Below are 57,671 nucleotides of genomic sequence, written 5' to 3'. Positions count from 1 at the left end.
AACGGCTGCGGCAAGACCACGCTGCTGCGCACGCTCGCGGGGCTGCGCCCGCCGCTGGCGGGGCGGGTGGAGCGCGGCGGGCGGGCGTGCTCGTTTCTGGGTCATCAGGACGGGCTGGCCGAGAACCTGCCGGCGCGCACCAACCTGGAGATGTTCGCGCAGCTGCATGGCGGCGGGGCCGAGGCGGTGCGCCGGGTGCCGGCGCTGATGGCGGAGCTGGGGGTGCCCGAGCGGGCGGTGCGGCATCTGTCGGCGGGCCAGCGGCGCAAGCTCGCGCTGGCGCGGCTGCGACTCACGGCACACCCGCTGCTGCTGCTCGACGAGCCGTTCGACGCGCTCGACGCGCAGGGCTGCGCGTGGCTCACGGCGCTGGCGCACGCGCATCTGCGCGGGGGCGGCGCGATCGTGCTGACCTCGCACCAGGCGCTGCCGGCGGAGTTCCCGGCGTGCCGGGTGCTGGATCTGAAGGGTGGTGCGAAGGGTGGTATGCAGGGCGGCGCCGTGCTGAGGGAGGTGGTGTGAGTGCACGACCGGAAACCGTGGCGGCCAGCCGGCCTGCCGCAGTGAGAGACGAAGTGGGCAGCAAGCACGACAGCGCCGCGCTGGGCGCAGAAAACGTACCGTGGAGCCGCGCGATCTATGCGGTGCTGCGGCGCGAATGGGCGCTGGTGATGGCGCGTCCGGTGGACCTGCTGGTGCAGGCGCTGTTCTTCATCACGGTGGCGAGCCTGCCTGCGCTGGGGGTGTCGCCCACGCCCGAGACGCTGGCGCTGCTGGCGCCGGGGGTGCTGTGGGTGGCGGTGCTGCTGTGCGTGCTGGTGGCGAGCTGGCGCTGCTTCCATGACGATCTGCGCAGCGGCTGGCTGGACCAGTGGGCGCTGTGCGGGGTGCCGCTGGTGCTGCTGGTGGCGGCGCGTCTCGCCGCGCAGTGGGTGGCGACGGTGGTGCCGGTGCTGCTGCTCGCGCCGGTGGCCGCGCTGCAGTACGGCCTGAGCGGCGCGGCGCTGGGGGTGCTGATGCTGGCGCTGCTGCCGGGCGTCGCGGTGCTGGTGATGCTGGTGGGGGTGGTGGCGGCGCTCTCGGCGGGGCTGCGCCAGGGCGGCATGCTGGTGATCGGACTGGTGCTGCCGCTGGCCGCGCCAGTGCTGGTGTTCGGAAGCCTGGCGGTGCATGCCGCGCAGCTGGGCGAACCTGCCGGGGCACATCTGGCTTTGCTGGCCGGTACGGCCTGCGCGATGCTGGCGTGCTGTCCGTGGCTTGCGGCCAGTGCGGTGCGCATTGGCATAGAGAGTTGAAGTCATGAACCTGTCGAGATACGTATTCTGGTTTGCGGCGCCGGCGCGGTTCCTGCCGCTGGCGCGCGCGCTGGTGGGTCCGCTGAGGGTCGTGGCGCTGGTGACGGCGGCCATCGGCCTGTACCTGGGCTTCGGGGTGGCGCCGGCCGACGCGGTGCAGGGCGACGCGTACCGCATCATCTACCTGCACGTGCCGGCGTCGTGGGTGGCGATGTTCGCCTACGCGCTGATGGCGTTCTGGAGCTTCGTGGGGCTGGTGTGGCGCACGCGCATGTCGCATCTGCTGGCGCACGCGCTCGCGCCGACGGGAGCGGTGTTCGCGGCGCTGTCGCTGGTGACGGGGATGCTGTGGGGCCAGCCGATGTGGGGCACGTGGTGGGCGTGGGATGCGCGGCTGACGTCCTCGTTGCTGCTGCTGCTGCTGTTCCTGGGGTACCTGGCGCTGCAGGGGGCGATTGACGATCCGCAGCGCGCGGACCGTGCGTGCGCGGTGCTGGCGCTGCTGGGGGCGCTGAACCTGCCGGTGATGTACTTCTCGGTGAGGTGGTGGAACACGCTGCACCAGGGAGCGACGATCCGCGCGAGCGGTGCGAGCATGGCGCCGGTGATGCTGTGGGCGATGCTGCTGTGCAGTGTGGCGGCGTGGGCGTGGGCGGCGACGACGACGCTGCGGCGCGCGCAGCTGCTGATCGCGGAGCGCGAGGCGCATACGCGCTGGCTGCGCGCGCTGCAGGACGAGGCGCCGGTCAGCGCGCCGACTGCGCTGCCGGTCGATCCCATTTGATGAAAATTTCCGGACCTGCGCGGCGATCGGCACGATCGGCACAATCCGCAGGTCTGGAACGACGCGATCGAGCCATTCGGTTTCGGTCGCGGTGAACACCGCGCGTTGCAGCGCCGGACAACCGCTCTGCTTGCCGATGGACCGCGAGACAGTCATCGACTGCTAGCGACGCTCCACGGTCATCGGACGCAGCTTCGCGTCACGAATCCCATCACAAATCGCGCCACAAATAACGACGCGATAGAGTCCTCTCTACCTCGCCTGGTCCCGCAAGCGCGCGTCATCGCCGCGCACACGATTGCGCGTCTTTCATACCCGCCACACCCTTGCGCGAAATCTGCGCGCCGTCGGGGCGATTAGCCTATCCTGACTCCGTATGCCATCCATCCGATGATTCAGGAGAATCTGTGACAGTACGCAACCTCGACGCGGTCTTCCAGCCGAAATCCGTCGCCGTGATCGGCGCTTCGCGGCGTCCCGACAGCATCGGCGAGATGGTGTGGCGGCGCGTGATCGAAGGCGGTTTCACCGGCCCGCTGTGGGCCGTCAATCCGCGCCACGCGAACGATTCGGAAAGCTTCGACGGCCGCCCCGTCCTGGCCGATGCAGGCGATCTGCCCACTGCGCCCACGGTCGCCGTGATCTGCACGCGGCCCTCCACATGGCCCGGGCTCGTGCATCGTCTTGGCGGCATGGGCACGCGCGCGGCGATCCTCATCGGCGAGGTGCGCAACGACGAAGACCGCGCCGACCTGCGCCACGCATTGGCCGCCGCGCGCCCGCATCTGTTGCGTATCGTCGGGCCGGGCAGCGTCGGCGTACTCACGCCCGCGCTCAACGCTCAACTCGGCGCGGCGGCGTCGCTCGCGCGGCCAGGCGGCGTGGCGTGGGTCTCGCAGTCGAATGCGCTCACCAACGCCGTGCTGCGCTGGGCCGATGCGCGAGGGCTCGGCTTTTCACATGTGATCACGCTCGGCGACGAAGCCGACGTCGATGCGGGCGACGTGCTCGACTACCTCGCAAGCGATCCTTCGACGCGCGCAATCCTGCTCGAACTCGATACCGTGCGTTCGGCGCGCAAGTTCATGTCGGCGGCACGTGCGGCTGCGCGCAACAAGCCGGTGCTCGTGTTGCGCAGTGGCCGCGACGATCCGGGCGATGCGCTCTATTCCGCCGCGTTCCGGCGCGCCGGCATGGTGCGCGTGGATACGCTCGACGACCTGCTCGACGAAATCGAAACGCTCGGCGTGGGCCGCGTCGCTGCGAGCGACACGGCGACGCTCATCACGAGCGACCGCGGTGTTGCGATACTCGCGCGCGACTCGTTCAACGCGGCGGGCGACACGCTCGCGGCCTGGACCGATGAGGCGTACGCGGCGATGCAGAAGGCGCTGCCGCAGGTGCAGGCGGGTAATCCGCTGGTGCTCGGCGAAACGGCGAAGCCCGAGCATTTCGGGCTCGCGCTCGACACGCTCGGGCCGCATCCGAAGACGGGCACGGTGTTCGTTGTGCACGCACCGACGCACAGCGCGCCGGTCGAGGCCGTGGCGCGCACGCTCATCGAGCATCACCGCGTGGCGTATCGCGGGGTGCTCGCGTGCTTCTTCGGCGGCGTCGACGCCGCCACGCGCGACGCGCTGCACGCGCACGGCATCCCTGTGCATACGACGCCACGACGGCTCGCGCGCGCATTCGCGCGTCTGGTTGACTACCGGCTTGCCCGCGAACTGCTGATGCAGACGCCCGAAGGCACGCCCGCGCAGCGCGCGGACGCGATCGAGGCGGCGCAGGCGCAGGCGCGCGCGGCGCTGGCCGCGGGGCAGTCTGAACTCGATGGCGAGGCGGCGGCGAGTTTGTTGGGGCTGTTCGGCTTGCGGACCTGGACGCCGGGACAAAGCGGCACGCTGGATTCGCTGCCGCCCGTGGTCGACGTGAAGGTGGAGTTTCGCGACGACGAAAACTTCGGCCCGGTTTTTTACTTCGTTGCGCCGTCAATGGACGGCATTTCGCCGCCGTTGCGCGTCTACGGGCTGCCGCCGCTCAATCCGGTCCTGGGGCGCGACATCGTCACGCAGTCGCCGCACGCGCAGCGCGTGAACTCGCCCGAGCCGACGCTCACCGCGCTCACCGAGCTGTCGCAGGTGACGTGCGACGTTCGCGAGATCGTCGGCATGGACTTGACGCTGCGGGTGTTGCCTGCGGAAACACTGGTCGTGGCGCCGCGCCTGCGGCTTGCCGCGACGCGCAGCCGCTTCGCGATCATGCCGTATCCGCGCCGCCTGGAAGAGACGCTGGACTGGTGCGGCGAGCGTCTCACGATCCGGCCGATCCGCCCCGAAGACGAGGAGCAGCACCGCGCGCTGATCGAATCGATGACACCCGACGATTTGCGTCTGCGATTCTTTTCGGCGGTCCGCAGTTTCGACCATTCACAGCTTGCGCGCATGACGCAGATCGACTACGACCGCGAGATGGCGCTTATTGCGACCGTCAAAGACGAGCACGGCAAGCCGCGCACGCTCGGCGTGGTGCGTGCCGTTTCCGATCCGGACAACGAAACCGCGGAATTCGCGGTGACGGTGCTCTCGAACATCAAGGGCCACGGTTTGGGACGCATGTTGATGGAGCGGATCATCGCGTACGCACGCTCGCGCGGCACGCACTGGCTCCTCGGCGAGGCGCTGCGCGAGAACACGCCGATGATCGGCCTTGCGCGCGCCTGCGGCTTCACGGTGACGCCGACCGAAGATCCCGGTGTAGTAGGCTTTCGCATGCCGCTGGATTGATGCAATGCGCCGCGCCTGCGGCCTGGTTCGAAGGGATGAAACCAGGCGGCAGGCGGCGTGCGTGCGTCAGGCGGCGAGCTTCGCGAGTGCGTCGTCCACCTGGCCGCGCGTGAGCGAGAGTTCTTCGAGCCAGACCTGCGCGTATTGCACGCCGGTTTCCTTTTCGAGCCGTGCGATGGTCGCCGCGCAGCGCGTGGCGTCCTTCGGCGTCGCGATGAAGGCCTTGACCGATTGCCCGCCCTGGAACGCCTCGAACAGCGGCTCGCGGATTTCCACGGGCAGCGCGCGCGTCCACTGATGCGTCTTGCCGTTGAACGTGAGCGAGGGCGGCAGCACGCGCTCTTTTTTCGTGGCCGGAATCAGGCCGAAATTGCGTGCGGCTTCGGCGATCTGCTCCGGCGAGAACAGTTCGTCTGGCGTGATTTCGAATTGCGTGATCGCCTCTTCGGCTGTCTTCATCGCGCTCGCGCGGTCGTCGCGCTTCTTCTGCGCGCGCGCAACGATGTCACGCAGTTCGTCGGCCTCGTCGTTCGTGATCGTGAAGCTCGCCTGCTTTTGTTGCAGCTCGGAAAAACGCTGGAATTCCTGGTCGTTCAGAAGTTTCGCCATGAGGTGTACGTGCGCGGCTGCCGCTTGTCCCTAGAAGTCCCGAGAATTGGACACGGCGCGCCGGAAATTTGGAGGGACGCCATTCTATCGTTTTGTGCGTGCACGTTCCAGTCAAAAAAACCGCAACGCGACGAGGTTGAAGCGGCTCGTGTGGGGCCTGAACACGGATGCGGCGCTGCCTGTCTCGACCGGATGAGATGACATGTTCTGGACTCCAATCGACTTCAAACCATTGGTCGAGATTGCCCCGCATTGACGCGCGCCGTACATGGCGTAATCTGTCGCGAACACTCACCGGGAGACACGCGCATGGTGCAGGAGCGACATCCGCAGGTGGCGCACAGGCGGCGCATCGGACGCACGGCGCTTGAAGCGACCGCACTCGGCCTCGGCACCGCGCCGCTCGGCGGCCTGTATCGCGATCTCTCCGAAGACGAGGCGCAGGCCACCGTCGATGCCGCCTGGGAAGCCGGCATGCGCTTCTTCGATACTGCACCGCACTATGGCCATACGAAAGCGGAGCATCGTCTCGGCGCGGCGCTCAGGCGCTATCCGCGCAACGAGTACGTGCTTTCGACCAAAGTGGGCCGCCGCTTCGTGCCGCGCGTGCATGCCTACGACGGCAGCGAAGGCTGGCAGAACCCCCTGCCGTTCGAGGCCATCTACGACTACACCTATGGCGGCATCCTGCGCTCGTTCGAGGACAGCCAGCAGCGCCTTGGCATCGTGGACATCGACATTGCGCTCGTGCACGACATCGGCCGCTATACGCACGGCGAGCGTCACGCGCACTACTGGCAGCAATTGACCGATGGCGGCGGATTCCTTGCGCTCGATGAATTGCGCGCGGCGGGCGTTATTAAAGCCGTGGGCCTCGGCGTGAACGAGCGCGAAGTGATTCTCGACGCGATGCGCGAATTCGACATCGACTGCGCGTTGCTCGCGGGCCGCTATACGTTGCTTGAGCAAGCACCGCTCGACGATTTGCTGCCCGCCTGCGTCGAGCGTAACGTGAGCATTCTGCTCGGCGGTGCGTTCAATTCGGGGATTCTCGCGCACGGATTGCAGGGCGAGCGCAAGTTCAACTACGCCGATGCACCGGCTGAGGTAATCGAACGCGTCGCACGGCTCGATGCCGTGTGCGCGACGTTCGGCGTGTCGCTCGCCGCCGCCGCGCTGCAGTTTCCGTATGCGCATCCCGCGCTCGCAACGGTGCTCAACGGCGCGCGCAGCGTGGCCGAAGTACGCGAGAACGTCGCGTCGTTCGAAACGCCTATCCCCGCCGATCTGTGGATCGCGCTGCGCGAACAGGGCCTCATCGATTCGCGCGCACCGCTGCCCGCGTGCTGACATGACGACATCTGGCACGCGCGCCACGGCGGTGCAAATTGACGCGCACCAGCACTACTGGGATCCGTCGCGCGGCGACTACGGCTGGCTCACCCCCGCCATGCCCGCTCTGTACCGCACCTTCGCTCCCGCCGATCTGGCGCCGTTGCGCGCGCGTTGCGGCGTGACGCGCACGGTAGTCGTGCAGGCTGCGCCGACGGTCGAGGAGACTCGCTATCTGCTTGCTCTCGCACGCAACGATGCCTCGATTGCGGGTGTGGTGGGCTGGGTGCCGCTCGACGATCGGGACGCACCGGATCTCATCGCCGATCTCGCACGCGAGCCGAAATTCCGCGGCGTGCGCCCGATGCTGCAGGACCTGCCCGACGACGACTGGATCGCCACTGCCGACACGTCGCGCGCAATTGAGGCGCTGATCGCGCACGACCTCGCATTCGACGCGCTGATTTTCACGCGCCACGCTCCTGCACTCGAAATGTTTCTCGCGCAACATCCCGCACTGCGCGTGGTTATCGACCACAGCGCGAAGCCGCCGCTCCGCGACGGCAACGCGGGCTGGTCCGCATGGTCGGATGCGCTCGCGCGCCTCGCGCGCTATCCGCAGGTGTGCTGCAAGCTCTCGGGCCTCGCGACCGAAGCCGCGCCGGGCTGGGGCGACGCCACGCTGCGCCCGTGGATCGCACAGGTGCTGGCCGCTTTCGGCCCGCAGCGTGTGATGTGGGGCAGCGACTGGCCGGTGTTGAACCTCAACGGCGACTATGACCGCTGGCATGCGTGCGCGCAGCGTCTGCTCGCGCCGCTCACGGACGCCGAGCGCGATGCGGTGTTCGGTGGGAACGCGGCGGCGTTTTATCGATTGTGAGTGCGTGCGGCCAGCGACACGAAGCATTCATCCCCTGAACGCGGCCGCTTGAGACTGCTTGAGGCTGCTTGAGGTGGCGATTCCAACCGGAGTGACAGATGGCACCAAGACTGGCGGGCAAGACGGCTTTGATTACGGCGGCGGGGCAGGGCATCGGCTTTGCGACCGCCGAACTGTTCGCACGCGAAGGTGCGCGCGTGATTGCCACCGATATCCGGCTCGATGCGCTCGCGTCGCTGCCCGTTGAAGCGCGGCGTCTCGACGTGCGCGACCCGCAGGCCATCGCTGCGCTCGCGCGCGAACTCGGCGCCGTCGACGTGCTGTTCAACTGTGCGGGCTTCGTGCACGCAGGCTCGATTCTCGAAGCGAGCGAAGAGGACTGGGACTTTGCGTTCGACCTGAACGCGAAGGCCATGTACCGGATGATCCGCGCGTTCCTGCCCGCGATGCTCGAAGCGGGGCGCGGCTCGATCATCAATATGTCGTCGGCGGCGTCGAGCGTGAAGGGCGTGCCCAACCGCTGCGTGTACGGTGCGTCGAAAGCGGCTGTGATAGGGTTGACGAAGTCGGTCGCCGCCGATTTCGTCACGGGCGGCATCCGCTGCAATGCGATCTGTCCGGGCACGGTGGCGTCGCCCTCGCTTGAAGAACGCATCGCCGCGCAAGCTTCCGAACAGGGCACGAGCGCCGACGCGACGCGCGCCGCTTTTGTCGCGCGCCAGCCGATGGGGCGCATCGGCAAGCCGGAGGAGATTGCCGCGCTCGCACTTTATCTCGCCTCGGACGAATCGTCGTTCACGACCGGCCAGGCCCATGTGATAGACGGCGGCTGGGCGAACTGAGCATAGGGGCGGCGCAGCGCCTCGCATCGCCTGGACAGCACGGAAGAGCACCGAAGAGAACCGGAGGAAAGACACGCAATGAAACTGCTTCGCTACGGGCCGAAAGGCCATGAGAAACCCGGCATGCTCGACGCCGAAGGCCGCATTCGCTCGCTCGTGGGCGCGGTGTCCGATATCGCGGGTGACGTGCTGTCCGACGCGGGCCTCGCGCAATTGCGCTCGATCGATCCCGGGACGCTGCACATCGTTGGCGACAATCCGCGTATCGGCGCGTGCGTGGGCCATGTCGGCAAGATGGTGTGCATCGGCCTGAACTATGCGGATCACGCCGCCGAAGCAGGCATGCCCGTGCCGCCCGAGCCGGTGGTGTTCAACAAGTGGACCAGCGCGATCGTCGGCCCGAACGACGACATTGAAATTCCGCGCGGCTCGAAGAAGACCGACTGGGAGGTCGAGCTGGGCGTGGTGATCGGCAGGCACGCGAAGTACGTGGATGAGGCGTACGCGCTCGATTACGTGGCGGGCTACTGCATCGTCAACGACGTTTCAGAGCGCGAATGGCAGATCGAGCGCGCCGGGCAGTGGGACAAGGGCAAGGGCTTCGATACCTTCGGCCCGACCGGCCCGTGGCTCGTCACGCGCGACGAAGTGCCCGATCCGCAGAACCTCGGCTTGTGGCTCGAAGTGGACGGCCATCGTTATCAGAACGGCAACACGCGCACGATGATCTTCCCGGTGGCGAAGCTCGTGTCGTATCTGTCGCAGTGCATGAGCCTGCAGCCGGGCGACGTGATCTCCACCGGCACGCCGCCGGGCGTCGGCATGGGCATCAAGCCGTCGCCGGTGTTCCTGAAGCCTGGGCAGACCGTGCGTCTCGGCATCGAGGGGCTCGGCGAGCAAACCCAGCGCACGCGCGCCGCCGAATAAGCGTGCATCGCAAACGCCGCGATTCGTCATCACTCGCGGGGCCGCTCACCACGAGAACCCCGCGAACCCTGCGTTTTCCACGTTTCCCGCACGGCGTTTGAGCGGCTCAGCCGGCGGGCTCCGGCTCGCCGCGCGTGGCCGGCTCGGACAGCCGGTTCACCGTCCCCTGCGCGAGCGCGACGAGGCGCTCGTCTCCGTTCTCGATCACGAACACGCTGCATTGGCAGGTGGCCTGCTGGCGTCCCGCGTAGACCACCTTCGCGCGAGCCAGCAACGTGCCGTTCAGCGCCGGGCGCAAATAATTGATCTTGTATTCGCCCGTCACGACGCGCGGCCCGAGTGCGAGCGCGCCCGCGAAAGTCAGCGCGTTGTCGGCGAGGTAGCTGATCACGCCGCCATGAACGAAGCCATGCTGCTGCCTCAGCTCGTCGCGTACCGGCAGCCGCAGCGTCAGGTCGTCTGCCCCGATGTGCGTCAGTTCGGTGCCGAGCAGCACGCTGAACGGCTGTGCGTGCAACGCACCGCGCGCACGATCCACAAGATCAGTCATCGTCGGATTCCTCGGCGGGGCCCACGCCCGCATGGTTTCCTAACCACTCTAGGAAGTGCTTCGCTGCGGCGCAAGGTGAATCGAACGGCGCGGTTATGCGCTGCCGATGAAAATCGCCGGAAGGTTGGGTACACCGTTTCCGCGACGGCCTGGTGCGCTGGTTTGGTGCATCGCGGCCTGTGCTTCAGACCGCGCTTTGGGCCGTTTTGTCGCTCAAGAAAACGTTTGCGCAGCCGTAACACAGATTGGCTGCGAGCGGTCACACGCTTCGCTCCACACGATTTCCCGTTCTCCGTCCCGAGGTGTTCAAAGATGTCCGGCAAGCTCAAGGCCGCAGCCAGCCTGTTGTGTGCGCTCTTCCTGTTCTGTGTGCCGCCGCTCGTGGCACAAGGACCGGCTTTCTGCGCATGCGCACACACGCGCGACGACGTGGACGATCTTGCGCGCGTCGCGCAGCACCAGGCCAGCGCGGCTGACGAAACTACCCGGCACCTCGAAGATGCACGCAGCAATCTGGCGCGCGCAGGCACGCGCATGGCCGGTGGCGACGCCGCCCCGCGCGATGTCATCGAGCACGCCCGCGAGGAACTCGCGGCTGCCGACCGCTCATTCGCCGCGCTGGTGGACGTGCCGCCCGCCGATGAGGCCGACCGCGCCCACGTCGCGGCGCTTGCGCGGCGCTATCAGGTCTTGCGCCGTGCGCTGGGCGCACTGGTTCAGGATCTGGACGCGCATGATCTCCGGGCATTTTTCGATCAGCCGACGCAGTCGTACCTGGACGCCTGGGTCGCCGAATTGCGGGGGTTCGCGCAGTTCAGCGCGGCGGCGAGCCGCGATGCGTCCGGGTTGAACGGTTGGCGAGATTGGCGCGACTGGCGCACTGCGATTCACGCGCGCATGACGTTCCTGCGCACGGCGGGCACGTTTTTCCTCATGGCGTTAGTCACGCTCGCGGGCTTCGCGATGAGCCTCACGCCGCGCGCAAGGGCGCCGTACTGCGCATGCCGCGTCCGCGGTTCAGACCGGCAACGCGAGATAAGCCGATAGCAGGTGATAAGGCGTCGTCGACGGCATGTCGGCGCGCGCGACGTCGCCGGACGCGCTCCGGCATTCCACCCACCCTTGCGGCGTGAGGAAGCGTTCTGCGAAGCGGCCGATCTGCGCGGGTAACGTGGCGTTCACATCGGCATCGCCGTGCGTCGCGATGGCGCGCAGATACTCGGTTTGCGCCCAGATGCGCTGCGTCGCGTCGATAACCCGGCCCTGTTCGTCGAGCGCTGCCGCCACGGCGCCGCTCGCCCTGTCCACGCTGTGCGTGACGGCGAAGCGGAACGCGCGCATGAGCGCCTCGGCGAGCCCCGACGCACCCAGTCGCTCCGACGCGCACGATGCAAGCCAGAACCATTCGAATTGATGGCCGGGTTCGAGCCGGTTGTCTGCCGCGCCGACCGGCAACTCGGCGATACAGCCCGTCGGCTCATGCAGGAAGGTCCGCGCGACGGCCTCGACGAGCCGCGTGAGCGCTGTATCGAAAGCGGCGTCGCCGGTGGCTTCGCGGGCGGCGAGCCAGGCTTCGGTGAGATGCATCAGCGGATTTTGCAGCGGCGTGCCGGTGACAGCGGCAAACGGCGCGTCTAGCGACGCATTGAAGAGACCGTTCCCGGCGTCGAAGCGGTCGACGATCAGCGCGGAGGTCGAGCGGGCAATGTCGAGTGCTGCGTTGACGCCGAAGCGCTGACCGTAGACCGAGCATGCGAACACGACGAAGGCGTGCGTGTAGAGGTCCTTGGTGGTGTCGAGCGGCGCGCCGTGCGGATCGACGCTGTAGAACCAGCCGCCGCGCGCGCGGTCGTGGAAATAGTGTTGCAGCGTTTCGAACAGCGTGTGCGCGTGTGCGGCGTCGCCCGCCTGCGTGAACACGAACAACTGGCGGGCGCATGCCATCGCGCGGTAGCGGACAACCGGCAGCGGCGCGGCGCCCGCTGCGTCGAGCGCTTCGTAGGGCAGGCGCAGTGCGGCGTTGAAGCCCGGGCCGCGCCACTGCGGCAAGACGATGCGTTCGAAGTGATCGCGCAGCCCTGCTGCGCCTGGGAATGCGTTCATGAGTGGGGCGTTCGGCACGCGGGTGCACGGCTTGAAGGCGACGCTCGCGATTGTACGCTGCGCCATGCGCCGCAAGCGGGCGTCTGCAGCACGCGCGCGTGGGATGTACCCGATATCGGCCGTGGATTAAGACGCAATTCGCGGCCAAGGATTTCCGCGAAAATGGCGAGCAGGATTGGCCCACACGCGACGTGTGTACGGCGCTGCCCCCGCTTGCGGCCATGCGACAATGGCGGCTCGAATAAAAAACACGAGGATGTTGCGCGACGGACCGGACCAGCCGTCGCGCGGCGCCAGGCGCCTCGAATCCCTCATGGCAGAAAACGCAGATACCGCATCCCTGAGCTCCGCACGTGAGGCGCGTTGTGCGCCGTCGAAGCGACGTCGGCCATCGTCCATCCCCTCCGATTCCGCGCACCAGCCCGCACGCGAGGCTCAGCCGCCCGCGCAGCCGGGCGAGTCGCAGCGCGACGAGAACACACTCGATCTTTTTTCCGGCGATCCGGCGCATTCGCCCGCTCAGACGGTGGAGACCGGACGCCACCGGGGCAAGTCGAGCCGTGTGAAGCGGTTGCAGCCGGTGCGATCGGTGGACGAGGCGGGCGAGGCCGCGCAGCCTGCCGAGGCGCTCCCTGTGGCTGCTGTCGAAGAGAAGGTTGAGGTGTCACGCACGATTGCGCGGACGGAAGGCGTGGCGGCCGCCGAGGAGCGTTCGCCGTCTGGAGAGGGAGGCGAGGGCGTGCCGGGTGAGCTTGCCGTAGCGTCGCAGTCCGCGGAGTCGTTGCCTGCCGACGGCAAACCTGGCGACGAACGCGCGGCAGAAGTGGTTGCTCCAGCAACGGATGTGGCGCGAGGCGTTGTCACCGTCGAGAGCGATGTTGCCGCTGTGGCGAACGTGCCGGAGGCTGTCCCGGCCCAGGTAGAGGCGCCCGTTGCGGAACCGATGTTGCCGGGCCAGGTACTCGCGCAGATGCGTACGGCCCGTGCCACGGCGGCGCAGCGGCCAAAGGGCGGCTGGACGGCGGCACAAGCGGTGGTTGCCGATGCCGCAACTGCAACCACTACCGCTACCACCAGCGACACGCCCGGCTCCGGCGCGAACGAGGCTGCTGTACCGGGGCACAAGCCGCACGCCGAAACCTCACCGGGCAGCAGTCGTAAAGCATCCGAGACCCGCAACGCCACCGCGACTGTCGCGCGCGTGGCTGCGGCAACCGTACCAGCAACCGCCGACACAGCCCGTGCGGTGCGACCCGAACCGGACCATGCGCGGGCCACGGCATCCCCGAACACCGTCGATGCGCTCGATGGCCTGATCGCCAGCCAGCGCCGTGCGTCTGCGGATCTGTCGCGCCGGATGCGGTGGATGCTCGGCGCGGCGGTGGTCGCGCTGGTGGTCACCGTGGCCGCCGCTATCGCACAGACGGTCATGCTCTCGCGCGTTGCTGCGGACGCCCGCGCCCAGCAGCAGCGCCTCACTCAGATGATGGAGGAGCAGCAAGCGGCGTTCGCTGCCGCGCTGGCGCGACTACCGGCGCAGCCCGCTGAAGCATCCGCCGCGCAGGCCGTCCCGCAAAGCGTCGCCCGTCCCGCTGCGCCCAGTGCCACACACCGCACCCGACGTGCGGCGGCGCACGGCCACCGTGCACACCCCGTGAGCCGATAAACGCATTTCGACCCCAGTTGGAAGACGATGGTGCGCTGCATTGATGCGGCGCACCATGAGCACTTGCGCCCTGTGGCAGGCCGCCGCAGTTTTTTTGCTGCGCCGCACTAGCAGTCTGTCAGGGAAAACCCTATAATGGCCTTGTCTTAGGGAAAACCCTGATCGTTCAACTAACCGGGAGTCGCCATGAGCTTTGTCCTTGCACTGTTTGAAAAGGTGAGCGATCTCTTCGCCTCGCCGTATCTGCCGATGGATTCGGATTATTCGTACGAAGCACGGTCACGCGAAGCAGAGCGCATCCGCCGCTCGCACTACCTGCCGTTCGGCGTACCGCGCGGCTAAGTCGCACGAGCAAGCACAAGCGCGCAAAAGGGCGGTTCGAGGCGGTGCAAGCCACTTGCTTCACAGCACCGGATTCGTCCGCCAAACAAATTTGAAGTCCGCCAAACAGGGCCGGCTCTCGACAGAGAGCCGGCCCTGTTTGCATGGGTGCGCTCGCGCGGCCACGACAAGGACGACGCACAGTTCGCGCGCGTGAAGGCTGCGCGATACCAGCGACCACAAGCGACCGTAAGCGACCGTAAGCGACCGTAAGCGACCGTAAGCGACCGTAAGCGACCACAAGCGGCGCAAGACGCACGGCAAAAGCGCGGCAAAAGCGCCGCACTGCACAAATCTGTCAGTGCCCCAAAAAAGTGTTCTGCATCAGCGGTCTGGCGGGGATGTGCCCAGGTTGTCCACATCCCTGTCCACGAAAATTGTGGATAAGTGCGCTGTGGAAAAGTGCGGTGCACAACGAGGTTTCAGCGCCGCATGCGGGACGCCTGCCAGTTCGACTCCCGCGCGAACTGGACGAACGATCTCAGATAATCGACCGCGCCATCTGCCTCACGCGTACCGAGAAAGATCTGCTTCGCGATGCCTTCCTTGCCGAGTTTCACGATGGCGAGCGGCATGCGGTCGGCGTATTCCTCGGCGAGCCAGCGGGGCAGGGCGGCCACGCCGCGATGGCTGGCCACCATCTGCAACATGATGTCGGTCGTTTCGATCGTCTTGTGACGGCGCGGCACGATGCTCGCCGGGCGCAGAAACTGGTTGTAGATATCGAGCCGGTCCGTTTCCACGGGATACGTGATGAGCGTCTCGTCGACAAGCTGCTCGGGCTTCACGTAGCGCACGTTGGCAAGCCGATGGCCTTCCGCCACGACCAGCACCTGCTCGTAGTCGAACACGGGCTCGAAACGCAGGCCCGGACGATTGAGCGGATCGGGCGTGACGAGCACGTCGACGTCATAGCCGAACAGCGCGCCAATGCCGCCGAACTGAAAGCGCTGCTTCACATCGACGTCGACATCGGGCCAGCGCGCGAGATACGGCGACACCACCTTGAGCAGCCACTGATAGCACGGATGGCATTCCATGCCGATGCGCAGCGTGCCGCGCTCGCCGGCGGCATATTGCTTCATGCGTTCCTCGGCGAGCTCGAACTGCGGCAGGAGCCGTTCGGCCAGCGAGAGCAGATACTGGCCCGCCTGCGTGGGGCGCAGGCTGCGGCCTTCGCGGTCCCAGATGGGCGTGCCGAGCTGCTGCTCGATTTTCTTGACCGTATGGCTCAGCGCGGATTGCGTGAGAAAGAGCGTGCTGGCGGCCGCCGTAAGCGATCCCTGGCGCGCGACTTCGCGGACGATGACGAGATGAATGCGTTCGAGCATGGCAACCGATGATGAACTCTCGAATGAATAAAACTAATGGATAAATGAAATAATGCCATTTTATTTCATTAACCGATACCTCTATCATCGCAGCCACTCCGCTTTGTTTTCAGTACTTTTCCTACGGATGGCAGCGCACATGGTCACTACACATAATCTCGGCTTTCCGCGCATCGGCGCAAAACGCGAACTCAAGTTCGGCCTCGAACGCTACTGGAAGGCCGAATCCTCGCGCGACGAACTGAAGGCGCTCGGCGCCGATCTGCGCGCGCGCAACTGGGCGAGCCAGGCATCGCTCGATCTCGTGCCCGTGGGCGACTTCTCGTTCTACGACCAGGTGCTGGACATGAGCTTCATGCTCGGCAACCTGCCGGAGCGCGTGCAGGGCTTTCACGGCGACAAGCTCGACAATTACTTCCGCGTGGCGCGCGGGCGTTCGGCCCAGGGCGCCGAAGAGCACGCCGCATGCTGCGGCGGCGTGGCAGCGGGCGAAATGACGAAGTGGTTCGACACCAACTACCACTACATCGTCCCCGAATTCACGGCCGATACGCAGTTCAACCTCGATACGTCCCATCTGCTCGAACAACTGCGCGAAGCGCGTGCGCAGGGAGTGAAAGCGAAGCCCGTCATCATCGGGCCGCTGACCTACCTGTGGCTCGGCAAGGCCAAGGACGATTCGGACAAGCTCGCGCTGCTGCCGCGCATCATGCCGGTGTACCGCGCGCTGCTCGACTATTGCCGCGTGATGGATGTCGAGTGGGTGCAGATCGACGAGCCGATTCTCGTGACCGAACTCGATGCTGCGTGGCGCGCGGCGTTCGCGACCGCGTATGAAGGCTTCGAGGAGCGCAGCGTCAAGCTGCTGCTCACGACGTATTTCGGCCCGCTCAAGGAGAATCTCGACCTCGCGTGCGCGTTGCCGGTCGACGGTCTGCATATTGACGGGATCAATGCATGCGAAGAAGTCGCGCTCGCCGCGCGCAAGCTGCCCGAGCAGAGCGTGCTGTCGGTTGGCGCGATCAATGGCCGCAACATCTGGAAGACGGACCTGACGGCGACGCTCGAATGGCTCGAACCGCTCGCGAAGCAGCTCGGCGAGCGGCTCTGGATTGCGCCGTCGTGCTCGCTGCTGCACGTGCCGGTCGACCTCGCGAGCGAAGAGAAACTCGATCCGGAAATCCGCTCGTGGCTCGCGTTCGCGTTGCAAAAGCTCGACGAAGTGAAGCTGCTGGCCACCGCGCTCAATGAAGGCCGCAACAAGATCGCTGCGGAACTCGCCGCAAATGAAGCCGCCATCGCGGCGCGCCGCAACTCGCCGCGCGTGAACAACCCGGCGGTGAAGGCAGCGCTTGCGCGCATCGACGCGAAACTCGGCCATCGTCAGAACGGCTACGCCGAGCGCGCAGCGAAACAAGCCGCGCTCCTCAAGCTGCCCGCATACCCGACCACGACGATCGGCTCGTTCCCGCAGACGGCGGAAATCCGCCAGGCGCGCAGCCAGTTCAAGAGCGGCGCGCTCGATCACGCGGGCTACCAGGTCGCGATGCGTGCCGAAATCGAGCGCAGCGTGCGCGAGCAGGAAAAGCTGGGCCTCGATGTGCTCGTGCACGGTGAAGCCGAGCGTAACGACATGGTCGAATACTTCGGCGAACAACTGGACGGCTACGCGTTCAGCCAGTTCGGCTGGGTGCAGTCGTACGGTTCGCGCTGCGTGAAGCCGCCAATTCTGTTCGGCGACATCAGCCGTCCGAAGGCGATGACGGTCGAGTGGATCACCTACGCGCAGTCGCTCACGAGCCGGCCGATGAAGGGCATGCTGACCGGGCCGGTGACGATCCTGAACTGGTCCTTCGTGCGCGACGACCAGCCGCGTTCGGTGTCGTGCTACCAGCTTGCGCTTGCGATCCGCGAGGAAGTGCTCGACCTCGAAAAGGCCGGCGTGCGCGTGGTTCAGATCGACGAGGCCGCGCTGCGCGAAGGGCTGCCGCTGCGCCGCGCGCAGTGGGCCGAGTATCTGGGCTGGGCCGTGGAATCGTTCCGTATCGCCGCGAACGGCGTGCAGGACGAAACGCAGATCCACACCCACATGTGCTATTCGGAGTTCAACGACATCATCGCCTCGATCGCCGACATGGATGCGGACGTCATCACGATCGAGACCTCGCGCTCCGATATGGAACTGCTCGACGCGTTCGACAATTTCCGCTATCCGAATGAAATCGGGCCGGGCGTGTACGACATCCACTCGCCGAACATCCCGAGCGACGCGCATATCGTGCAACTGATGCAGAAGGCCGCCGAGCGCATTCCGGCGCAGCGTCTGTGGGTGAATCCGGATTGCGGTCTGAAGACGCGTCAGTGGGCCGAGGTGATTCCGGCGCTTACCAATATGGTCGCCGCCGCGAAGACGTTGCGTGCGCAATAAGCGCGGCTAGCTTCCAGGCTGGCATCTGCCGCACACGCGACGGATGCGGCGTATGAGTTATTGATGTCCCGAGCCAGTCTCGGGACATTTGCTTTTAGGGCAACGCAAACGGGCCGCGATGACATCGCGGCCCGCTTAAACTCCGGATAAACATCGGTGCGGTTTTATCCGCGGCGAAGCGTAAAGGTGGGAAACAGCGCTTCAACCTGCGCCACGACGTCGTTGCCAGGGTAGCCCGCCAACGACGCGGCATTCAAGCCGTTGTCATTGCATCCGTTGGTGCGGAAGATCTGGAGCGCGTACTGCTTCACGTTCATCGCCGACAACGTCTGCGCAAGGCGCAATATTTCGTCTTCGGGCAGCAGCTCGGGATGCAACGTGGTGCGGCATTCGTAATCCATCCCGCTCGCCAGCACGGCTTCGAGGCTCGCGCGTGCGCGATTGCCGCTGCCCGGTTTCTTCGTGATGCGCGGGTAGTTGTCGAAGGTTGCCTTGATATCGATGCCGACCCAGTCCAGTAACGGCAAGACCTCTTTGATCCGCTGCGGATGCGTGCCTGCGGTATGCATGCCGACCTTGAACCCGAGCTGCCTGACTTCGCGGATGGCACGGCCAAGCGAAGGATCGGTTGCCGGTTCGCCGCCGCTGAATACGACGCCGTCGATCAAACCCACCCGGCGCTTGAGCAGGTCCATGACGCTGTCCCACTGAACCGCGCCCTGGCGGGTTCGCGGCTGCAAATGCGGGTTATGGCAATAGCCGCAGCGCCAGGGGCAGCCCTGCACGAATACGACTGCGGCAAGCTGGCCGGGGTAGTCGGTCGCGGTGAACGGCACAACCCCGCCCACGCGGAGCGGGCGGGGTTGCTTCGAACCAGGTTCGACGTCTGGCGATGCGAGCTCAGGCTGCAACCGATGCCTCGTGTTCGCTGAAGAACTTGCGCTCGTGGAATTCGCCCTTCTTGCCCGTGTTGAACGACGACACGGGACGGTGATATCCCATGACCCGCGTCCAGATTTCGCACGGTTGACGTTCTTCGTCGGACAGCGTGATAGCGGCGTGACGGGCTTCTGCGGATTGAGCGATTGCGGTCATGGTTCAGACTCCAGCGGGTTCGAGTTGAGAAAGTTTGCGTTGAATGAGTTCTTCATCGCATCGTGGGCAAAACTTGTGGCTGCCGCCCAGGTAGCCGTGCTTCGGGCAAATCGAGAACGTCGGCGTGACCGTGATGTACGGCAGCGAGAAACGGTTGAGCGTGCGCTGGACGAGCGTGCGGCATGCGTCGGCGCTCGAGAGCGGCTCGGTCATGTACAGGTGCAATACCGTGCCGCCCGTGTACTTGCGCTGCAATTCGTCCTGACGCTCCAGGGCTTCGAACGGATCGTCGGTGAAGCCGACCGGCAGTTGCGACGAGTTGGTGTAGTACGGCATGTCCGGCGTGCCGGCCTGCAGGATTTCCGGGAAACGCTTGCGGTCTTCCTTGGCGAAGCGATACGTCGTACCTTCAGCCGGCGTGGCTTCCAGGTTGTACATATGCCCGGTTTCTTCCTGAAACGCGAGCATGCGCGCACGCACGTGATCGAGCAGACGCACCGCGAATGCATGTCCCCAATCGCTGGTGAGATCGTGCGCATTGAACGTGAAGTTGCGCACCATTTCGTTGACGCCGTTGATGCCGAGCGTCGAGAAGTGGTTGCGCAGCGTACCGAGATAACGTCGGGTATAGGGAAACAGCCCGTTGTCCAGATGTTGCTGAATGACCTTGCGCTTGATTTCCAGGCTGACCTTGCCCAGCTCGAGCAGTTCGTCCAGACGCTGGAACAATGCGGCTTCGTCGCCTGCGTACAGGTAACCCAGACGGGCGCAATTGATGGTGACGACGCCAAGCGAACCCGTCTGCTCGGCGGAACCGAACAGCCCATTGCCGCGTTTCAACAACTCCCGCAGATCGAGCTGCAACCGGCAGCACATCGAGCGGATCATGTTGGGTTTGAGTTCCGAATTGATGAAGTTCTGGAAATAAGGCAGCCCGTAGCGGGCGGTCATTTCGAACAGAAGGTTCGCGTTCGGGCTGTGCCAGTCGAAGTCGGGCGTGATGTTGTAGGTGGGGATCGGGAAGGTAAACGCGCGACCCTTCGCATCGCCCGTCATCATGACTTCGATGTACGCGCGATTGATCATGTCCATCTCGGCCTGCAGCTCGCCGTAGGTGAACGACACTTCCTTTCCGCCGATCAGCGGGACCTGCTCACGCAGATCTTCCGGGCACACCCAGTCGAACGTGAGGTTCGTGAACGGCGTTTGTGTACCCCAGCGCGAAGGCACGTTCAGGTTGAAGATCAGTTCCTGGATGTGCTGGCGGACTTCGCCATAGGACAGGTTGTCGTTGCGGACAAACGGCGCCATGTACGTATCGAATGAGCTGAACGCCTGCGCGCCTGCCCATTCGTTTTGCAGCGTGCCGAGAAAATTGACGATCTGGCCGACCGCGCTCGACATGTGCTTCGGCGGCGCGGCTTCCACCTTGCCCGGCACGCCGTTGAAACCTTCTGTCAGTAGCGTGCGCAACGACCATCCGGCGCAGTATCCGGCCAGCATATCCAGATCGTGAATATGCAGATCGGCATCGCGGTGCGCCTGCCCAACAGCCTGCGGATAGATATGGCTGAGCCAGTAGTTCGCGACGACCTTCCCCGACACATTCAGAATCAGGCCGCCGAGCGAATAACCCTGGTTCGCATTGGCGTTGACGCGCCAGTCCTGCTGCTCCAGATACTCGTCGATCGAGGACTGGACTTCGATTTGTGGATTGCGATTGTTGCGATCGTTGCGATCGGGCGTGGCGTTTTGGGCGCTCGCGGGCGTGTCCACGCGGCTGGAAGCGGGTAGAGGGCTTGACACCATGGATTCTCCGGTGGATACGACATATTGTTGATGTCGGCATCGTATACACCACCTATAGTGTCAGTCAATGGGGCTCGGCCGTTATTTTGTTTGCGCTTGGCTTCCGTTGATCCGGGTCGTCCTGGAGCCCCGAGCGCCTCGTTTGTCGGCTTGACGGAACCCGGGCCATGTGTGTGTCTTGGTTCAAGACAGTGCGTGACGCGACGATCCAATGGGCATAGTCGCCGCTGAGCATCCTCGGCTCCGGTGCCCGCCGATATCGACGAATTCGCGCTCGCGGGCCTCACGCCCGCGCCGGGGCGCAACGTGAACGTCCCGCATGTCGCCGAATCGCCGGCCGCGCTCGAATGCAGGCTGATCCGGGTCGTGCGGCTGAACACGATAGACGGCACGCCGATGGACAACTGGCTCGCGCTCGGCCAGGTGGTTGGCGTGCATATTCGTGAGGAGTACCTCAGGGATGGCGTGTTCGACACGCACGCGGCACAGCCCGTCATGCGCGCGGGGTATCGCGCCGATTACGCGGCCATCGGAGAAATGTTCCAGATGATCCGGCCAACGGAATAAGCCTGCCGGGACGGGCTGTCCCGGTCAGGCATCGCGCCGTTAACGCATCTGGCCCACCTCGCAAGGTGGGCCAGAGGACGGGCGCTAAAGCGGCTTGGAAGCGCGCGTGGAAGCGGCCTGGAAGCGGCTTAGAAGCGGCTTAGAAGCGCGTCATGATGCCGGCGGCGCACATCACCTGGTTGGCCGTCGACGAGAAGCCGCCTGCGTTGTACATGACCGCGACGTTCTTGTTGCCCGTCGCGTGCTGGTACATGGCTTCGCCGTAGAGTTCGGTGCGCTTCGTCAGCGAATAGCGTGCAATCGCGTTCACCTGGTTCCACTTCGGATCGGCGCCGAACGTGGTCGGGCCGTTCAGATGCGCGTCGGTGTACGCATACGAGACGCCGAGCTTCAGGGCCTGCGTCGCGGTGTACACGCCGTTGACTTCGTAGTTGTCGAAGCGTGCCGAGCCGCCGTTCAGGCCGAATGCATTCGTGCCCTGGTACTGGCTGTGCGAATAGACGAAGCCCACGGCAGCCGGACCGAACGCATAGTGCACGCCCGCGGCGACCGTGCGTTGCACGTCGGACGTGAGGGGATTGTTGCCGTTGGCGGTGGGCTTGAGTTCGCCCTGGTCGACTGCGCCGCCGGTGTTCGCGAAGTTGCTGCCGGACTTCAGGCCCGAGCCGTTGGTCTGGAGGTAGCCGGCCGCGACACCCAGCGGGCCGTAGTTGTAGCTTGCGGCCGCGCTGTAGGCACGGCTCACGGCGAAGCCGGTGTTGTTGCTGAACGCATACATGCCGCTGAACTTGAAGCCGTTGTAGTCCAGGCTCGTGTACTTGACCGAGTTGTTGAAGCGGACGGTGTGCTGGAGGTTGTCGTTGTCGTACGGGTGGGCGAAGCCCGAGTCGCCGAACGTGCCCGACGTGGCCGAGAGCGGCGAGACGAACTCGACGATGCTGTCATATTGACGGCCCACCGTGACCGAGCCGAACGTGTCGCTCGTCAGGCCGACAAACGCTTGACGGCCGAACATGCGGCTCGCGTTCGACGTGCTCTGGCCCAGCGCGCCGTTGCCGACGTTAAAACCGTTCTCGAGCACGAAGATGGCTTTCAGGCCGCCGCCGAGGTCTTCGCTGCCGCGCAGGCCGAAGCGGCTGCCGCTGATGTTGCCGCTCTGCATGGCGACACGGCCGCTGCCGTTCACGTTGTTCGTGTAGGCGATGCCGGCGTCGATAAGGCCATACAGCGTGACCGAGCTTTGCGCATGGGCAGCGGGTGCGAGAGTGGCGAAGGCGGTACCCACGGCGACGGCCGTCGCGGCGGCCGAAATCTTGTTTTTCACGGATAGACTCCTGATGGTTTCCGTTTTGGTTGAAACAGCGTCAGGAGTGTAAGAATTAAGCGCCGCCAGAAAACTGCCTGTGATTGGACAGGATTATTCCAGAATCTGGAATAAACGTTTCATCGAAATGAAATATTACTGAGGCGCGAGTTGCGGTTCGGCGCCGAACACCGGCTGCGCGGGGCCTGTCGCCGGAAGGCGCGCAGATTTTTGATACGATGCACGCTTTCCAGCCGATCCCTTGCCCGCGTGAAGCGCTTCGTGTCGTTTGTCCGCGATCAACTCGCGAAATGGTCTGCCCGCCTGAGGCCCACTGCGGTTTCCACGAGCGCCCGGTTGCAGCCCTTCGCCGCCCGCGCGCTGCATCATCTGCGGCATCCCACGCGGCGCGGCGTGCTGTACGCGATGGCCGCGGTGCCCGCGCTCGTCGTGCTCTACGTGCTCGTGCTGATCCCGTTTACGCCGAGCATCGGCGATATCCGCAAGGCGCGCGTCGATGAGCCCGCGCAGATTCTCTCCGCCGACGGCAAGCTGCTCGCCGAATTCAAGCCGTCGAATCGCGAATGGGTGTCGCTCAGCGAGATTTCGCCGCACATGGTCGACGCGCTGATCTCGACCGAGGATCACCGCTTCTACGAACACCACGGCATCGACTTCAAGCGCACGGCGGGCGCCGCGCTGCACACGTTCTCGGGCGAGCGCCAGGGCGGCTCGACGATCACCCAGCAACTCGCGCGCAATCTCTATCCCGACGAGATCGGCCGCGCGCCGACGCTCACGCGCAAGATCAAGGAAGCCATCACGGCGCTCAAGATCGAGGCCGTCTACAGCAAGCCGCAGATTCTCGAAACGTACCTGAATACGGTGCCGTTTCTCTACAACGCCTACGGCATCGAGATGGCGGCGCGCACGTATTTCGGCGTGTCGGCGGATCAACTCGACATCCTGCAAAGCGCGACGCTGACCGGCATGCTCAAGGGCAACGCCTATTACAACCCGGTGCTGAACCCCGAGCGCGCGCTCGCGCGGCGCAACACGGTGCTCGGGCAGATGGTGAAGTACGGCAAGCTCACGCCCGCACAAGACGCGACGCTTTCCAGAAAGCCGCTGCGCCTCGACTTCGAGCGCCAGACCGAGCCGCCCGGCCCGGCGCCGCACTTCGCGCAGCAGTTGCGCAAATGGCTGATCGCGTGGGCCGACCGCAACGACTACAACGTGTATTCGGACGGACTCGTTGTGCACACGACGATCGACGCGCGTCTTCAGGCGATGGCGACGGCGGCGCTCGCGCAGCACGCGAACCAGTTGCAGGGCATCGCCAACGGCGCGTGGAGCGGCCGCAACGGCTGCACGCCGGGCAATGAGCTGTTCAGGACGTTCATGCGCGAGACGCCGGACTACAAGACGGCGCGCGATGCGGGCGCGAGCGACGCGGATGCCGTGAAGCACCTTGCGGCCGATCGCGCGTTCATGCACGCGCTGTGCAAGGACAAGACGGAACTGCAGGCGGGCTTCCTCGCCATCGATCCGCGCAACGGCCAGATCAAGGCGTGGGTCGGCAGCCGCGATTTCACGGGCGAGCCCTACGATCACGTCCAGCAGGCGCGGCGTCAGCCGGGCTCCACGTTCAAGCCGTTCGTCTACGGCGCGGCCTTTGCGGGCGGCGCGAAGCCGACCGATACCTTCATCGACCAGCCTGTCGAAATTACGCTCGCGGGCGGCGAGATCTGGCGTCCGGACGACGACGTGCCGCCGAGCAACAAGCCGATGACGCTGCGCGACGGCATTGCCTTCTCGCGTAACCGCATCACGGCGCAGGTCATGCAGGAGGTCGGCCCGGACAAGGTGGCGCGCCTTGCGCGCGCCATGGGCGTGCGCGACAGCCGGCTCGACCCGGTGCCGTCGCTCGCGCTCGGCACGAGCCCGGTGACGCTCAAGGAAATGGTGTCGGCGTACAGCACGATCGCCAACGACGGCGAGTACATCGAGCCGCGCATGGTCACGAGCATCGAGGACAAGCATGGCGAAGTGCTTGCCGAATTCCCGAGCGCGTCGCCGGAGCGCGCGCTCTCTGTGGCCGCCGACCGCACGCTGATCGACGTGATGCGCGACGTGGTGAATCGCGGCACGGGGTCGAGCATACGCTCGCGCTTCGGCATCCACGCGGATGTCGCGGGCAAGACCGGCACCACGCAGGGCAACACGGACGGCTGGTTCATCCTCATGAACCCGCAGCTCGTGGCAGGCGCGTGGGTGGGATTCGACGACGGCCGCGTGACGCTGGACGACTACTGGGGGCAGGGGGCGCGCAGCGCGCTGCCGATCGTCGGCGATTTCTTCCAGCGCGCGTTGCGCGCGCGCATTGTCGATTCGCACGCGCGCTTCGATACCGAAGTGGCGCCGAGCGCGTTCGATACGTTCCGCACGAAGCTCAGCGCCTGGATCGACGTGCTGTTTGCGCCGAAGCCGAAGGTTGCGGCGCCGGTCAAACGCGCGCCGGTTCACGCGCCGCGTACTGAATCGGCATCTGCGCCGGAGACCGCGCCGACACCCGCATCGGCACCGGCGCCAGCGCCGGAAGCGGCGCCTTCGGGGGCCGTGGGTGCTTCGGCGCCGTCCGCTGCACCGCAGCCGTACGAACCGGGCGTGCCGCCGATCATCGGACCGGCGAGCGCGCCGCCTGCGGCGTCGCCGTTCCCGTCACAGGCGCCCGCGCTCGCGCCGACTCCGACGCCTGATGACACCGAGCCCGCTCCGGGCGGCGGTGCGCAGTACACGCCGCCCGTGCAGCAGCAGCCGGGGCACTGAGGCACGGTGCGCGCCGGAATTATCCCCAGTTTTCGTGGAAAGGCTTGTGGGCAAGCTTGGGATAGCGAGCCTAAGTGCCTGATGCGTAAAGGATGACGCGCCGAAGCCGCGCGACAGGCACGGCGTGCCTGGCTACGCGGCACTTTTCCACAGAAATCGTGGAAAGGGTTGTGGGCAAGTTTGGGACATCGGACCTAAGTGTCTGATGCGCAAGGAATGTTGCGTGGGCACTGCGCCGCGAGCACGGCGCAGCCTGAAGCGCAGCATATTTCCCGGCACTGCCGCGCCTGAAGGCGTCGGTTGCGAAGCTCGGCGGGTTGTCCACATTTTTCGTGGAAAGCCCTGTGGACAAGCTGTCCGCATCCCGCACAACACGCTGATCCGCAAAGGATTTACGGCGGCGGGCACGAAATGCGCCCGCCGCCGTCCGTTACAGTCCCGCGCGGCTTCAGCGCTTGTCGCGCCAGGTCCGCAGCAAGAGCGCATTGGTGACGACGCTCACGCTGGAGAACGCCATCGCCGCACCCGCGATCATCGGGTTGAGCAGGCCGAAGGCCGCGAGCGGAATGCCGATCAGGTTGTACACGAACGCCCAGAACAGGTTCTGCTGGATCTTGCGCCACGTGCGCCGCGCAATGTCGATTGCGGCCGCAACGAGTGCCGGGTCGCCGCGCATCAGCGTGATGCCCGCCGCGTGCATGGCGACGTCGGTGCCCGTGGCCATCGCGATGCCGATATCGGCGGCGGCGAGCGCCGGTGCGTCGTTGATGCCGTCGCCCGCCATCGCGACGATGCCGCCCGTGCGGATCTTCAGGTCGCGGATCGTGCGGGCCTTGTCGTCGGGCAGCACCTGCGCATGGACGTCGTCGATGCCGAGCTGCGCCGCGACGGCCGCCGCGCTGCCCGCGTTGTCGCCCGTCACGAGCACGCTGCGGATGCCCATCGTCTTCAGGCGCGCAATCGCTTCCTGCGAGCTCGGCTTGACCGTGTCGCCGAAGGCAAGCAGGGCGAGCACCGCGTCCGGTTCACCGGTTGCGCCCGCACCGATCAGCCAGGAGACGGTGTTGCCCGCCGCTTCGAGTTCCTGGGCGCGCGCCTTGAGTTCGGACGGAACCGCAAGCCCAAGCTCATCCAGCCAGCGGCCGCTGCCGAGTGCGTAGCGCCGCCCGTCGACTTCCGCTTCCACGCCGCGGCCCGGCACGGCGCGTGCATGTAAGGCGGCGGGCAGGGCCGCGCCTTGTGCCTGCGCCTGGAACGCCTTCACCACCGCCTTGGCGAGCGGGTGCTCACTCTGCTGTTGTACGGCGGCTGCGCTTGCGAGCGCAGCGGCGCGGACGACGCCATCGGCGGTCTCGAATGCCGTGAGCGACGGCTGGCCGAGCGTGAGCGTGCCGGTCTTGTCGAAGGCGACCACGCTCACGTTGTGCGCGGTTTCCAGCGCTTCCGCATCCTTGATCAGCACGCCGTGGCGCGCGGCGACGCCGGTGCCCGCCATGATCGCGGCAGGCGTCGCGAGTCCGAGCGCGCAGGGGCACGCGATCACGAGCACCGCGACGGCGTTGAGGATCGCGGTTTCGGCGGACGCGCCCGCGATGAGCCAGCCCACGAGTGTAATGGCCGCGATGATGAGGATCGCGGGTACGAACACGGCGCTCACGCGGTCGACGAGCCGCTGGATCGGCGCCTTCTCCGCCTGCGCGCTCTCGACGAGCCGGATGATGCGCGCGAGCGTCGTTTCCGCGCCGATGGCCGTGGTGCGCACGGCCAATGCGCCTTCGCCGTTGATCGAGCCCGCCGTGACGGGATCGCCGGGCTGTTTGGCCACGGGCAGACTCTCGCCGGTGATCAGCGATTCGTCGATGTGGGTGCGGCCTTCCAGCACGACGCCATCCACCGGCAGCCGCTCGCCCGGACGCACGACGACCACCATGCTCACGCGCACGGCGTTGAGCGGCACTTCGCGCTCGACGCCGTCTTCGCGGATGCGCGCGCGGTCGGGGCGCAGCGCGTTGAGTGCGCGGATCGCATCGGTGGTCTGGCGCTTCGCGCGCGCTTCGAGCCACTTGCCGAAGCGCACGAGCGTGATGACGACCGCCGACGCCTCGAAGTAGAGATGCGCGTCCTCGCCCGGATGCGCGAGCATCGCGTAGACGCTCACGCCCCACGCCGCCGACGTGCCGAGCGCAACGAGCAGATCCATGTTGCCCGCACCCGCGCGCAGGGCCCGCCAGGCGGCGCGGTAGAAGCGCGCGCCGAAGCCGAACTGCACGATCGACGCGAGCACGAGCTGCACGCTGGCAGGCAGCATCCAGTCGATGCCGAACCCGCGGGTGAACATCGGCACCACGAGCGGCGCGGTGAGCACGGCGGAGATCAGCACGGCGCGCCATTCGCGGCGCGTGGCGTCGCGGGCGGCGGCGTTGCGCGCGTCGGCTTCCTGGCTGGCTGCGGCGAAATCTTCGGTTGCGAGCGGCGTCGCTTCGTAGCCTGCCTTCTTCACGGCGGCGACGAGCTGATCGCTCAGGTCGCCCGTGAGCGGCGCGCGCAGGTTGACGGTGGCCTGTTCGGTTGCGAGGTTGACGGTGGCGCCCGCGACGCCGGGCACGCGCGCGAGCGCGCGCTCGACGCGGGTGGCGCACGACGCGCAGGTCATGCCGCCGATGGCGAAGGCGGCGGTTTCGGTGGCGACCGGCACGGCCTCGTAACCGGCCTTTTCGACGGCGCTCACGAGCGCTTCCGGCGCGACGCCGTCTTGCGCTTCGATGGTGGCTTTTTCGGTGGCGAGATTGACGGAGGCGCGCGCGACGCCCGGCACTTTGGCGAGCGCTTTTTCGACGCGGGTGGCGCACGAGGCGCACGTCATGCCGTGAATTTCGAATTCGGCGACGCGTGTGTCGGGGCGCTCTTCAACGAGAGGTTCGTTCATGATGGCTGGCTCTGACGCAATGGTTTACTTCAACGTCACGCAGTATGTACGTTCCAGTGATGGGAAGGTCAAGACTGGTTTTTCGACGCACCCCTCGAATTTTGTTCAATTACGTTTCGTTGTGAAGAATCCAGTGCGTGAAATCAAAAATATCTACGAAGTGCGACTTTTAAGTTGAATTCGCGAATTTTCTCGCCGCTTTTGAATTCAGCTCCGGATCATGTCGCACGCGGGGCGGGCCAGCGCCGTCGCGCGCCTGCTTGTTTCACCCGGTTATTTGCGGCTGGCCGCCACGTCGAGCATCGCCTGGCCGACCGCGCGCTGCGCCTCGCCTTCGCGGGCGAGGAGCGTCGTGGCGGCGCCGTCGACATCGGCCGCGGCCTTGTTCTGGCTGAGTTTCCACTTGCCGACGAGCTTCGTCACCGGGATCTCGATGCCGACGATCGCGCCGAGCATCTGCGTCAGGTAGTCCGCAGGCGCGTCGCCCATCTTCCAGGGCACCGGCTCGCCCGCTTCCATCTTGCGCGTGAGCCGCGCCACCACGCCACGCACGTAATCCTCATCGTCATGGACGACGATGCGACCATGTGCGTGCACAACGATATAGTTCCAGGTCGGCACCTGACGATGCGTCTCGTGCTTGCTCGGATACCACGACGGCGAAACGTAGGCCGACGGGCCCTGGAAGATGACGAGTGCATCCGGCGCGGCGGCGGCTTCCTGCCAGACCGGATTCGCGCGGGCCACATGCGCGCGCAACGTTCCGAACGGACCGTTGGCCGGTTCGAATTCGAAGGGGATATGGTTCGCGTCGAGTCCGGCGGGGCCATGCGTGACGAGCGAGCCGAAAGGCTGTGCGGCGATCAGCGCGCCGAGCACGTCGCGGCGGTTTTCTTCGAAATGGGCGGGTACGTACATGCAATAGGTCTCCTGAGAGCGTCGGCCAGTCGCGATTCGTAGTGCGGCGCGCGGACTTGCACGCAGAAATGCATATAGAACGCTTTTCATGCCGTGGCGCGAGCGATACGATACCACCCGGCGTCATTCTCACAACGCAGCGCAAAAATGCACGGCCCAGGGGGGACGGCGCGCATCGTCGGGGACACGTCGACGTCGGCTGCCGGACCGTCTGCCTCGCACACAAAATCTACAAATGACAAAAAAACGTCAAGCGTATTCATTTTCCCGCACCTGCCTTGCGCTTGCAGGCCTCGCCATCCTTGCCGGATGCGCGACAGCGCCGGGCGTCGCGCCCAAGGACACCGGGTGGGTGAGGGACGAAGTGTCCGATTCCTACGTTTTCGGCTTTCCGCTCGTCCTGATGGACGTGTCGCGCGAAGCGGCAACGGGCAACGCGCCAGGGCAGGCCGCGCCGAACACGCTGCGCCACGCGCAGTCGCTGCCTCCGGTGGGCGCCTCGAAGCCGCCCGAACCCAATCTCGATACGCTCGGCTCGACCGGCTGGCTCGATCTCGACAGCGGGCCCGTGCTCGTGAGTCTGCCGGATTCGCGCGGCCGCTATATGGACGCGCGTGCGCTCGACATGTGGACGAACGTCCTGTGGTCCACGGGGACGCAGGTCGGCGAGCATGGCGGTGGCCTGAAAGCGCAAACGATTGCGTTCGTGCCGGCAGGCTGGAAGGGCACGCTGCCCGCGCGCGCGCAGCGCATCGAGGTGGCCACGCGCTATGTCTGGTTCCTCGCGCGCGTCGAGACGCGTGGCGGCGGCGATCTGGCTGCGGCGCGCAAGCTGCAGCGCGCGATCCGCGTCGCGCCGCTTTCGACCTGGGACGAGCATGGCGGGCACGGCGCCGAACCGGCGTTCACGGGTGCGAGCCAGAGCGGTGATCCGGTCGCGCCGGGTACGCCCGCCTCGCGCGTCGCGTCGCTCGACGCCAACGCCTTTTTCGATCGTCTTTCGCAGTCGCTGAGCGATAACCCGAGCACGCCCGACGATTCGCACGCGCTGAAGATTCTGGCCGATATCGGCGTGCGTCCCGGCGACGCCGTGCAGTTTCCGAGCGACGCGAAAGACGCGGCGGCGGCCGGTTACGCGGACGGCCGCACGCGCGTCGCGACGCCGCCGTCGAATCTGCTGGCGGGCAACGGCTGGCTGTGGGTCGGCGACGAAGCGGGCGACTACGGCCCGGACTACGCGCTGCGCGCCTATGCGGCGTATATGCAGCCGGGTTTGCCGAAGACCTCCGATGAGGTCCGCGCACGCGTGTCGCTCGACAGCGACGGCCATCCGCTCAACGGCGCGAACCGCTACGTGATCCATTTCACGGCGAAGCAACTGCCGCCCGTGCGCGGCTTCTGGTCGATCACGGCGTATACGGCCGACGGTGCACTCGATGCGCACGCGCCCGTGCGCGTGGCATTCGGCGACCGCACCGGCGCGCGGCGCAACCGCGACGGCTCGCTCGACGTGCAGGTTTCCGCGGAGCGCCCGCGCGGCGTCGCGAACTGGGTGAACGCACCGCACGGCGACTTCCGGCTCGTGATGCGCCTGTACGCGCCGAAGCACACGGCCGTCGACGGCAGCTGGCAGCCGCCCGTAGTCGAGCGTCGCTGACGTACGCAGCCGAGGCGCGCAGCCGGCAGTCCGCCGCCTGAATACCCGAACGCCAGCGCGCGCGCCACCTTCAGGCCCTGTCTCATCACGGCGTATTCGTGCACCGCGGCATTCTCCTGACGCGAGTCACCCCATCGGCCTATACTTTCGCCTGTCGGGGTCTTCGATCGTCATTCCAGTCCTATTACATACGGCCGGTTTGCGGCCGCGTCACTGGCAAGCGAGTATGGCAAGTCTCAACAAAGGTCCTCTGAATTCTTCGCTGCAATCGGTCCGCGCCGTCGCGCGAGCACCCCGCACCCGGCACATCCTGACCGGCGTGTTGATCTTCCTCGTTGTATTTGGGCTGCTCGGCTTTTTCGCCGCGCCACCGCTCATCCGTCACATCGCAGCCCAGCAGTTGAGCAAGCAGCTCGACCGTCCGGTCAGCATCGGCCGCATCGCGCTCAATCCGTACACGCTGCGCCTCGAAGCCGACCGCGTGCATATCGGCGAGCGCAGCGGCAACGGCGATTTCGTCGACGTCGAGCGTCTCGTCGTCCAGCCCTCGTGGTCGTCGATATTCCGTGCCGCGCCCATTGTCGACCAGGTGCATCTCGACTCCCCGCGCGTCAACATCGTGCGGTTCGATGCGCAGCGCTTCAACTTCACCGACCTGATCGAGAAGTTCTCGAAGCCCTCGCAACCGGCCAGCAAGCCGACGCCGTTTTCGGTTTCCAATATCCGCATCGAAAACGGCCAGATCACCTTCGATGACCGCCTGCTCAACGAAAAGCACGTCATCGACCGCTTCACGCTCGGCATTCCGTTCATTGCGACGCTGCCGTCGAAGACCGATATCTTCGTCCAGCCGCTGTTGCGCGCGCGTATCGACGGCAACAGCACGCTCGCCCTCGATGGCAAGACCAAGCCGTTCGCGGCGTCGCGCGAGTCGGAGGTGGCGCTGAAGCTTGATTCGCTCGACGTGCCGCGCCTGCTCACCTACTCACCGACGAAGCTGCCGATCCAGGTGAAGAGCGGCAAGCTCTCGACCGATCTCAAACTCAACTTCGTGATGGCGGGCGACAAGCCGGAACTGCGCGTGTCGGGCACCGCCGATCTGAACGACCTCGATACCGCCGACTCGGCCAACGCGCCGTTCTTCGGCGCGCATAGCCTGCACGTCGCGGCGGCGTCGCTTGCGCCGCTCAGCAACGTCTTCCACTTCGACGAGATTCGCCTCGATGCGCCCAACGTCTGGATCGCGCGCGACAAGAGCGGCGCGCTGAGCGTCGAGAAGCTCGCGGGCGGCCCGAATGCAGCCAGCGGCGCAGCGGCTGCAACGCCGCCAGCGGCTTCCGAAGCGGCAGCGAAGCCCGCCGAAGCAAAGGCCGCGCCGCTCGATCTCTCGATCCGCCAGGTCGCGATCAACGGCGGTACGGTGCACCTGCACGACGAAGCGGCATCGCGTCCGGTCGACAACGTGTTTTCGAACCTCGACGTCACGCTCGCGAATTTCTCGACCACGGCAAAGACGCCCGCGCAATACACGTTCGGCATGTCCGGGAACGACGGCGGCACGGTGAAGGCCACGGGCTCGTTCGGCATGGTGGCGAAGACCGCCGACGCGAAAATCGACGTTCAAGGCGTGCAACTCGCGCCGAAGCAGCCGTATCTCGACAGCGTGAGCGGCGCGCAGATCCTCGACGGCAAGCTCGGCCTCGACACGACGATCACCGCCGACTGGTCGAAGTCGCCCGCCGCCGTGGTGGTCGGCGACAGCACGCTGAACCTGGAAACGCTCAAGGTGGCGGCGCGCGGCGAGAAGACGCCAGCCATCGCGCTCGGGCAGGGCGTCGTGAAAGTGAATCAGGTCGATCTCGCGGCGCACACCGCGCAGATCGCGTCGGTGGATGCGACCGGCCTCGTCGTGAACGCCGAGCGCCGCAAGGACGGCAGCATCAATCTCATGCAACTGGCGGGCGGCCACGAAGCCGCGCCGCATCATGCAGCGAATCACACGCAGACTCATGCGGCGAATCATGCAGCGCAGAAGTCCGCGCCGGAGAGTCCGGCCTGGCACTACAAGATCGACGCGCTGAACCTCAACAAAGGCACGGTCAACTTCACGGACAGCACCACGCCGCGCCCGGTGAAGCTCGCCATCACGCCGCTCGACCTGAAGGTGCAGCAGATCAGCGACGACCTCGGCCACGCGCTGCCGGTCGAACTCAAGGCGACGCTGAACCGCAAGGGCACGCTCGCGCTCAATGGCGATGTGAGCCCGACGCCGCTGAAGGCGGCGCTCAAGATCGACGCGAACCGGCTCGACGCCGCCGCGTTCGAGCCGTACTTCGGCAGCCAGCTGAACGCGGTGATCGCGAGCGCGCTGCTGAACATGAAGGGCCAACTGGCGTTCGAGCAGAGCAAGGGGACGCGGGCGAACTATCGCGGCGACGCGGCGCTCGTCGACGTGCGCATGCTCGACAAGGCCACGTCGAGCCGGTTCGCGGGCTGGCGCTCGCTCGCGTTCTCGAACCTCAAGGCGAGCTTCGACGACACGCACGGCGCCGACGTCGATGCGAGCCGCGTGACGTTCGCGGGCTTTTACGGCCGCGTGCTGCTGGATGCGCAGGGCAGGCTGAATCTCAAGGACGTGGTGGCGCACCAGACCGGCGAAGCGCAATCGCTCACGCACGACACGAGCGCCGCGGCGCACGGCGGCCACGAACCGGTGCCGCTCTCGCCGCAGGCGGCGAGCGTTGCGGGCGCACCTGCGCAAGCGTCGGCGCCCGCCGAGGCCACTACCCCGGCCACCGCGCAGGCCACCACCCAGGCCACCACCCAGGCCACCGCAGCGCAGACGGCATCCGCACCGCACGCGGCGTCGGCGCCTGCCATGGTCACCGCAGCCGAGCCGCCGAAGAACCCGGTGCGGCTGCACATCGGCGAGTTGCTGCTGCAAGACGGCAGCATGAATTACACCGATAACTTCATCAAACCGAACTACACCGCCGACCTCGTGCAGATCCGGGGCAGGATAGGCGCGATCGGCACGCAATCGACCACGCCCGCGCCCGTCGACGTCGCCGCGAAGCTCGTCCCGAACGGTCCGATCACGATCAAGGGCACGGTGAATCCGCTCATCGAGAAACCGTCGCTCGACATCACCGCGAGCGCGCACGACATCGAACTCACGAATCTCACGCCGTACTCGGCGAAGTACGCGGGCTATCCGATCACGAAGGGCAAGCTGAACGTCGATCTGCACTACCAGCTCGCGAACGATCAGCTCACGGCGAACAACCACCTGTTTATCGACCAGCTCACGTTCGGCGATCACGTCGACAACACCACGGCCACGAAGCTGCCGGTGCGCTTCGCCATTTCGCTGCTCAAGAACCGGGCGGGCGAGATCGACGTGAACATTCCGGTGTCGGGCTCGCTCGCGAATCCCGACTTCAGCCTTGGCAGCCTGATCTGGACGGCGGTGCTGCACCTGATCGAGAAGGCGGTAACCGCGCCATTCTCGCTGCTGGCGAACGCATTCGGCGGCGGCGGCGAGGATCTCGGCTACGTCGAATTCGCGCCGGGCACGGCCACGCTCAGCGACGCGGACACGAAGAAGCTCGACACGATCGTGAAGGCGCTCGACGACAAGCCGTCGATCAAGCTCGACCTGATCGGCCGCGTCGATCCGGCGATCGATACGCCCGCGCTGCGCGACCGGTACGTCGATCGCCTCGTGCACCTGCAGAAAGTGAAGGACACGGTGGGCAATGGCGAGAGCGTGGACCCATCGGAGGTGAAGGTCGACGACAAGGAATACGAGAAATACCTCACCAAGGCCTACAAGTCGGCGGACTTCAAGAAGCCGCACAACCTGATCGGCTTGACGAAGACGCTGCCCGACGCTGACATGAAACAGGCGCTCGCCGAGCACGCGCCGGTGGACGAAGCGGCCTTGCGCGAGCTCGCGCAAAAACGCGCGCAGGCCGTGCAGCAGTACCTCGAAGGGAAGGTCGATCCGAGCCGCGTGTTCATCGTCGCGCCGAAGCTCGACGCGAAGGGCATTCAGGACAAGGGCGCCACCACGCGCGTCGATTTCGGGCTGAAATAAAGCGTACGGCGGCAGATGCGCACGGCGGCGTACGGCGTGCGAGACGCTTTACGCCGTGCGCCGCAACGCGTGCGGCGCGCGCGTAAATGCGTGTTCCTCGATCACGCGCGCGAGCGTCGCGAAGGCCGGGTCGATCTGCTCGTGCGGCACGCAGGCATAGCCGGTCAAGATGCCCTTGCGCTCCTGTGTGCGGCTGTAATACGACGCGAGCGGACGCACGATCACCCCGTTGTCGAGGGCGTCCGCGGTGACCGCGCGGTCGTCGCAGTGCTCGGGCAGGCCCAGCACGAAATGCAGCCCCGCTTCGTCGCCCATCACGGGCAGCGCATCGCCGAAATGGCGCGTCACCGCGTCGATCAGCAACTGGCGGCGCTCGCCGTAGAGCGTGCGCATCCGGCGCACGTGCGAGGTCAGATAGCCGTCCATGATGAATTCCGCGAGCACGGCCTGCTGCATGAGCTGGCCTTCGCGATACAGCTCGGCGACGCCGGTGCGAAACGTGGCCGCGAGCCGCTCGGGCACGACCATGTAGCCGATGCGCAGGCCCGGAAACAGCATCTTGCCGAGGCTGCCCACGTAGATGACGCGGTCCGCATTGTCGAGGCCCTGCAGCGAGGCGATCGGGCGGCTGCCGTAGCGGAATTCGCTGTCGTAGTCGTCTTCGATGATCCACACCTTGTGTTGGCGTGCGTATTCGAGCAGCATGCGCCGCCGCGCCAGGCTCATCACCATGCCGAGCGGATATTGATGTGACGGCGTGACGAGCGCGATGCGCGGCGGCTCGCACAGGTCCGCTTCGCCCGGATTGAGCCCTTCGTCGTCGATGGGAATCGGCGCGAGCTTGAGCCCCGACGACTGCAGCACGCTGCGCGCGCCCCAGTAGCATGGCTCTTCCACCCACGCGCGGTCGCCGACGTCGGCGAGCAGGCGCACGGCGAGGTCCATGGACTGGTGGATGCCGGTCGTGATGATGATCTGGTCGGGCGAGCAGCGCACCGAACGCGCGACCCGCAGATAGTCCGACAACGCGCGCCGCAGCGGCCGGTAGCCGCCGCCGGGCGCGTAGGTGAGCAGATCGTGGCTGGCCGAGCGCCACAGCCGCGACTGCAGGCGGCTCCAGGTGCGCGACGGAAATTCGGCCACGTCCGGCACGCCCGGCATGAACGCTCCCCATTGCTTCGCCGAAACGCCGGCCTCGTCGATCAACCGTTGCCCGCGCACCGACATGTCGCCGCGCGGGCAGGCCGCGGCCGCTGTCGTGGAACCGGCCTCGGCCGACGCGTTCGCCCCGGCGGGCGGGCGCAGACCCACGGCGGCGGAATCGGGCCGCGTGTCGGCGACATAGGTGCCGCTGCCGGTGCTCGAAATCACATAGCCTTCCGCGCTCAACTGGTCGTAGACATGCAGCACCGTATTGCGCGCGATATCGAGGTCGAGCGCGAGCGTGCGCGAGCTGGGCAGCTTCGTGCCCGGCGCGAGCCGGCCGGTCAGGATGGCCTGCTGCATCAGTTGCAGGAGCTGGCGGTAGGCCGGTTCGGCGCTGTCTTTGTCGAGCTGTGCCGAGAGCCAGTCAGACAAAATGTCCATGGCCAAGTGGTTCCATCAGGAATAATGAAATGGCTCCATGACGTGGAGCCGTGAGCGTCTATAGTAATCCGGACGTCAGATCTGGTTAATGCGCCATGCAGCATTTTTAATCGCGCCGGATCAGCGGGGGTGGCCCGAAAGAGGCTTCAACCCGTGGTGACAGAAAAAGCAAGGAGACAGTGCGATGAAGAATTCTGACGTGATCGTCAGCTTTCGTGGCGTCCGCAAGACCTACGACGGCGAAACGCTGGTGGTCAAGCAACTCGACCTCGACATCTATCAGGGCGAGTTTCTGACGCTGCTTGGGCCGTCCGGTTCGGGCAAGACCACTTGCCTGATGATGCTCGCGGGTTTTGAGTTCCCCACCGGCGGCGAGATCCGGCTCGACGGCAAGCTGCTCAACAACGTGCCGCCGCACAAGCGCGACATCGGCATGGTGTTCCAGAACTACGCGCTCTTCCCGCACATGACGGTCGAGCAGAACGTCGCGTATCCGCTCGGCGTGCGCAAGGTCCCCACGAACGAGCGCGCCCAGCGCGTGAACGACGCGCTCAAGATGGTCCGCATGGAAAGCTTCGCGAAGCGCTATCCGGCGCAGCTTTCGGGCGGCCAGCAGCAGCGCATCGCGCTTGCGCGCGCACTTGTTTTCCAGCCGAAACTCGTGCTCATGGACGAGCCGCTCGGCGCACTCGACAAGCAACTGCGCGAGCATATGCAGTACGAACTGAAGTCGCTGCACGAGAAGCTCGGCGTCACGTTCGTCTACGTCACGCACGACCAGGGCGAGGCGCTCACGATGTCCGACCGCGTCGCGGTATTCGACAAGGGCATCGTCCAGCAGCTCGACACCGTCGACAGTCTCTACGAATCGCCGTGCAATGCATTCGTCGCGAACTTCATCGGCGACAGCAACCGCCTGCGCGGCACCATCGCCGCCGTTGACGGCGAGTTCTGCGAACTCCATCTCGCCGACGGCACGCGCCTCACGGGCCGCAACGTGGCGGGCGCGAAGGCGGGCAGCGGAGCCGTCGCGTGCATCCGGCCCGAGCGCATGAAGCTCGCCGTGAACGGCGCGGCGCGCGCGGGCTTGAATGCGATCGCGGGCGAGGCACGCGGGCTGATCTATTTTGGCGACCACGTGCGCATGCGCTGCGGTCTGCCGCAACAGGACGAGTGCTTCGTGAAAGTGCCGCTCGGCACCGAAGCGCTTGCAGGGTTCGCGCCCGGGCAGCCGGTCGCGCTTGAATTCGCGCCGGAACATCTGCGCGTGTTCGCCTGAGCGGGCGGCCCTGGCGGGCCGGTTCGCTGTCGTCGAGGAGACCGGGCGGAACGTCCGGCATGACAACCACCAAGGAGAAGGGACAAAACCATGAGGAAGATCGGCAACACGCGCGTTGCAGCGATCGCGGCTGCGCTCGCACTGTCATTCGGCGTCGCACACGCCTCGGAACTGACCGTCGTGAACTTCGGCGGCGCGAACGGCGATGCGCAGAAAGCAGCGTTCAATGAGTCGTTCCAGACCAAGACCGGCAACAAGGTCACGGTCGTCGAATACAACGGCGAGCAGGCCAAAGTGAAGGCGATGGTCGAGGCGAAGCACGTCAATTGGGACGTGGTCGAAGTCGAAACCGGCGATATCGCGCGCGGCTGCGACGAAGGTCTCTACGAGAAGCTCGACTGGTCGAAGCTCGGCAACAAGGCCGACATCATGAAGGCGGCGCAGCAACCCTGCGGCGCGGGCATTTTCGTGTGGTCGACGGCGATGGCCTATAACGCCGATACGCTCAAGACCGCGCCGACGAGCTGGGCCGATTTCTGGGACGTGAAGAAATTCCCGGGCAAGCGCGGCATGCGCAAGGGCGCCGAGTACAACCTCGAATTCGCGCTGATGGCCGACGGCGTCGCGCCGAAGGACGTCTACAAGGTGCTCGCGACGAAGGCCGGCCAGGACCGCGCGTTCAAGAAGCTCGACGCACTGAAGCCGTACATCCAGTGGTGGGAAGCGGGCGCGCAGCCGCCGCAGTTCCTCGTCGCGGGTGACGTCGTGATGTCGACGGTCTACAACGGCCGCATCGACGCCGCGCGCCGCGAAGGCAAGAACCTGAAGGTGGTCTGGAACGGCAGCATCTACGATCTGGACTACTGGGCGATTCCGAAGGGCTCGCCGAACAAGGCGCTGGCCGAGCAGTACATCGCGTACACGATCTCGCCGCAGCCGCAAGCGCAATACGCGCAGCACATCGCGTACGGCCCGGTGAACCAGAACGCGATCAAGGGCCTCGACGCGAAGACGCTCGCGGATCTGCCGAACTCGCCTGCCAACGCCAAGAATGCGGTTCAGCAGAACCTCGCGTTCTGGACGGACCACGGCGACGAGCTGGAGCAGCGCTTCGCATCGTGGGCCGCGAAGTAAGCGTGTGAAAGCAGGAGTGGCCGCGCGCGCCTGATTTGCAGAATGTGCGCGCGGCTTGCTGTATCGAGCAGGTGGTGAGGCTGAGGAGACAAGCTGTGACAACGATGACGACCGTGACCAACGCCGCCGACACCGCAGGCGAACCGGCCGCCCGGCTCAAGCGCGAATTGCGCGTGGCGCAGGCGAAGAAGCGCACGATGGCGCTGATGCTGATCGCACCGCTCGCGATTTTTCTGCTGCTGATATTCGTCGTGCCCATCGCGGCACTGCTTACGCGCGCCGTGCAGAACCCCGAAGTGGCCACGGCGCTGCCGCAGACGATCACGGCGCTGCGCGGGTGGGACCGCAAGAGCACGCCGCCCGACGCGGCCTACGTCGCGCTCACGCAGGATCTCGGCGCCATCCAGGACGGCGAGGCGATGGGCGCGCTGGCGCGTCGCCTCAACGTCGAAATTCCGGGCTTTCGCTCGCTCGTGGCGAAGACCGCGCGCGCCATGCCGCTCGCCGACGACGACGGCCATCCGCTCACGCTGACGCCCGCGCAAACGCGCGCGAAGCTCGTCGAGTTCGACGACCGCTGGGGCGACGTGAGCTACTGGCAGGCCATCGCGAAGAACAGCGGGCGCTATTCGCCGTTCTATCTGCTCGCGGCGCTCGACCATCGTCAGGATGCGTTCGGCAGCATCCAGCCCGCCGATGCCGACCACCAGATCTACCTCGATGTATTCGGCCGCACCTTCACCATCAGCGTGTTCGTGACGATCTTCGCGCTGTTGCTCGGCTATCCGCTCGCCTACTGGATTTCGACGCTCTCGGATCGCCGCGCGAACCTCGTGATGATCATGGTGCTGATTCCGTTCTGGACGTCCATCCTCGTGCGCGTGGCCGCGTGGATCGTGATCCTCCAGGGCGAGGGCCTCGTCAACAAGTCACTGATGAGCATGGGACTGATTTCGCATCCGCTCCCGCTGCTGTTCAACCGCGTGGGCGTCTATATCTCGATGACGCACATCCTGCTGCCGTTCATGGTGCTGCCGCTTTACAGCGTGATGAAGTCGATTCCGCCGACCTATCAGCGCGCGGCTGTCTCGCTCGGCAGCCATCCGTTCGCAGCGTTCTGGCGCGTGTATGTGCCGCAGACTTACCCGGGCATCGGCGCGGGTGCGCTGCTCGTGTTCATCCTCTCGATCGGCTACTACATCACGCCTGCGCTGCTCGGCGGCCCCGGCGACCAGATGGTGAGCTATTACGTGGCGTACTTCACAAACGTCTCGATCAACTGGGGTATGGCGTGCGCGCTCGGCGCACTGCTGCTCGCGGCGACGACGGTGCTGTACTTCGTCTATGGGCGCTTCACGCGCTCGCAACTGAGCCTCGGCTGACGCCATCACGGAGACGCAAGCGATGAAATTCGCCAAACCCCTTTTTGCGCCGCACACCTCCGGCATGGAGCGTCTGTGGTACTTCGTGATGCGCGGCCTGTGCGTGCTCACACTGCTGTATCTCGTGCTGCCGGTGCTCGCCATCGTGCCGCTGTCGTTTTCGTCGAGCACCTTCCTGGTCTATCCGATTCCGGGCTGGTCGCTGCGCTGGTATCAGAACCTCGTGATGTCCGACGAGTGGCGCATGGCCGCGAAGAACAGCTTTATCGTCGGGCCGTCGGCCACGATTATCGCGACGGTGCTCGGCACGCTCGCCGCCATCGGCATCACCAAGGCCGATTTCCGCGGCAAGGCGCTGCTCATGGCGATCCTTATTTCGCCGATGATCGTGCCGGTCGTGGTGGTCGGCGTCGGCATGTATCTGTTCTTTGCGCCGCTCGGTCTTGCCAACACGTACACGGGCCTGATCCTCGCGCACGCGGCGCTCGGGGTGCCGTTCGTGGTGACCACCGTGTCGGCGACGCTGCAGGGCTTCAACTACAACCTCGTGCGCGCGAGTCTCTCGCTCGGCGCGAACCCGTTGACGACGTTCTTCCGCATCACGCTGCCCGTGATCGCGCCGGGCGTGATGTCGGGTGCGCTGTTCGCGTTCGCGACGTCGTTCGACGAAGTGGTCGTCACGCTGTTCCTGGCGGGCGCCGACCAGACGACGCTGCCGCGCCAGATGTTCACGGGCATTCGCGAGAACATCAGCCCGACCATCGCTGCGCTCGCAACGATTCTGATCGTGTTCTCGACGTGTCTGCTGCTTTCGCTCGAATGGTTGCGCGGCAGAAGCGCCGCGCGGGCGGTGAAGGCTTGATGGACAAACGGCACCTGCGGGTGCCGTTTTCGTTTGCGTGGTCTGCGCGCAAGGTCACTGCGCCGTTTTATCCGGCAGCGCGGCGCCGCCCAGGGCCTGATAGAGCGCGGCCGTATCGGCGAGCCGGTCGGCTTGCGCACGCGTGCGATCGAGCGAGGTCTGAAGCGCCGCGCGCTGCGCATCGATCAGATTGAACTCGCTGACTCCACCCGCCGAATAGCGCGCGTAGGCCGTCGTCGCGTTCGCCTGCGCTTCGCGCGCGGCGTCGTTGCGCGACTGCAGTTCGAGCGCATCGTCTTGTAGCGCACGCAACGAATCGGCGACCTGTTGCAGCGCCTGCAGCACGGTCTGCCGATAGTCCGCGAGCGCAGCGTTCAACGCGGCCTCCGAGCCGCGCTTTTTCGCGTGCAGTTCGCCGCCGCGAAAAAGCGGTTGCGTTATCCCGAGTCCGATATTCCAGACGTTCAGCCCATCGAGGAGATCCGCGACGCGCGTGCGCTCCGTGCCTGCGCCTGCGGAGAGCGAGATCTGCGGATACAGATTCGCCGTCGCGACGCCGACGTTTGCGCTCGCCTGATGCAGCAACGCTTCGGCGGCGCGAATATCGGGCCGCTCGCGTGCGAGCGTCGAAGGCAGCGTGAGCGCAACGGTGTCGGGCAGCTTCAACGTATCGAGCGAGAGCGCATCGAGTTGCGCCGCGTACTGCATGCTCGACGGCTCGACGCCCAGCAGGATCGCCAGCTGATGATCGGTCTGCGCAAGCTGCGTCGCAAGCGGCGGCAGCGAGGCGCGCGTTTGCGCGAGCAACGTGCGCTGGCTGCGCACGTCGATATCGGCGATACCGCCTGCGGCGAGCCGCTTCTCCATGATCGACAACTGATGCGACTGGGCGTCGATCAATTGTTGCGTGAGTTCGATCTGACGACGCAGCGAGGCGCGCCGAACCGCCGCCGACACCACATTGCCCGCCACGGAAAGACGCGCCGCTTCGAGTTCGTAGGCAGCGTAATCGACCTGGGCGAGCGTCGCTTCGAGTGCGCGGCGATTGGCGCCGAAGATGTCGAACACATACGACACGCTGACCGACGCGTCATAGAGCGTGAACGGCTGCGGATTCGGCACGGAGTTGATGCCGAACGATGCGAGATCGACTTTCTGGCGCGTGCCGGAAAGCCTGGCGTCGATGGACGGGAACTGCGTGGCGCCCGCCTGCGCGTTGTAGTTTTCGCGCGCCTGAACGAGTTTGGCGCGCGCGGAATCGAGCGTCGGACTGGCCGCGAGCGCGGCATCGACGAGCTGATCGAGCGCCGGGCTGCCGAACTGCGTCCACCACGCGCGCGGCGCAGTCGAGGCGGCGACGAAGTGCTGCGCGCCGCCGCCCGCGCCGCCGGGTGCCGCGGTCGCGGCGGGCGTTGCTGTCGTTGTGTCTCGCGTGAAGGAGGCCGTTGCGGGTGGCGCGGGCGCGTGGAAGTCGGGGCCGACGGCGCAGCCCGCGAGCATCAGCGCGAGTGTGGCGGTGGAGAGCGCGAAGCGTTTCATCGTCGCGTGCCTCCTAGTCGAGCGTGCGTCGGTAGAAGCGCACGGCGATCGTCATGACGATCGCCATGAACACGACGAGCGGCCATACCGAGGGCCACAGGTCGCTCCAGCCGTTGCCCTTGAGCAGGATGCCGCGCACGAGCCGGTTGAAGTACGTGAGCGGCAGCAGGTTGCCGATGTACTGCGCCCAGCGCGGCATGCCCGCGAACGGGAACATGAAGCCGGACAGCAGCACGTTCGGCAGGAAATAGAACACGGTGAGCTGCATCGCCTGCAACTGGTTTTGCGCGAGCGACGAGAGCGTGATGCCGACCGTGAGATTCGCGGCGATAAAAAGCAGCGCCGAGACATAGAGCGCGAGAAGACTGCCCGCGAACGGCACATGAAACACGAAGCGCGAGGCGAGCACGATGATCGTGGCCTGCACGAGGCCGATCGCCACATACGGCACGATCTTGCCGGTCATGACTTCGAATGGGCGCACCGGCGTCGAGAGCAGGTTTTCCATCGTGCCGCGCTCGCGTTCGCGCGTGATCGCGAGGCCGGTCATCATCACCATCGTGATCGTGAGAATCACGCCCATGAGGCCCGGCACGACGTTGTACTGCGTGATGCCTTCGGGGTTGTAGAGACGGTGGATCTGCACGTCGAATGCGGCGGGCGCGCCGTTCAAATGCGCGAGCGGTCCCGTGAGATCCTTCGCGGCCACGGGCGCGACGAGCCCCGGCAGCGCCGCGATGGCGGTGGTGATCGCGGTGGGATCCGTTGCGTCGGCTTCGACGAGCAGCGACGGTTTTTCGCCGCGCAGCAGCCGCCGCGAAAAATCGACGGGAATGCTCAGCACGAACTGCACCTTGCCGCGCGCGAGTGCGTGACGCGCCGCGGCTTCGTCGGGCAGCGTTTCGATCACGTCGAAATAGGCCGAATTCTTCATTCCCGCGATGAAGCTGCGCGAGAACACGCTGTCGTCGCCGATCACGACTGCGGTGGGCATGTGCTTCGGATCGGTATTGATCGCGTAGCCGAACAGCGTGAGCTGAATGATCGGCAGGCCGATGATCATCGCGAAGGTGATGCGGTCGCGCTTCAGTTGCAGGAATTCCTTGAGCACGATGCTCCACCATCGCGCCAGCGAGAACCCCATCGAGAATCCGCCGGGCCGCTTCACGACGCTGCTCCATAGTTGTCCGCGACGTGGCTCATCAGATAGATGAAGACGTCTTCGAGGCCGGTGCCGATGCGCTCGGTGCGCAGCGATCTGCCCGCCGAAACGCGTTCGATGGCGGCGGCGAGCGCCGCATGATCGCGTCCGCTCGCGTGCAGCACCGAGCCGAACACCACGGTCTGATCGACGCCGGGCATCGCGCGCAACTGCGTCGAGAGCGCGGTGAGCTGCTCGCCGTGAATCGCCCACGTCTGGAGATCCTGCGAAGCGATGATGTCGGCGGCGCTGCCCTGCGCGAGCAGCTTGCCGTAGGCGATGTACGCGAGCTTGTGACAGCGCTCGGCTTCGTCCATGTAGTGCGTGCTCACGAGCACCGAAATGCCGCGCGCGGCGAGCCGGTGGAGTTCCTCCCAGAAATCGCGGCGTGCGTTGGGATCGACGCCCGCGGTGGGTTCGTCGAGCAGCAGCAGTTTCGGCTCGTGCAGCATGCACGCCGCGAGCGCGAGACGCTGTTTCCAGCCGCCCGAGAGCGCGCCGGTGAGCTGGCTTGCGCGGCTCGCGAGCCCGAGCGATTCGAGTGCGCGGTCAACGGCTTCGCGGCGGTTGGGCATCTCGTAGATGCGCGCGACGAAGTCGAGATTCTCGCGGATCGTCAGGTCTTCCCAGTATGAGAAGCGCTGCGTCATGTACCCGACATTCCGCTTGATCTGCTCGCTGTCGCGCCGGATGTCGTAGCCGAGGCAGGTGCCCGAACCGGAGTCGGGCGTGAGCAGACCGCACATCATCCGGATCGACGTGGTCTTGCCGCTGCCGTTCGGGCCGAGAAAGCCGAAAATTTCGCCGTGCGCGACACGCAGCGAGACGTCGTTGACGACGTGCTTGTCGCCGAAACGCTTGTTCAGCTTCTGGACGTCGATCGCATAGCCGGGTTCGATGGCGCGGCCGTCGTCGCGAAGATCGGTCGTGCTCATTGCAGCCGCACCGCGACGGGTTGGCCCGGATGCAGCTTGACGGCGTCGTCGCGCGACGGATGCGCCTCGATCATGAAGACGAGCTTCGCGCGGCTCTCGTTGCTGTAAATGAGGGGCGGCGTGTATTCGGCGGCGTTCGAGATCCACGTGATCGTCGCGGGGATCTCGGCGCTGCAGCCGTCGCAGTGAATGGCGACATGCCGGCCCGTCGCGAGCGTGCCGACCACGGATTCAGGCACGAAGAAGCGGACCTTCACGTTCTGCGGCGGCAGGAGTTGCACGACGGGGTTGCCCGCCTGCACCCATTCGCCGACGCGAAAGAGCGTGTCATGCACAAGCCCCGCGCTCGGCGCGGCCACATGCTTCTGGTCGAGCTTCCACTGGGCCTGCGCGAGCGCCGCACGGGACGCTTCGACCTGCGCCGCCTGCGCGACGAGCTGCGCCGTGCGGCCGGGGAGCCTGGAGACCGTCACCTGGTTTTGCAGTTCGCGGACCTGAGCGGCGGTTGCGGCGGCGTTCGCGCGCGAATCATCGAGTTGCCCTTTGGGGATGCCGCCTGCGGTGAATTGCGCTTCGTCGCGCGTGAGCTGCAACGCAGCCTTGCTTGCGTTCGCAACGGCCTGCGCGAGCTGGGCCTCGGTGACGCGTACCTCGGGCGGACGCTTGCCGGTCTGCAGATCGGCAAGCTGCGATTCGGCGGCGGCGAGCTGATGGCGCGCCTCGTCGCGTGCGGCGGTTTCGTTGCCGGATTCGAGTGCGAAGACGGGTGTTGCGGCTGCAACGTTCTGGCCGCGCTGCACGTCGAGTTCTGTCAATGCACCCGATTGCGACGACGACAGATACACGTATTCGCCTTCGACATAGCCCTGCCAGGCGGGTGCCTGTTGCTGCGAGCAGCCTGCGAGAGCGCCTGCGGCGCACAGGGCGAATGCGGGCCATGCGCGCTTCATGTTGCGCTCCCCGGAGCATGATGCGCCTGCGGCGTCACGGTGTTGTCGGGCGGAACTTGCAGCGCTGCCGAGAGCAGCGCGCTGACGTGCCGGTGCAAGACGTCGCGCTCGATTTTCGGCAGGCCGCGCGTGCTCTGCCAGGTTTTGGCGGTGGCGAGCGGCAGCATGACGAGCGCAAGAATCGACATGAACAGCAACGGTGCTTCGAGCGCGGGATTGATCGCGCCGTCGCGCTGCGCCGCGCCGATGCGCGATGCGAAGCGCTGCAACTGATCGATCGGCAGAACCTTGAGCATGCGCTCGCGCAGCAGGCCGCCTTCGTTGACGATCTCGCGCAGCCACAGCGGCGGCAGCCATGGCATGCGCGCGGTCACGTCGAACATGCGCGCGACGAGGTCTTCCACGAGCGCGTGCGCATCGCGTTCGTCGCCGCTCTCGACGCTCGACCAGACGAAGGCGATCGAACGCGCGATGCGCTCGTCGACGACGGCATCGAGCAGCTTTTCGCGGTTGGTGAAGTAGTAGTGGACCATCGCCGAGGTGACGCCCGCCGCGCTGGCGATTTGCGCCATCGTCGTGGCGGCGATGCCGCGCTCGGCGAAGAGTTGGGTGGCGCAGGCGAGCAGCCGTTCGCGCACGTCGAGATCGGCATTGGCGCGGCGTCGCCCGCGCGGCCGGGGCTGCGCGCTCTCTGGCTGTGACGCGTGCGGCCTGGCAGGGGCAGCGGGACGTTTGAGCATGCGTGTAGTCTAATTCACGAATTAGTTAAATTCAAAGTCCCTGCGCCGGGTGCTGTTTAGGGCGGTATCAAGGGTTAACCCGGATCAATGGTTCCGTATTCGTTTCAGACTTATCCGATACAAAAGTATCGCTGCGTCCTTCAGGCTTTGGGGTTCGTGCCGAAAGGCTTTCGAGTTCAGATCCTGAGAAACATGGACCAGAAAATGAAGCGCATCGTCGTGATCGACGACCAACCTATCGTGCTCAAGACGCTCGTCAACGTGCTGAACGCGGAATACGAACTTGTCGGCGAATGTGGCGACGGCGAAGAAGGGCTGCGAATCGTGCAGACGCTGAAGCCGGATCTGACGATTCTCGATCTCGAGTTGCCGAAGCTCGACGGCCTTTCCCTGATTCGCACCATTCGCGCCTCGCAGCCGGACACGCGCATTCTCGTGCTGTCGGCCAAGCCGGAACTGGTGATGGCGAATCACACGCGCATTGCCGGTGCGAGCGGCTACGTCAGCAAGAGCCGGGGCGTGGAAGAACTGTGCAGCATCGTCAAGGCGGTGCTGATCGGCTACGACTGCTTTCCGGCAGGCTGCTGCGGCACCGCGCGCGATGCGTCGCTCAACGGGCTTTCGCCGCGCGAGGTGCAAGTGCTGCAATATCTGGCGCGCGGCGTGAGCAACAAGAGCATTGCCGAGCGTCTCGGGCTCTCCGACAAGACAGTCAGCACGTACAAGACGCGCGCGCTCGACAAGCTCGGTGTGTCGTCGCTGGCGGCGCTCATCGAGTTCGCCACGCTTAACAAGCTGATCGAATAGCGGCAGAAAAGCCGCGCTTGCTTGAAACAGCGTGCGCAGCATTCGACATCGAACTACGCCAGCCCGATGACGTTCGAGAAGAATCGGGCCGCCGCTCAGCAAGAGCAGGCGGCCCGATTGCCTCAGCCGATGGATACGTCAAACAGAAGCAAGCTCGTCAGATCATGCCTGCTTTTCCAGGGTGGATTCAGCTTCGTGTGTGCCGTTGGCGGCTCCACTGGCGCCCCCAACGCTCGTGACCTGCAGACGCGGGACGACTGCGAGACTGATCAGCGATAGCGCAGTAGCGCCCGTGCACAGTAGTCCGACACCCCAGTCATCGAGTATCCCCGCGCCAACGAATGCGCCGGTGCCGATTGCTCCGTTGAAAATTGCAACGTAGATGGCCGATGCGGGCAATGCAGCGATTGCATAGAGTCGCCGCAATTGCTTGTTACTCAGGACCACCTTAAAAACGGAGCGATTCAACGGCTCGCTTCCGACTGTGCGCGGCAACAGGGCAGCCAGCGCAAGGCCTGTCAGTAACGAGAGAACCGCGAGGCATGTGAAGCCGACACGCCACCCTCCGTGGTTGGAGATCAGGTTAACAAGCGGGACGCCAATTACGCTTGCGGCCGACACCCCGCCAAAAATGATGGCTGTGGCGCGGCCGACCTGGCGTGTTGAAACGAGTTGGGCGCCCAACGTACCCACCATTGTCCAGAACGCACCATGGTTTTCGGTCCGCAGAGGCGCCTGCCTCGCACCGAACTTGCTTACCTGTATTCGATAGAATGAGTACGCGCGATGTCGCGGCGCTGCGGGAGGCGAAGCGATGCGCCGCGTAACGCCGTACCGGTAACGCTGCAGACCTGACTGGAAATGAATGCGTGCAAGATTCTGTCCGGCGTCGAGATGGCCGCGCTTTCCATCACATGCGCCGCTGCCAGACAATATCAGCGTCAACATAGAAGCCATCGTCGCCGTGCGGGATTGAATGGGGCGCCAAAGAGGTTCTGGCTGTCGAGAGTCGGATCACGGTTCACTGCGGCGATCGCAGTAGACACCATCGAGGATCGGGTGTGCGTCCTTCATACGCCAGGCCAGATCCGTCAGCACCCCGCCAGCCACTCGTAGCTTCGTCGACAAGTGCTTCTCCGACGTGATCCGCATACCCTCCTGAATCATCGATGCTGCTTTGCGACAGCCAGCCGGTCGCGCACGATCGTGACCGAGCACGGCGCATATGCGATCACTTGCCTCGCGACGGAGCCCAGCAGCCAACGATCAAAGGCAGTACGTCCTCGATGCCCCACAACGACGTGGTCAATATTATGTCGCTCGGCATACACCACCAGTTCCTTGGCCGGATTCCCGACAATCACCTCGCATTGGACGGTTACTCCGGATAACCCGAGCATTCCCTCGAGCTCGATGATGAGGTCCTGACCGTGGTGTTTTTCAGTCTCAATCAGCCCAGGCCGCTCGTAGTCCAGCCTACCCCACTCGGGCGGACGAGCAACCGCGAGAATGTGCAGCCGCGCCCCTTCCTTTTCAGCCAGATTTTTTGCGAAGCGGACTGCCTCCTGTGCGGAAACAGAGCCATCGTAACCCGCGAGAATGTCGTGCATGATTGCCTCCAAACACGTATCCGGATCTCTTGCGAGCATTCCGGAACACCCTGCAATGGTCGCGTCGCAAGCCGGGTGCGCGTGAACTACAGGTGCGACCAACATCAGAATACGTTGCGGTAGAGATGCGGTCGGTCATCGCGCTCAGCACCGAGCTTCAGCAAAATCGGTCCGCCGCCCTTTGGCGCCGCACTAGAATCCACGGCATGGTAGCAATTAGGAATATGAACGAACAGGCTTTCCAGCACGGCCAATCAGCACGAGTCATGGCTTTCGCGTTTCTCGCCTTATCCGCTCAACGTATTTTCCTGACGCGACCTCGATTCGCACCGTATCCCCTTCCTTGATGAACTGGGGAACGAGAACTTCCATGCCGTTCTCGAGCGTGGCCGGCTTGAAGGTGGAGGTTGCATGCTCGTGCACGCCCGGCGGCGCAGACACCACACTTAATTCGATCGCCTGCGGAAACGCGATGTTCACCGGCTCGCCTTCATAAAGCGCGACCGGGATTCGCATATTGGGCTGAAGAAATTTTTCGTATGCGCCAATGATTTCCGAGGGCAAACTGATCTGCTCGAAGGTGTCGGGATCCATGAAGTAGAAGGCGACACCATCCGTATACAGATATTCCATCTCCTTGTGATCGAGCGCGATTTCCTCGAGCCTGTCGCTCGGGTGTAGCCGCAACTCCCTGATGTGCCCGGTCTTCAGGTTCTTGACCCTGGCAAACACTGCGCTACCCTGCTGGCCCCCGCCAGCATGGTACCCCGCGGTGGCAACGCTATGAAGTTCGCCTTCAAGCATGACGACCACGCCCGGCTTCAATCCGGAAGCTTCAACCATTTGCCTGTCTCCGCCTTGCCAGCAAGGTGACTGCATCTTCAGCGTGGCACTTCCGCGAACCGCCAGCAACCGGCCTGCAAACGCACGTCTACCGCTTGCCTGGCGTGCCCGGCGAACGATGCTCCTGGGGCATTGGTCTCCAGACTCGCTTCGCCCAGCGGCCCGAAGCGTGGCCCGCAGCCCGGGGTGAAACGCAACATTAGGGCCTGTTCACATTAACAACGGGCTTGCGCTGGCGCATTTCTTCGCATCGGGCCCGATCCGTCGATCTGCGCTATAGGGCCGCGATGAAGTCGTTCCACGGCGTTGCCTGCAGGGTCTCCGTGGCGGCGTGTCCATAGCCGCGGATGATTAAAGCCGCCAGTTCGAGCTGCTTCAGATCGTTCGACTCGACGACGTCCAGAACGTCGAAGCGCCCGAGAGTCAGATAGCTGTCCTTCCAGGTGACGGCAGGGCATTCGGTCCTGATTTTTTCGGCCACGGTGGCGGCGAGCTGCTTCAGTTCGCCGGGATCCGTGAATGTGTCAGGAGCGAGACGGCTCAGGATGACATACGTAGCCATGGCATACCTCCGGGCAATGAATTGCCCCGCTATCGGGCGAGGCAGTCGCACGGAAGCAGGCGGCCGCGCGTCAAGCAGAAGCGTTGCGGTGCGTTCCGGCGCGCCGAAGCGAAATTAGCCCCGGCGGATTGGACCGGGGCTCTTAGCAGGTCAGTGCAGCTGTCGCTTCAGGTCGGAAAGTTCAGAATGCATTGAACTGACGGTATCCACGATTCCAGCGGCGAGCCCTCTGGCCTGTTGGCAAGCGCGCTCCGCACGCTCACCGATCCGTTCGAGATCATCGACGCACTGGCGAATGCGATCCTCATCCGTGGACGACATGATCTTCTTTGCCGACTTGCATTCCTTTTCGAGTTCAGCCATCCAGTTCATCAAGTGCTGCGGAGTCGTCGTGTCGGCGTGCATGGTACGTGATGCCTCGCTAACGGTTTGCTGCAGATGAGTAAAGCGCTTTTGGATTTCACTGGCTTGCAACATAATGCTCCCCTTCTTGAACATCAGTTCCAGATGAATTCAGGCAGCAGATGACGGTGTGTTGCCCAAGCCGTCGCCATTCGCCTGCTTCCGTTGGCGGCCAGCGACGTTGCATTGCGTCAAAGCGGCACCGGGGCATGCGAAGGACGCCTCTCCAGTGTAGGTCACAATCGGTCGCCTGCACCGGTCCGCACGGTACCCGACGAAATCAGTGTCGCAGCCGTAAAGTTGTGCACCGGTCACCGCCCGGTCAGCATCCGAAGGATTTTCTGCACGAGGCATTCGTGCCGCTCGAGCGCCTCATCGAGCGTCCTTGCGCCATAGCTCTCGTTGTCCTCTTGCGCTTCCATTCCGGCGATGCGCGTCACGAAGAGCGCGGGTTCGCCCGTCGTCGCGTCGGCCACCCCGCGAAAGCGCGTTGTGACCGTCACGCCCGACTCTTCAAGCAACGTGCGGCGAAAGATCAATTCGTTCTCGGCCATCCAGCGCGACCACTCGCTACGCTCGAACACCTCGACAGGCCTGTTCTTCGCGTCGAGGACGTAGAAGCGTTCACACCGCGGTGCGACAGAGCGGGATTTCATTGTTGCGAAGGCGCGAGAAGGAAACCGATCGCCTCCCGCCACCAGCTATCGTCGACATATTCAATCCAGTCGTTATGCTCAGCCGCCTCCACGGTCTTCAGTTGCTTCGGATTATTAAGCGTGTGATGGAGCGCCTCGCCGAAGCGTGCGGGGACGATGCTGTCGCATTCGGCAACCACGACGAGAACCGGGCGGTCAAACGCTGCCAGGTGGGTCACGCTGTCGTATCGGTCATGCATCAGCCACTTCACGGGAACCCATGGGTAGTGGAAAGCGGCGACGTGCTCGAGCCTGTCCCATGGCGTGATAAGCAGCAAGCCGGCGATCTTGTCGCGTTCACGCGAGCCAGCCGCGGCGACCACCCCAGCCCCGAGCGATTCACCGATGAGCAGCACGGGGGCGCCGTAGAGACAATGGGCAAGCTCGATGGTCTCTTGCGCATCTGCGACCAGACTTTGTTCATCTCGCGTGCCCTCGCGTGGCCCATAGCCCGGATATTCTGCGAGTATCACGCGCAGTCGCAGCCGGTTGAGCGGCGCGGCGTAGAAAGAACGGTGTCCCGCGTGCCCAGCATTGCCATGAAAGATAATGGCCGTGCCGCGCACGTTTCCGGGTGGTTCGGCGATGAGGCCCCGGAACGCCTCCATTGTCGGCCAGGCCACAAGTCGATCGGAAACGACGTCCCCGACTGCAGCCTTCTCAGGAAAGTAGATAAAGCGTTCCTGCAACATGGCAACGCCTGTCAATACGATCGACACGCGAAGGCGCGTCGCAGCTCCATTCTTCGCTCAAGAGCCTCGTCCTTGCGCGACGGGGATACTGGCAGAGGACGCCCCGTGCCCGGCAATGCGCCGTGAAGCGCCCCTATGCTGCATCCTCAAGTTCACGATACCCGAAGACGCAATCACATGGTTGCAGACCTCGCACACTCCTGGTTGACGTTCAGCACGTCTGTAGCCGCTGCAAAAGCCGCCGGCCGGCCGCTTGTCGCGCTGGAGTCGAGCATCATCGCTCACGGCATGCCCTACCCGGAGAATATTCGCACCGCGCGCGAAGTGGAGGACCTGATCCGTCTGATGGGGGCTGAACCCGCGACGATTGCGCTGATCGGAGGGCGAATCCACATCGGCCTGTCTGACGACGAGCTGGAACTGCTCGGCCGTTCGGGCCAAGTACAGAAGGTTAGCCGCCGCGACCTGCCGGCCGTGCTGGCCGCCGGCGGGATCGGTGCCACGACAGTGGCTGGCACGATGATATGCGCCGCGCTGGCCGGCGTTGAGGTTTTCGTCACTGGAGGCATTGGCGGCGTGCACCGGGGCGCGCAGGAAACCTTTGATATCTCGGCCGACCTGCAGGAATTGGCGAAGACCTCGGTGGTGGTGGTTTGTGCCGGTGCGAAGTCCATCCTGGACATCGGGCTCACATTGGAATACCTGGAAACGCACGGCGTGCCGGTGCTCAGTTGCGAGCAAGACAATTTCGCTGCGTTCTACACGCGCGACAGCGGCTTTCGCGCGGACTTCAGGCTGGACGACGTAGCGGACCAGGCGCGCTTCATCCGCACCAAGTGGGACCTGGGCCTCGAGGGCGGTGTATTGTTAAGCACTCCGGTGCCGGAAGCGGCAGCGATGCCGCCCGAAGAGATCAACGCGCTGACTCAGCAGGCGCTCACCGAGGCCTCTGCGCAAGGCATTACCGGCAAGGCCGTGACACCCTTCCTCCTGGCCCGCATCCAGGCGCTGACGGGCGGGCGCAGCCTGGCGACGAACATCGCGCTCGTGAAACACAATGCCGAGGTCGGGGCGCGGCTGGCGCTGACGCTGGCACACGTAGAGCGCGGGCCAGGCGGGACTCGGACGAACCGGAACAGTTGGACGGACAGCGCCTCGCGCGTGCGGTGAACACCCAACCCACCTTGCGAGCCGGTTTGACCTTGTTTGACCTCGTCACAGCTCAGTTAGATCGAAGTTGCTGGGATAAGCGATTGCGGGGGCCGTCGCGCTACGCTGCGTGCCTTGTCCGCGTGCCATTCATGAAGTAGATTTTTCTAATGAGATCCAGGGCGGGGGGACTGCCATGGAACTGAGTGTGGAACGCGTCGATGTTTGGGCAGCTACCATCGACGACAAACCGGGCGGCCATTTGAATGGCGAACGAAGCACCGGGCATGGCGGCAAATCCCGATGCCAGGGGGAGGTCGGGAGTGATGAAAACACCGACGACCAGAAGGCGGGTACTTCGGGCGCTTTCGCTCTGAACTATTGTGGCCGGCACGGCAGCTGGCGGTGCATTGCTGTTCGAGCTGTCGGTGATCGGCCATGCCGTGAGCGATTTCCGCCTGGAAGAGGCAATAGCGCAAGCAGGCATCGCGCGTGGCGAGCCGGCTACGCCCGAGGAACGCATCAATCCGCCCTGGCTGAAGCAGTTCGGGCTGGACCGCAACCTGTACAAGGACACTCACGGACACTTTTCGCCGAAAGGTGCTGACTGGCGGCAATGGGGGTTGCGAACCAAGGTCGCAGCCATTGTGACGTGGCTCGGTCACGATCCACCGGGAACGTGGTGGACCTATGCTCAGATCGAGTGCGTTGACTGGTTTCCTCAAGCGCACGCCGACAGCGAGCCGATTGTCGATGTTGCCGACGCCTGCCTCGGCGAACCGCATTGATCGACACGCAGCCAGTCTGTGCGCTGCCGCCTTCGCATCGCCACCATGAGCCCACCGCTCCGGGGAATTTGAAACGCGGTGCAGCGAACCGCTTCCCCCAACGGTGAAACTACGCGTGTGGCGCCTTACCCAGGTCGCGCTAACGAAAAGATCAGCGAGGCAATCGATGAAAGTGAACCGGCCGGCGCGCATGGAGTTGCCCGGGCAAGTCGTACTCGTCTTTCAGGGTGGTGGCGCGTTGGGCGCGTATCAGCTTGGTGTTTACCAGGCGATGGACGAAGCGGGCATACAGCCGGATTGGGTGATCGGCACCTCCATTGGCGCGATCAACGCAGCCTTGATCGCCGGGAATCCACCGGAGCGCCGTTATCGGCGGCTGGCGGAATTCTGGAACCGGGTGACCGACCGCACCCGCCTGGACGTGCCTGCTGCCTGGCCTGGCTGGGACAAGATCTTTGCGAAGTGGATGATCATCGGCGGCGGCATCGAGGGATTCTTTCAGCCCAATCCGGCATCCTGGCTCGGGCCGCTCGCCCGGCTCGGCGTGGATCGAGCGTCGTATTACCTGATTGCGCCGTTGCGCGATACGCTTTGTTCGCTGGTCGACTTCGATCTGCTGAACGCCGGGCATCCGCGACTGACCGTGGGCGCAGTTCACGCGTGCACGGGCGCGATGCGCTACTTCGACTCGCGCGACCAACGGCTGAATGCCTCGCACGTCATGAGCTCGGGCGCGCTGCCGCCCGCGTTCCCGGCCGTGCGGATTGACGGAGAGCCGTATTGGGACGGCGGCGTCTATTCCAACACCCCGGTCGAGGTAGTGCTGGATGACAAGCCCCGCAAGAGTTCGGTCATCTTCTCGGTACAGGTGTGGAACCCGATCGGCCCTGAGCCGGAAAACATATGGCAGATCTCGGAACGGCAAAAGGACATCCAGTACGCCAGTCGCACCGACAGTCACATCGCGCGTCAGCAGCAGATACACCGTCTGCGCCATGTGATCCGCGAACTGGTCAAGCGCTTGCCGGAAGCCGAGCGCGCCTCACCCGAAGTAGAGGCGCTTGCCGCCTGGGGGTGCCAGACGACCATGCGTCTGATCAAGCTCGCCGCGCCCCGCCTGGACGGGGACGACCAGTTGAAGGATATCGATTTCACCCCAGACGGCATTGCTTCCCGACAGCGCGCGGGCTATGAAGCAGCAAAGCGGGCCATTGCCGCGCGCCCGTGGGACGCACCGATGGACCCAGTAGAAGGACTGACCGTCTACAGCGCGGAGGAAGACGTAACCGGTGAAAGACGCGTTTGACGCCAGGTTCAGCAGGCTGTTGACGCCTCAGGGACATCGCCGTTGCCCGCTGGCACGAATGACCGCTTGCCCGTGCAAGAAGCCGTCGATGTGTCGGTATTTCGATCGACCGCTTCGGGTGTGCGCCGTGAAAAGGCGGCGTTTTCCAGCGGGTGCAAGCCCCGCCCGGCAACCGCTCCAGCCGGAAGCAACCGGAGCAGCTATGGAGGTAACGAAGTGGCTGAAGCCTTCGGTGATGCGTGTCACGAATTGGTGACAGCGCGAGTGTGCAGGCCGTAACGCGAGTGAACGCCGAGCAAACCTCGAAAAGGTCGATGCGCAGGCCGACCCGACAACCCTATCGGGGAAGGCTGATACGGCTGGGTGAATGAGCAGGCTGGACGCCCAGTCGCTGCGCCGGGGTAGTGGCGACAGCATGTACACAAGGAAAGCGTACGCAACACGGGAAGTCCCTTGGCGTGGTCAGGGATGACCAACCGGACGCCCGCGAGGGACAGGCCGGGCGCCTTGGGATGACGGAGAGGCCCGTAGTACCGATGAAGCCGGGTATCGCTTTTATGCTCTGTACGACAAGATCTATCGTGAAGATGTGCTGGCGCACGCGTACGCCCAGTGTCGCTCGAACAGGGGCGCGCCCGGTGTCGATCGCCAGGACTTCGCGGAGGTCGAAGCGTACGGGCTGCAGAAGTGGCTCGGCGAACTGGCGCTTGCGCTCAGGCAGGAGACGTACCAGCCGGACCCTATCAGAAGAGTGTTTATCCCGAAGGCCAATGGCAAGCGGAGGCCGCTAGGCATCTCGACCCTGCGTGATCGGGTATGCATGACGGCAGCAATGCTGGTGCTCGAACCGATCTTCGAAGCGGACCTTCCGCCAGAGCAGTACGCTTACCGCCCGGGGCGAAATGCCCAGCAAGCGGTGACCGAGGTGGAGGAGCGGCTGCATCGAGGGCAAACGGATGTCGTTGACGCTGACCTGGCGGACTACTTCGGCAGTATTCCGCACGTCGAGTTGATGTTGTCGCTCGCGCGACGTATCGTTGATCGGCGTGTGCTGCATCTGATCAAGATGTGGCTGGAATGCCCCGTTGAAGAAATCGACGACCAGGGCCGGAAGAAACGCACGACGGAGGCTCGAGATAGCGGACGCGGCATTCCGCAAGGGTCTCCCATCTCACCCCTACTGGCGAATGTGTACATGCGCCGGTTTGTGCTGGCGTGGAAGAAGCTCGGTCTTCAGCGCAGTCTTGGCAGTCGAATCGTGACCTACGCAGATGACCTGGTGATCCTGTGCAAGCGAGGCAAAGCTGAAGAAGCGTTGTCGCGACTACGCGAGATCATGAGCAAGCTGAAGCTGACGGTCAACGAGGAGAAGCCACGAATCTGCAAGGTGCCGGAAGGTGAATTCGACTTCCTGGGCTTTACGTTTGGGCGCATGTACTCAGCAACGACTGGTCAGGCCCGTATGGGCATGAAGCCGTCGAAGAAGAGTATCCGGCGCATGGTCGAAAAGATTCATGCAATGACCGCCCTCAAAACGGCATGGCAAGAGACCACGGAACTGGTGGGCAGGTTGAACCGCACGCTGCGCGGCTGGGCGAACTACTTCCAGGTAGGGAGCGTCAGCCGAGCATACCGAGCAATCGACAGCTACACCGCGACGCGGTTGCGCCGGTGGCTACGCAACAAGTACAAACTCAGGCGTCGCAGGGGCGGGAGCTATCCATCCTCGCACCTCTACGGGCACTTCGGTCTCGTACGGTTGAGCGCACGTGGGGGTGTAGCCTGGCGTGTGTGAAGGCGTGATGTCTTGTCCGAGAGCCCAGTGCGGGAGATCTGCACGCTGGGTTCGATGAGCGGGATGTGGAAACGGGGTTACGGCGAGGTTATTCGGGCACCGCCAGACGAAAGGGGCGGCAACAGACAAACCGGGCCTACCGCTACCGCGCCGCATCTCGACTCTACCGTCTGATGCCAATTGCATGGATGCGTCGACTGACGACCGGGAGGCGATCCATCGGTCGGAGTGCGTTAAGGGTTATTGGACGTCTGCCCTCAACCACATGGCCGTGAGTGTGCCGCGGCGCGTGTGGG

The 57,671-nt window shown here is 65.1% G+C and carries 47 protein-coding genes and 1 pseudogene (1 of these 48 running past the window's edge); 25 read left to right on the top strand and 23 right to left on the bottom strand.

Translation table 11 applies throughout. From position 1 onward, the window contains the following. From ccmA to ACFPTO_RS20675, 4 genes are all read left to right on the top strand, one after another. Positions 1 to 522, top strand: the 3' portion of a protein-coding gene (gene ccmA, locus ACFPTO_RS20690; protein WP_377714290.1) for a heme ABC exporter ATP-binding protein CcmA. It extends 105 nt beyond the left edge of the window; only the last 522 of its 627 coding nucleotides appear in the window; its start codon lies beyond the left edge, outside the window; it ends in the stop codon at positions 520 to 522. Between the two features lie 53 nt (positions 523 to 575). After that, on the top strand, positions 576 to 1,295 hold the full coding sequence (locus ACFPTO_RS20685) for a heme exporter protein CcmB (protein ID WP_377714288.1): 720 nt from the start codon (positions 576 to 578) through the stop codon (positions 1,293 to 1,295). A 4-nt stretch (positions 1,296 to 1,299) separates the two neighbouring features. After that, positions 1,300 to 2,079, top strand: coding sequence for a heme ABC transporter permease CcmC (ccmC, locus tag ACFPTO_RS20680; RefSeq protein ID WP_377714286.1), 780 nt, complete (start codon positions 1,300 to 1,302; stop codon positions 2,077 to 2,079). Between the two features lie 407 nt (positions 2,080 to 2,486). Next, positions 2,487 to 4,865: a bifunctional acetate--CoA ligase family protein/GNAT family N-acetyltransferase gene (locus ACFPTO_RS20675; RefSeq protein WP_377714284.1), complete on the top strand. Its 2,379-nt coding sequence runs from the start codon at positions 2,487 to 2,489 to the stop codon at positions 4,863 to 4,865. 66 nt (positions 4,866 to 4,931) lie between these two features. Here ACFPTO_RS20675 and ACFPTO_RS20670 read toward each other — a convergent pair whose 3' ends face one another. After that, positions 4,932 to 5,474, bottom strand: coding sequence for a hypothetical protein (locus ACFPTO_RS20670; protein ID WP_377714282.1), 543 nt, complete (start codon positions 5,472 to 5,474; stop codon positions 4,932 to 4,934). Between the two features lie 309 nt (positions 5,475 to 5,783). Between ACFPTO_RS20670 and ACFPTO_RS20665 the strand changes: the two genes are divergently transcribed. The 4 genes from ACFPTO_RS20665 (at position 5,784) to ACFPTO_RS20650 (ending at position 9,455) form a co-directional block, all read left to right on the top strand. Continuing rightward, complete coding sequence (locus tag ACFPTO_RS20665; RefSeq protein WP_377714280.1) at positions 5,784 to 6,824, top strand: aldo/keto reductase; 1,041 nt, start codon at positions 5,784 to 5,786, stop codon at positions 6,822 to 6,824. 31 nt (positions 6,825 to 6,855) lie between these two features. Then, positions 6,856 to 7,686 (top strand): amidohydrolase family protein, encoded by an 831-nt coding sequence (locus ACFPTO_RS20660; RefSeq protein WP_377714387.1) that lies wholly within the window; start codon positions 6,856 to 6,858, stop codon positions 7,684 to 7,686. A 98-nt stretch (positions 7,687 to 7,784) separates the two neighbouring features. Further along, a complete protein-coding gene (locus ACFPTO_RS20655; RefSeq protein ID WP_377714278.1) occupies positions 7,785 to 8,528 on the top strand; it encodes an SDR family oxidoreductase in 744 nt (247 codons plus the stop codon). A 78-nt stretch (positions 8,529 to 8,606) separates the two neighbouring features. Next, positions 8,607 to 9,455 (top strand): ureidoglycolate lyase, encoded by an 849-nt coding sequence (locus ACFPTO_RS20650; protein WP_377714276.1) that lies wholly within the window; start codon positions 8,607 to 8,609, stop codon positions 9,453 to 9,455. 106 nt (positions 9,456 to 9,561) lie between these two features. Here the strand turns inward: ACFPTO_RS20650 and ACFPTO_RS20645 are convergent, their stop codons facing one another. Next, entirely contained in the window at positions 9,562 to 10,005 is a 444-nt protein-coding gene (locus ACFPTO_RS20645; protein ID WP_377714274.1) for a PaaI family thioesterase, read from the bottom strand. Between the two features lie 312 nt (positions 10,006 to 10,317). Between ACFPTO_RS20645 and ACFPTO_RS20640 the strand changes: the two genes are divergently transcribed. Further along, on the top strand, positions 10,318 to 11,052 hold the full coding sequence (locus ACFPTO_RS20640) for a Tar ligand binding domain-containing protein (protein ID WP_377714272.1): 735 nt from the start codon (positions 10,318 to 10,320) through the stop codon (positions 11,050 to 11,052). On the opposite strand, the gene ACFPTO_RS20635 is transcribed toward ACFPTO_RS20640, so the two are convergent. Further along, positions 11,023 to 12,108: an AGE family epimerase/isomerase gene (locus ACFPTO_RS20635; RefSeq protein ID WP_377714270.1), complete on the bottom strand. Its 1,086-nt coding sequence runs from the start codon at positions 12,106 to 12,108 to the stop codon at positions 11,023 to 11,025. The two genes, ACFPTO_RS20640 and ACFPTO_RS20635, sit on opposite strands and share 30 nt — an antisense overlap. A 313-nt stretch (positions 12,109 to 12,421) precedes the next feature. Between ACFPTO_RS20635 and ACFPTO_RS20630 the strand changes: the two genes are divergently transcribed. Beyond that, positions 12,422 to 13,774, top strand: a complete 1,353-nt coding sequence (locus ACFPTO_RS20630; RefSeq protein ID WP_377714268.1) for a hypothetical protein — start codon at positions 12,422 to 12,424, stop codon at positions 13,772 to 13,774. A gap of 186 nt (positions 13,775 to 13,960) precedes the next feature. Beyond that, the gene (locus ACFPTO_RS20625) at positions 13,961 to 14,116 is read left to right on the top strand and encodes a hypothetical protein (protein WP_377714266.1); all 156 of its coding nucleotides are present in this window, start codon (positions 13,961 to 13,963) and stop codon (positions 14,114 to 14,116) included. Between the two features lie 461 nt (positions 14,117 to 14,577). On the opposite strand, the gene ACFPTO_RS20620 is transcribed toward ACFPTO_RS20625, so the two are convergent. After that, positions 14,578 to 15,486, bottom strand: coding sequence for a LysR family transcriptional regulator (locus tag ACFPTO_RS20620; RefSeq protein WP_377714264.1), 909 nt, complete (start codon positions 15,484 to 15,486; stop codon positions 14,578 to 14,580). Between the two features lie 139 nt (positions 15,487 to 15,625). On the opposite strand from ACFPTO_RS20620, the gene metE reads away from it, so the two are divergent. Next, positions 15,626 to 17,914, top strand: coding sequence for a 5-methyltetrahydropteroyltriglutamate--homocysteine S-methyltransferase (metE, locus tag ACFPTO_RS20615; RefSeq protein WP_377714262.1), 2,289 nt, complete (start codon positions 15,626 to 15,628; stop codon positions 17,912 to 17,914). Positions 17,915 to 18,078: 164 nt separating this feature from the next. On the opposite strand, the gene ACFPTO_RS20610 is transcribed toward metE, so the two are convergent. From ACFPTO_RS20610 to ACFPTO_RS20600, 3 genes are read right to left on the bottom strand one after another with little or no spacing between them, the layout of a single operon-like run. Beyond that, positions 18,079 to 18,762 carry an anaerobic ribonucleoside-triphosphate reductase activating protein gene (locus ACFPTO_RS20610; RefSeq protein WP_377714260.1) on the bottom strand — a complete coding sequence of 228 codons (684 nt, stop codon included), beginning with the start codon at positions 18,760 to 18,762 and terminating at the stop codon, positions 18,079 to 18,081. A 52-nt stretch (positions 18,763 to 18,814) separates the two neighbouring features. Beyond that, positions 18,815 to 19,009, bottom strand: coding sequence for an anaerobic ribonucleoside-triphosphate reductase (gene nrdD / locus ACFPTO_RS20605; protein WP_296657029.1), 195 nt, complete (start codon positions 19,007 to 19,009; stop codon positions 18,815 to 18,817). A 3-nt stretch (positions 19,010 to 19,012) separates the two neighbouring features. Next, complete coding sequence (locus tag ACFPTO_RS20600; RefSeq protein ID WP_377714258.1) at positions 19,013 to 20,818, bottom strand: ribonucleoside triphosphate reductase; 1,806 nt, start codon at positions 20,816 to 20,818, stop codon at positions 19,013 to 19,015. Between the two features lie 234 nt (positions 20,819 to 21,052). On the opposite strand from ACFPTO_RS20600, the pseudogene ACFPTO_RS20595 reads away from it, so the two are divergent. After that, positions 21,053 to 21,385: pseudogene (locus ACFPTO_RS20595) on the top strand (flavin reductase family protein); the annotation flags it as partial. 139 nt (positions 21,386 to 21,524) lie between these two features. Here ACFPTO_RS20595 and ACFPTO_RS20590 read toward each other — a convergent pair. Continuing rightward, positions 21,525 to 22,709 (bottom strand): porin, encoded by a 1,185-nt coding sequence (locus ACFPTO_RS20590; protein WP_377714256.1) that lies wholly within the window; start codon positions 22,707 to 22,709, stop codon positions 21,525 to 21,527. A 210-nt stretch (positions 22,710 to 22,919) separates the two neighbouring features. Between ACFPTO_RS20590 and ACFPTO_RS20585 the strand changes: the two genes are divergently transcribed. Then, entirely contained in the window at positions 22,920 to 25,517 is a 2,598-nt protein-coding gene (locus tag ACFPTO_RS20585; protein WP_377714254.1) for a penicillin-binding protein 1A, read from the top strand. Between the two features lie 448 nt (positions 25,518 to 25,965). Here the strand turns inward: ACFPTO_RS20585 and ACFPTO_RS20580 are convergent, their stop codons facing one another. Both ACFPTO_RS20580 and ACFPTO_RS20575 read right to left on the bottom strand, forming a co-directional pair. Continuing rightward, positions 25,966 to 28,443, bottom strand: a complete 2,478-nt coding sequence (locus tag ACFPTO_RS20580) for a heavy metal translocating P-type ATPase (protein ID WP_377714252.1) — start codon at positions 28,441 to 28,443, stop codon at positions 25,966 to 25,968. Between the two features lie 273 nt (positions 28,444 to 28,716). Beyond that, positions 28,717 to 29,361, bottom strand: a complete 645-nt coding sequence (locus ACFPTO_RS20575; protein ID WP_377714250.1) for an FMN-binding negative transcriptional regulator — start codon at positions 29,359 to 29,361, stop codon at positions 28,717 to 28,719. Positions 29,362 to 29,596: 235 nt separating this feature from the next. On the opposite strand from ACFPTO_RS20575, the gene ACFPTO_RS20570 reads away from it, so the two are divergent. Together ACFPTO_RS20570 and ACFPTO_RS20565 are read left to right on the top strand one after the other, a co-directional pair. Further along, on the top strand, positions 29,597 to 31,018 hold the full coding sequence (locus tag ACFPTO_RS20570) for a DUF1254 domain-containing protein (protein ID WP_377714248.1): 1,422 nt from the start codon (positions 29,597 to 29,599) through the stop codon (positions 31,016 to 31,018). Between the two features lie 226 nt (positions 31,019 to 31,244). Continuing rightward, entirely contained in the window at positions 31,245 to 35,117 is a 3,873-nt protein-coding gene (locus ACFPTO_RS20565) for a DUF748 domain-containing protein (RefSeq protein WP_377714246.1), read from the top strand. Positions 35,118 to 35,165: 48 nt separating this feature from the next. On the opposite strand, the gene pdxR is transcribed toward ACFPTO_RS20565, so the two are convergent. Continuing rightward, positions 35,166 to 36,704 carry a MocR-like pyridoxine biosynthesis transcription factor PdxR gene (gene pdxR / locus ACFPTO_RS20560; protein ID WP_377714244.1) on the bottom strand — a complete coding sequence of 513 codons (1,539 nt, stop codon included), beginning with the start codon at positions 36,702 to 36,704 and terminating at the stop codon, positions 35,166 to 35,168. 184 nt (positions 36,705 to 36,888) lie between these two features. Here pdxR and ACFPTO_RS20555 point away from each other — a divergent pair, with 184 nt between their 5' ends. The 4 genes from ACFPTO_RS20555 to ACFPTO_RS20540 all read left to right on the top strand — a co-directional run bounded on the left by ACFPTO_RS20555 (position 36,889) and on the right by ACFPTO_RS20540 (position 41,361). Beyond that, positions 36,889 to 37,983: an ABC transporter ATP-binding protein gene (locus tag ACFPTO_RS20555; RefSeq protein WP_377714242.1), complete on the top strand. Its 1,095-nt coding sequence runs from the start codon at positions 36,889 to 36,891 to the stop codon at positions 37,981 to 37,983. Positions 37,984 to 38,073: 90 nt separating this feature from the next. Further along, on the top strand, positions 38,074 to 39,117 hold the full coding sequence (locus ACFPTO_RS20550; RefSeq protein ID WP_377714240.1) for an ABC transporter substrate-binding protein: 1,044 nt from the start codon (positions 38,074 to 38,076) through the stop codon (positions 39,115 to 39,117). Positions 39,118 to 39,221: 104 nt separating this feature from the next. Further along, positions 39,222 to 40,499 (top strand): ABC transporter permease, encoded by a 1,278-nt coding sequence (locus tag ACFPTO_RS20545; RefSeq protein WP_377714385.1) that lies wholly within the window; start codon positions 39,222 to 39,224, stop codon positions 40,497 to 40,499. A gap of 22 nt (positions 40,500 to 40,521) precedes the next feature. Beyond that, a complete protein-coding gene (locus tag ACFPTO_RS20540; protein ID WP_296656991.1) occupies positions 40,522 to 41,361 on the top strand; it encodes an ABC transporter permease in 840 nt (279 codons plus the stop codon). A gap of 54 nt (positions 41,362 to 41,415) precedes the next feature. Here ACFPTO_RS20540 and ACFPTO_RS20535 read toward each other — a convergent pair whose 3' ends face one another. The 5 genes from ACFPTO_RS20535 to ACFPTO_RS20515 are packed head-to-tail and all read right to left on the bottom strand — an operon-like array spanning position 41,416 to position 46,726. Beyond that, the gene (locus ACFPTO_RS20535) at positions 41,416 to 42,900 is read right to left on the bottom strand and encodes an efflux transporter outer membrane subunit (protein ID WP_377714238.1); all 1,485 of its coding nucleotides are present in this window, start codon (positions 42,898 to 42,900) and stop codon (positions 41,416 to 41,418) included. A 13-nt stretch (positions 42,901 to 42,913) separates the two neighbouring features. After that, positions 42,914 to 44,044 carry an ABC transporter permease gene (locus ACFPTO_RS20530; RefSeq protein ID WP_377714383.1) on the bottom strand — a complete coding sequence of 377 codons (1,131 nt, stop codon included), beginning with the start codon at positions 44,042 to 44,044 and terminating at the stop codon, positions 42,914 to 42,916. A gap of 20 nt (positions 44,045 to 44,064) precedes the next feature. Further along, positions 44,065 to 45,036 carry an ABC transporter ATP-binding protein gene (locus tag ACFPTO_RS20525; RefSeq protein ID WP_377714236.1) on the bottom strand — a complete coding sequence of 324 codons (972 nt, stop codon included), beginning with the start codon at positions 45,034 to 45,036 and terminating at the stop codon, positions 44,065 to 44,067. Continuing rightward, positions 45,033 to 45,986 (bottom strand): HlyD family secretion protein, encoded by a 954-nt coding sequence (locus ACFPTO_RS20520; protein ID WP_377714234.1) that lies wholly within the window; start codon positions 45,984 to 45,986, stop codon positions 45,033 to 45,035. Before ACFPTO_RS20520 ends, ACFPTO_RS20525 begins: the two co-directional genes overlap by 4 nt. After that, positions 45,983 to 46,726: a TetR/AcrR family transcriptional regulator gene (locus ACFPTO_RS20515; protein WP_377714232.1), complete on the bottom strand. Its 744-nt coding sequence runs from the start codon at positions 46,724 to 46,726 to the stop codon at positions 45,983 to 45,985. Before ACFPTO_RS20515 ends, ACFPTO_RS20520 begins: the two co-directional genes overlap by 4 nt. 192 nt (positions 46,727 to 46,918) lie before the next feature. Between ACFPTO_RS20515 and ACFPTO_RS20510 the strand changes: the two genes are divergently transcribed. Continuing rightward, positions 46,919 to 47,533 carry a response regulator gene (locus ACFPTO_RS20510; protein WP_377714230.1) on the top strand — a complete coding sequence of 205 codons (615 nt, stop codon included), beginning with the start codon at positions 46,919 to 46,921 and terminating at the stop codon, positions 47,531 to 47,533. Between the two features lie 162 nt (positions 47,534 to 47,695). On the opposite strand, the gene ACFPTO_RS20505 is transcribed toward ACFPTO_RS20510, so the two are convergent. From ACFPTO_RS20505 to ACFPTO_RS20475, 7 genes are all read right to left on the bottom strand, one after another. After that, a complete protein-coding gene (locus ACFPTO_RS20505) occupies positions 47,696 to 48,481 on the bottom strand; it encodes an MFS transporter (RefSeq protein ID WP_377714228.1) in 786 nt (261 codons plus the stop codon). Positions 48,482 to 48,696: 215 nt separating this feature from the next. Continuing rightward, positions 48,697 to 49,143: a universal stress protein gene (locus tag ACFPTO_RS20500; RefSeq protein ID WP_377714226.1), complete on the bottom strand. Its 447-nt coding sequence runs from the start codon at positions 49,141 to 49,143 to the stop codon at positions 48,697 to 48,699. Between the two features lie 264 nt (positions 49,144 to 49,407). Next, positions 49,408 to 49,986, bottom strand: coding sequence for an elongation factor P (locus ACFPTO_RS20495; RefSeq protein WP_377714224.1), 579 nt, complete (start codon positions 49,984 to 49,986; stop codon positions 49,408 to 49,410). Between the two features lie 274 nt (positions 49,987 to 50,260). Beyond that, positions 50,261 to 50,548: a GYD domain-containing protein gene (locus tag ACFPTO_RS20490; protein WP_377714222.1), complete on the bottom strand. Its 288-nt coding sequence runs from the start codon at positions 50,546 to 50,548 to the stop codon at positions 50,261 to 50,263. 150 nt (positions 50,549 to 50,698) lie between these two features. Beyond that, entirely contained in the window at positions 50,699 to 51,025 is a 327-nt protein-coding gene (locus ACFPTO_RS20485; RefSeq protein WP_377714381.1) for a hypothetical protein, read from the bottom strand. 236 nt (positions 51,026 to 51,261) lie between these two features. Beyond that, entirely contained in the window at positions 51,262 to 51,606 is a 345-nt protein-coding gene (locus ACFPTO_RS20480) for a hypothetical protein (RefSeq protein ID WP_377714220.1), read from the bottom strand. Continuing rightward, entirely contained in the window at positions 51,603 to 52,337 is a 735-nt protein-coding gene (locus ACFPTO_RS20475) for an alpha/beta hydrolase (RefSeq protein ID WP_377714218.1), read from the bottom strand. Before ACFPTO_RS20475 ends, ACFPTO_RS20480 begins: the two co-directional genes overlap by 4 nt. Positions 52,338 to 52,514: 177 nt before the next feature. Between ACFPTO_RS20475 and ACFPTO_RS20470 the strand changes: the two genes are divergently transcribed. The 4 genes from ACFPTO_RS20470 (at position 52,515) to ltrA (ending at position 57,375) form a co-directional block, all read left to right on the top strand. Next, positions 52,515 to 53,507 carry a pseudouridine-5'-phosphate glycosidase gene (locus ACFPTO_RS20470; RefSeq protein ID WP_377714216.1) on the top strand — a complete coding sequence of 331 codons (993 nt, stop codon included), beginning with the start codon at positions 52,515 to 52,517 and terminating at the stop codon, positions 53,505 to 53,507. A 389-nt stretch (positions 53,508 to 53,896) separates the two neighbouring features. Beyond that, complete coding sequence (locus tag ACFPTO_RS20465; RefSeq protein WP_377714214.1) at positions 53,897 to 54,274, top strand: hypothetical protein; 378 nt, start codon at positions 53,897 to 53,899, stop codon at positions 54,272 to 54,274. A 166-nt stretch (positions 54,275 to 54,440) separates the two neighbouring features. Next, positions 54,441 to 55,580 carry a patatin-like phospholipase family protein gene (locus ACFPTO_RS20460; protein ID WP_377714212.1) on the top strand — a complete coding sequence of 380 codons (1,140 nt, stop codon included), beginning with the start codon at positions 54,441 to 54,443 and terminating at the stop codon, positions 55,578 to 55,580. Between the two features lie 589 nt (positions 55,581 to 56,169). Next, a complete protein-coding gene (gene ltrA / locus ACFPTO_RS20455) occupies positions 56,170 to 57,375 on the top strand; it encodes a group II intron reverse transcriptase/maturase (protein ID WP_377714210.1) in 1,206 nt (401 codons plus the stop codon). Positions 57,376 to 57,671: the final 296 nt, after the last annotated feature.

This window comes from Paraburkholderia denitrificans (assembly GCF_042655705.1).
Lineage (GTDB): Bacteria > Pseudomonadota > Gammaproteobacteria > Burkholderiales > Burkholderiaceae > Paraburkholderia > Paraburkholderia denitrificans.
This window is presented reverse-complemented; position numbering and strand designations above follow the sequence as displayed.

Bases quoted from the DNA above. Each gene is read 5' to 3' on its own strand.
- ccmC (WP_377714286.1), top strand. From the start codon at position 1,300: ATGAACCTGTCGAGATACGTATTCTGGTTTGCGGCGCCGGCGCGGTTC.
- ACFPTO_RS20670 (WP_377714282.1), bottom strand. From the start codon at position 5,474: ATGGCGAAACTTCTGAACGACCAGGAATTCCAGCGTTTTTCCGAGCTG.
- ACFPTO_RS20665 (WP_377714280.1), top strand. From the start codon at position 5,784: ATGGTGCAGGAGCGACATCCGCAGGTGGCGCACAGGCGGCGCATCGGA.
- ACFPTO_RS20655 (WP_377714278.1), top strand. From the start codon at position 7,785: ATGGCACCAAGACTGGCGGGCAAGACGGCTTTGATTACGGCGGCGGGG.
- ACFPTO_RS20650 (WP_377714276.1), top strand. From the start codon at position 8,607: ATGAAACTGCTTCGCTACGGGCCGAAAGGCCATGAGAAACCCGGCATG.
- ACFPTO_RS20645 (WP_377714274.1), bottom strand. From the start codon at position 10,005: ATGACTGATCTTGTGGATCGTGCGCGCGGTGCGTTGCACGCACAGCCG.
- ACFPTO_RS20640 (WP_377714272.1), top strand. From the start codon at position 10,318: ATGTCCGGCAAGCTCAAGGCCGCAGCCAGCCTGTTGTGTGCGCTCTTC.
- ACFPTO_RS20635 (WP_377714270.1), bottom strand. From the start codon at position 12,108: ATGAACGCATTCCCAGGCGCAGCAGGGCTGCGCGATCACTTCGAACGC.
- ACFPTO_RS20630 (WP_377714268.1), top strand. From the start codon at position 12,422: ATGGCAGAAAACGCAGATACCGCATCCCTGAGCTCCGCACGTGAGGCG.
- ACFPTO_RS20625 (WP_377714266.1), top strand. From the start codon at position 13,961: ATGAGCTTTGTCCTTGCACTGTTTGAAAAGGTGAGCGATCTCTTCGCC.
- ACFPTO_RS20620 (WP_377714264.1), bottom strand. From the start codon at position 15,486: ATGCTCGAACGCATTCATCTCGTCATCGTCCGCGAAGTCGCGCGCCAG.
- metE (WP_377714262.1), top strand. From the start codon at position 15,626: ATGGTCACTACACATAATCTCGGCTTTCCGCGCATCGGCGCAAAACGC.
- nrdD (WP_296657029.1), bottom strand. From the start codon at position 19,009: ATGACCGCAATCGCTCAATCCGCAGAAGCCCGTCACGCCGCTATCACG.
- ACFPTO_RS20600 (WP_377714258.1), bottom strand. From the start codon at position 20,818: ATGGTGTCAAGCCCTCTACCCGCTTCCAGCCGCGTGGACACGCCCGCG.
- ACFPTO_RS20580 (WP_377714252.1), bottom strand. From the start codon at position 28,443: ATGAACGAACCTCTCGTTGAAGAGCGCCCCGACACACGCGTCGCCGAA.
- ACFPTO_RS20575 (WP_377714250.1), bottom strand. From the start codon at position 29,361: ATGTACGTACCCGCCCATTTCGAAGAAAACCGCCGCGACGTGCTCGGC.
- ACFPTO_RS20570 (WP_377714248.1), top strand. From the start codon at position 29,597: ATGACAAAAAAACGTCAAGCGTATTCATTTTCCCGCACCTGCCTTGCG.
- ACFPTO_RS20565 (WP_377714246.1), top strand. From the start codon at position 31,245: ATGGCAAGTCTCAACAAAGGTCCTCTGAATTCTTCGCTGCAATCGGTC.
- pdxR (WP_377714244.1), bottom strand. From the start codon at position 36,704: ATGGACATTTTGTCTGACTGGCTCTCGGCACAGCTCGACAAAGACAGC.
- ACFPTO_RS20555 (WP_377714242.1), top strand. From the start codon at position 36,889: ATGAAGAATTCTGACGTGATCGTCAGCTTTCGTGGCGTCCGCAAGACC.
- ACFPTO_RS20550 (WP_377714240.1), top strand. From the start codon at position 38,074: ATGAGGAAGATCGGCAACACGCGCGTTGCAGCGATCGCGGCTGCGCTC.
- ACFPTO_RS20545 (WP_377714385.1), top strand. From the start codon at position 39,222: ATGACGACCGTGACCAACGCCGCCGACACCGCAGGCGAACCGGCCGCC.
- ACFPTO_RS20540 (WP_296656991.1), top strand. From the start codon at position 40,522: ATGAAATTCGCCAAACCCCTTTTTGCGCCGCACACCTCCGGCATGGAG.
- ACFPTO_RS20535 (WP_377714238.1), bottom strand. From the start codon at position 42,900: ATGAAACGCTTCGCGCTCTCCACCGCCACACTCGCGCTGATGCTCGCG.
- ACFPTO_RS20530 (WP_377714383.1), bottom strand. From the start codon at position 44,044: ATGGGGTTCTCGCTGGCGCGATGGTGGAGCATCGTGCTCAAGGAATTC.
- ACFPTO_RS20525 (WP_377714236.1), bottom strand. From the start codon at position 45,036: ATGAGCACGACCGATCTTCGCGACGACGGCCGCGCCATCGAACCCGGC.
- ACFPTO_RS20520 (WP_377714234.1), bottom strand. From the start codon at position 45,986: ATGAAGCGCGCATGGCCCGCATTCGCCCTGTGCGCCGCAGGCGCTCTC.
- ACFPTO_RS20515 (WP_377714232.1), bottom strand. From the start codon at position 46,726: ATGCTCAAACGTCCCGCTGCCCCTGCCAGGCCGCACGCGTCACAGCCA.
- ACFPTO_RS20510 (WP_377714230.1), top strand. From the start codon at position 46,919: ATGGACCAGAAAATGAAGCGCATCGTCGTGATCGACGACCAACCTATC.
- ACFPTO_RS20505 (WP_377714228.1), bottom strand. From the start codon at position 48,481: ATGTTGACGCTGATATTGTCTGGCAGCGGCGCATGTGATGGAAAGCGC.
- ACFPTO_RS20500 (WP_377714226.1), bottom strand. From the start codon at position 49,143: ATGCACGACATTCTCGCGGGTTACGATGGCTCTGTTTCCGCACAGGAG.
- ACFPTO_RS20495 (WP_377714224.1), bottom strand. From the start codon at position 49,986: ATGGTTGAAGCTTCCGGATTGAAGCCGGGCGTGGTCGTCATGCTTGAA.
- ACFPTO_RS20490 (WP_377714222.1), bottom strand. From the start codon at position 50,548: ATGGCTACGTATGTCATCCTGAGCCGTCTCGCTCCTGACACATTCACG.
- ACFPTO_RS20485 (WP_377714381.1), bottom strand. From the start codon at position 51,025: ATGTTGCAAGCCAGTGAAATCCAAAAGCGCTTTACTCATCTGCAGCAA.
- ACFPTO_RS20480 (WP_377714220.1), bottom strand. From the start codon at position 51,606: ATGAAATCCCGCTCTGTCGCACCGCGGTGTGAACGCTTCTACGTCCTC.
- ACFPTO_RS20475 (WP_377714218.1), bottom strand. From the start codon at position 52,337: ATGTTGCAGGAACGCTTTATCTACTTTCCTGAGAAGGCTGCAGTCGGG.
- ACFPTO_RS20470 (WP_377714216.1), top strand. From the start codon at position 52,515: ATGGTTGCAGACCTCGCACACTCCTGGTTGACGTTCAGCACGTCTGTA.
- ACFPTO_RS20460 (WP_377714212.1), top strand. From the start codon at position 54,441: ATGAAAGTGAACCGGCCGGCGCGCATGGAGTTGCCCGGGCAAGTCGTA.